This window comes from Nocardia sp. NRRL S-836 (assembly GCF_001279525.1).
Taxonomy (GTDB): Bacteria; Actinomycetota; Actinomycetes; order Mycobacteriales; family Pseudonocardiaceae; genus Lentzea.
Genome location: NZ_LGDY01000119.1, coordinates 1 through 57,152, shown reverse-complemented (window position 1 = coordinate 57,152; position 57,152 = coordinate 1). Strand labels below are relative to the sequence as shown.

The following is a 57,152-nucleotide window of genomic DNA, read 5'->3' as shown; positions in this document are numbered from 1 at the left end:
ACTTCGGCAACGGGACGGTGGTCGACCTGTTCGACGTCGCGGCCGACCGCAACCCCGACCGGGTCGCGTTGGTCTCACACGGCAGGACGATGACGTTCGCACAGCTGCGGGACCGCAGCCGGCACCTGGCCGGGGTGCTGCGCGACCGCGGCATCGGCGTCGAGACCTCGGTCGCGATCGCGGTGCCGAGGTCGCTGGACTGGGTGGTGGCGTTGTTCGGGATCCTGCGCTGCGGCGCGGCTTACGTGCCGTTGGAGCTCGACCACCCGGACGAGCGGATCGCCGCGATCATCGAGGACGCACGGCCGGTGTTGACCATCACGACCGGCGCGGTCGCACCGCGGCTCCGGGGCGAGCTCTTCCTGCTCGACCGGCCGTGGCCCGCCGCGGAGCCGGTGGTCACGTTCGCGCCGGACGACCCGGACCGGCTGCGGCACGCCGCGTACACCATCTACACCTCGGGATCGACCGGCAAGCCCAAGGGCGTGGTGACCGAGTACGCGGGCCTGACGAACATGCTCGTCAACCACCAGCGGCGGATCTTCGAGCCGGTGCTGGCCGAGCACGGGCACCGGACGTTCCGGATCGCGCACACGGTGTCGTTCGCGTTCGACATGTCGTGGGAGGAGCTGCTGTGGCTGGCCGACGGCCACGAGGTGCACATCTGCGACGAGGAGCTGCGACGTGACGCCACCGGGCTCGTGCGGTACTGCCTGGAGCACGAGGTCGACGTCATCAACGTGACGCCGACCTACGCGCAGCAGCTAGTGGCAGAAGGCCTGTTGAACGACCCCGAGCACAAGCCGGCGCTGGTGCTGCTGGGCGGTGAGGCGGTGACGCCGATGTTGTGGCAGCTGCTCGCCGACACCCCCGGCACGGTCGGCTACAACCTCTACGGGCCGACGGAGTACACGATCAACACGCTCGGTGTCGGCACGTTCGACTGCGTCGACCCGGTGGTCGGCGTGGCGATCGACAACACCGACGTCTACGTGCTCGACCCGTGGCTGCGGCCCGTGCCGGACGGTGTCGCGGGCGAGCTGTACGTGTCGGGTGTCGGCATCGCGCGCGGCTACCTCGGCCAGCCGGGGCAGTCGGCGGAACGGTTCGTGGCCTGCCCGTGGGTGCCCGGCGAGCGGATGTACCGCACCGGCGACCTGGTGATCCGCCGTCCCGACGGCAACCTGCTGTACCTGGGCCGCACGGACAAGCAGGTCAAGATCCGCGGTCACCGCGTCGAGCTCGGCGAGGTCGAGGCGCGCTTCGCCGCCCACCCGGACGTCCGGTTCGTCGCCGCCGTCGCGCAGTCCGACCCGCAGGTCGACGGCGCGTACCGGCTCGCGGCCTACCTCGTCCTGGAGGACGGCGCGGAGATCCCGGCGATCGCGGCGGAGGTCGGTGCCGGCCTGCCGGACTACCTGCGGCCGTCGCACTACGCGCAGGTGGGCGCGATCCCGTTGACGGTCAACGGGAAGGCCGACACGGCGGCCTTGCCCGAGGCCCGGCCGCTCGGCACCCTGATGGCCAGGCAGGACGAACGCGCGCTGACCGAGACCGAGACGCTGGTGAGGGAGATGTTCGCCGAGGCGCTCGACCTCGACCCCGACGAGGTGGGCATGGCGAGCGGCTTCACCGACCTGGGTGGGCACTCGATGCTCGCGGTGCGGCTGATCGGCCTGCTCCGCCGCGAGTTCGGCCCGATCGTCACCATCCGCGACCTGCTGGCCCTGTCCACCCCCGAGGCGATTGCGCAGCACCTTGACGAACACTGAAGTCCGCACCGGCAAAGAGGTCCTGCGCATCGCGGTGCGCCGCAACAGGGCCGCGATGGCGGGCGGCACCCTGCTGATGGGGTCCTACCAGGCCGCCGAGACCGCCGTGCCGATCGTGCTCGGCGCGATCGTCGAGTTCGCGTTGCGCGGCGGGAGTCTCAGCTCGCTGGGGCTCGCGCTGCTCGCGCTCGGGCTCGTGATGGCGACGGTGTCGTACTCGTGGCGCTTTGGCATGCGGATCCTGCAGAAGGCGAACACGACCGAGGCGCACCGGTGGCGGGTCGCGGTGGCCGACCGCGGTCTGCAGCCGGTCGCGCGGGACGTCGGGCTCAAGTCCGGCGAGGTGCTGACGGTGGCCACCGAGGACGCGGACCAGACGGCGGACATCATCGAGGTGGTGCCGCTGCTGATCGCCTCGCTGGTGTCGATCACGATCGCGGGCGCCGTGCTCGCGGTGATCAGCGTGCCGCTCGGCGTCACGGTGTTCGCGGGCACGGCGGCGATCCTGACCGTGCTGAGCTTCATGTCCCGCCGGATCGGCACGAGCACGCAGGTGCAGCAGGCGAAGGTGGCACGGGCGGGCGCCAAGGTGTCGGACCTGATCGCGGGCCTGCGGCCGTTGCACGGCTTCGGCGGCAGCTACCAGGCCTTCCAGTCCTACCGCCGGGTCAGCGCGGAGGCCAGGAAGCAGTCGGTCGTCGTGGCACGGGTCAACGGCGTGTACGCGGGCACGGCGCTGGCGCTGAACTCGTTGCTGGCGGCGGCGGTCACGCTGTGGGCGGGCTGGCTGACGTTCGACGGGCAGATCTCCCTGGGTCAGCTCGTGACCGCGGTCGGCCTCGCGCAGTTCCTGATCGAGCCGCTGAAGCTGTTCTCCGAGATGCCGAAGTACGTGATGATCGCGCGGGCGTCGGCGGAGCGGATGGCGCTCGTGCTGGCCGCACCGCCGCGCATGACGCCCGGCGCGGCGGAACCCGGCCCGGACGGCGGCCTGGAGGTGGAGGCCGTGCACCACGGAACGCTGCGCGGGGTGTCGTTCAGCGTGCGGCCCGGCGAGTTCGTCGCCGTGGCCGCCTACCAGCCGCAGGCCGCGGCCGAGCTGGCGGCGCTGCTGTCCGTCGACGTGCCGCCCGCGTCGTACTCGGGCGTGGTGCGGGTCGGCAAGCGCGAGCTGGCGGAGCTGACGATCGAGAGCATCCGCACGCACCTGCTGGTCAACCCCGCGCACCACGAGGTGTTCGCGGGAACGTTGCGCGACAACGTGGACCCGTCCGGCACCAGCCGGCTGGTCGGCGAGGCCGTCGAGGCGGCGATGCTGACCGACGTCGTGGCACTGCACGCCGAAGGCCTCGACTACGCCGTGCGCGACCGGGGCGCGAACCTCTCCGGTGGCCAGCGGCAGCGGTTGTCGCTGGCCCGCGCATTGGCCGCGGACCCGGAGATCCTGGTGCTGCACGACCCGACCACCGCCGTCGACGCGGTGACCGAGCTGCTGATCGCCCGCAACATCGCCGCGTTGCGGCGCGGCCGCACCACGGTCGTGATCACCGGCAGCCCGGCGCTGCTGGACGTGGCCGACCGGGTGGTCGTGCTCGACGACGGCGTGGTCACCGGCGAAGGCACGCACCGCGAGCTGCTCGACAAGGACGCCGGGTACCAGCTCGCGGTGGCGCGCTGACGCCGGTCCTCAGGGCGTGACGGGGATGTTGGTGAGCCCGGTGACCGCGTTGGTCACGGTGTTCGAGGAGTGCACGACGTTCGGGTTCCCACCGCACTGCGACACCGACGTGATCTTGATGGCGTACTGGCCGACGCCGCCGAGGTCGGAGGTGTTGCGGCGCCACACGTTCCCGCAGCCGTTCGAGAACGACGGCGTGCTGCTCGGGTTGTGCGTCTCGTAGCCGTTGACGAACGTGCCCGGTGACGCGAACGTGCCGGTGTTGTCCTCGATCAGGTACCCGATGCCCTTGACGTCGACCCACGAGTCGGCCGAGTTCTGCCCGGTGATGCCCTGGCCGTGGAAGGTGTTGCCGCGGATGACACCGGCGTGCGTGCCCTCCTTGACGTCGATCGGCTCCGCGGCGACGCGCGGGCCGATGGTGTTGCCGACGACCTGGACCCGGTCGGACCGGTCGGCACCACCGGAGTTGCCGTGGCAGGACCAGTTCGAGCCCGCCGACCCGATGTAGACGCCCTCGCCGTAGCCGGGCTGGACGAGCCCGGTGTCGGTGATCGTGGAGTTGCGGATCACGCCGTCGGCCGACGAGCGCCGGAAGTGCACCGCCTCCTCGTCCACGTGGTGCACGGACACGGCGTCGATGGTGACGTGGTGGGAGTTGTCGAGGACGATGCCCTTCTTGGACTCCGCCACGGTGAAGCCGGTCAGCGTCCAGTAGGGGGCGTCGACCAGCCACAGGCCGTAGCCGGAGTCCCAGCCGGCCGTGGGCACCGGACACGACGGCGCCTCGCCCGAAGGGCCGTCGTTGACCAGCACGGCGCTCGCGGGGCCGGTGAGGGTGATCGGCGCGGTGACGGTGCCGGCCCGTTGCGTGACGAACGAGCCGCGGTAGGTGCCGGCGGCGAGCCTGATGGTCTGGCCCGGTGCGGCGTTCGCGAGCGCGGCGGTCAGCTGCGCGGCGGTGGCGACGTCCACGACCGGTCCGCCGCTGCCCGGCAGGGTCCGCGCGCTGACCGGGCCACTGGCGGCGGAGGTGTTGCCGGCGGCGTCACGAGCGCGGACCTGGAACGTGTGGGCGGTGTCCGGGGCCAGGTCGCCGACCGTGGCGGACGTCGTGGTGGCGGTCGCGGCCACCACGCCGTCGCGCAGCACCTCGTAACCGGTGACGCCGACGTCGTCGGTCGACGCGCTCCAGCTCAGGCTGACCGAGCTGGACGTCACGGCGGTGGTCCGCAGTCCCTGGGGCACCGACGGCGCGGTGGTGTCAGCGGGCGGGTTGCCGCCGCCACCGCACGGTGCTCCGTTCACGGTGCAGGACAACGGGGTGCCGAGCCCGGCGACGTTGAAGCCGAAGCTCTTGCTCGCACCCGACGCGATGACGCCGTTGTACGAGACGTTGGTGAACCGGTAGTGCTGCCCGGTCTGGCTGCGCACCGAGCTCCACGAGCTGCTGACCGTGCTGCCGGCGGGCAGGTCGAACTCGACCGTCCACGCCGCCGACGCCGCGCCACCGGTGTTGCTCAGGGTGTAGCTCGCACCGTATCCGCTGTCCCACACCGATGTCTGGCTGAAGGCGGCGGCGAGGCGCGCACCCGCCGCGGCACCGGCGGGGCTGACCAGCCCGGCCACCACGAGCACCGCCGCGCACGCCGAAACGACCCGATATCTCATCGTGGATCTCCTACGAGGGCTCCGCAGGCGGCGTGCACGCAGGGTACGCGGCACCACCGCGGCCGTGTCAACGAGCGTTCGCGCAGTTCAGGTGACTGAACACGCAGAACGTTCTCAGTCAGCGCAGGCTACCCTTACCTCCCATGCAGGCACGCTTCTCCGGGTACGGACTTCCCGGCTCCCCCGGCACCGCCGAGTTCTGGGACTCCGTGCGGGGACCGGTGCCGGTTCCCGCGGACGGCGGCTACCGGACGTTGTTCCTCTGGCGCGGTTCACCCGCGGTGCTGCGGTTCGAGTCCTGGTCGGACCCGGTCGAGCTGACCCGCTGGCAGGACACCGACTGCTGGTACGCCGAGGTTCCGATGCCACACCGGCTCCGCGTGACCTACCACTTCTTCGACGGCACCGAGTACGACGGCGAGCACGCCGACCCGTTCAACCCGGCGGGCGCGGGCCCGAACCGGTCGATCGCCGCGACACCGGACCTCGAACCGCAGCCGCACTGGCCGGTCGTCGGACCGGACGAGGTGCTCGACGTGCCTTCGACGCGGTTGCGGTGGAACGGTGTGCTGGGCCGCAAGACCGTGCGCGTGCACCGGGGCGGCGAACCGGTCGTGCTGCTGCTGGACGGCGACGACTGGATGTACGTGCACCCGGCGGTGGCCGCGTTCGAGTCGGCGGTGCGCAACGGCGAGATGCCTGCCGCCACACTGGTTTTCCTGCCCACGCCTCGTGATCGGAACGCCGAGTACACGGGCGGGGCGCTGTGGCCCGCCGTCAGGGACGAGCTGCTGCCGTTGCTGGCCGAGAACGGCGTGACCGTGAACCCGGAGCGGTTCGTGGTGGCCGGGCAGAGCCTGGGCGGGTTGAGCGCTTTCCGTGCGGCGCTGGACCTCCCGGACCTGGTGTCGCGGGTGGCCTGCCAGTCCGGGTCGTTCTGGTGGACGCCGGCGCTGCCCGACCACGGGCTCTCGCTGGACGGCCCCGCCGGTGGCTACACCGCCGAACGGCTGCGCGACGCGGACCTGTCCGGACTGCGGGTGGCGTTCGACGTCGGTGAGCACGAACCCCGGATGCACCGCCACTGCGAGGCGGTGGAGGGCCTCGCGGAGAAAGCGGGTGCGGCCGTTCGGACCAACCGCTCCCCCGCCGGGCACGACCGCGTGGGCTGGCGGCACGCCCTGGTCCGCGACGTGGCCTGGCTGCTGACCGACCGGTAACGGGCGCCCGCTGAAACCCTTGGCGCACCGGCCATCGCCCTGTTCATCGACTGTTCACCTCACGATTGCGACCACTCCCGGCGCGACGACGTCGTAGTGACGAAAGATCTGTTTCCCCGACAGACGCAAGAGGTGGCCAGAATGATGAGGGGCCAGTGAAGAGAACGCTCGGCATCGGCCTGGCGGTCGTGCTGCTGGTGGGTGTGGCGGCCGCGGTCTACTTCGGCCAGGGCGACGGCAACAGCGCCCAGGTGCAGACGGTGCGCGGTGTGATCGGCTCGGAGAAGCTCGCCTTCTTCGCCGACCAGCGGGTGAAGGACGTGTTCGCCCGGCACGGGCTGAAGGTCGAGGTCGACCCCGCCGGGTCGCGGCAGATCGCGACGGCGACCGACCTGAGCTCCTACGACTTCGCGTTCCCGTCGAGCGCGCCGGCCGCGGAGAGGATCAAGCGCGACCGCAAGGCGGCGCGGACGTACGCGCCGTTCTCGTCGCCGATGGTGGTGGCGACGTTCGACCCGATCGTCGAGCTGCTGACCAGGGCCGGTGTGGTGAAGCCGGGGCCGGGCTACCAGACGTTCGACGTGCAGGCGTACCTGGACCTCGCGGCCAGGGGCACGCGGTGGGACCAGCTGCCGGGCAACACCGGCTACGCGGCGCGGAAGAACCTGCTGGTCACCACGACGGACCCGCGTGACTCGAACTCCGCGGCGATGTACCTGGCGATCACGTCGTTCGTGGCGAACGGCGGGGTGGTGAGCTCGCCGGAGGCCGAGGCGAAGGTGCTGCCGGCGGTGTCGAAGCTGTTCCTGGACCAGGGGTACACGCAGAGCAGCAGCGAGGGGCCGTTCGAGGACTACCTGTCGGCGGGCATGGGCAAGACGCCGCTGGTGCTGGCCTACGAGGCGCAGTTCGTGGACCGGGTGGTGCGCGGCGACTCCACGATCCGGCCGGACATGAAGCTGCTCTACCCGGCGCCGACGGTGCTGTCCAAGCACACGCTGGTGCCGTTGCGGGAGGCGGGCGACCGGGTCGGGCAGCTGCTGCAGACCGACGCCGAGCTGGGCAGGCTCGCGGCCACGTTCGGGTTCCGCACGGCCGACCCACGGCACTTCACCGAGGTCGTCAAGGAGAAGAAGCTGGCCGTTCCGCAGGACGTCGTGGACGTCGTGGAGCCACCGGCGCACGAGACGCTCGAGCGGATGCTCGAAGCGATCGCGAAGCAGTACTGACATGTCCGACTTCGTGCTCACTCCCCCTGACCCCGTCGAGCCGGTGCCGGTCGAGCGGGCGGCGGGTCTCATCCCGGTGCCCGACGACGCCAGGACCGAGCTTTCCACGCGGGCGCAGGCGTTCGTCGACGCGCTGGGTGCCGTCGACCCGCGGTCGCCGGACTTCGGCCGGATCGTGGACGAGGCGCTGGTGCTCGGCGAGGCGGAGATGCGGGTGGCCGCGCAGATCGCGGGCCGGCTGCTGGACCGCACGCTCGCGTCGGTGTCGTCGCCGAACACCACGCAGGTGACGGCGAGCCTGACCGAGCTGCGCCGGTCGGTGCGCGAGCTCGACCCGCAGGACCTGTCGAAGCTGACCGGCCGCAAGGTCCTCGGGTTCCTCCCCGGTGGCAACGCCGCCAAGGGCCTGCTGGCCCGGCTGCGGGCGGCCGACGAGCCGGTCAACCGGATCGTGCTGAGGCTGCGGTCCGGGCAGGACGCGCTGAAACGGGACAACGCGGCCATCAAGGGCGAACGGCAGCGGCTGTGGGACCTGATGACCAGGCTGTCACAGGACGCTGCTTTGGCCGGTGAGATGGACGCGGCGGTCGACCGGCAGGTGCAGATCTTCGACCTCTCCGATCCCGGCCGTGCCGACGCGTTGCGCGCCGACGTGCTGTTCGGGCTGCGGCAACGGCACCAGGACCTGCTGACCCAGCTCGCGGTCTGCGCGCAGGGGTACCTGGCGCTCGACGTCGTGCGCCGCAACAACGACGAGCTGGTCAAGGGCATCGAACGGGCCGTCACCACGACCGTCACGGCGCTGCGGATCGGTGTGGCCGTCGCCGCCGCACTGGCCGGGCAGCGCGAGGTGATCGACCAGGTCGACGCCGTGCGCGGGCTGACCGACGAGGTCCTGAAGTCCAACGCGACGCTGATGTCCCTGCAGTCCCACGACGTCCAGCGCATCGCGGCGACCCCGGCGGTCGGCATCGACGCGGTGCGGACCTCCTTCGACCAGATCTACGCGGCGATCGACGCGATCGACACGTTCAAGGCCCGCGCGGCCGACTCGATGTCCAGCACGGTGCACGCGCTGGACGCCGAGATCCGGCGCGCCCACGACCACCTGAGCCGCGTGCGCGGCGCGGAGGAGCCAGCATGATCCGCCGACTCGTTCCGGTGCTCGCGGCAGGTGTGCTGCTCGCGGGGTGTTCCGACGACGCGGACCCGGCCAGACCCGTCGGCGACGCCGAACCCGGTGTGCTGCGGGTGCTCGCGGGCAGCGAGCTCGCCGACCTCCAGCCGGTGCTGGACGAGGCGGCGCGCGCGACCGGTGTCACCGTGAAGCTCAGCTTCACCGGCACGATCGAGGGTGCGGACAAGGTCGCGTCCGGCACCGCCGAACAGGGCTTCGACGCGGTGTGGTTCTCCTCCAACCGCTACCTGGAGCTCGTGCCGGAGGCCCAGAAGCGCCTGGGCACCGCCACGAAGGTCATGAGCTCCCCGGTCGTGCTCGGGCTGCCCGCCGCGAAGGTGCGGGAGCTGGGCTGGGAGGGCAAGCGGGTCGGCTGGGCGGAGATCGCCGCGGCCGCCGGGCAGAAGAGGTTCTCCTACGGCATGACCGACCCGTCGGCGTCGAACTCCGGTTTCTCCGCGCTCGTGGGCGTCGCGGCGGCGCTGTCCGGCTCGGGTTCGGCGCTCGACGCGGCCAAGGTCTCGGCGGTCTCACCGCAGCTCAAGGAGTTCTTCTCGGCGCAGACGCTGTCGGCGGGCTCGTCCGGCTGGCTCTCGGATGCCTACGCACGGCGGGCCAGGGGCGAGGACCCCGGTGCCAAGGTGGACGGCCTGATCAACTACGAGTCGGTGCTGTTGTCGCTCAACGCCTCAATGCCGGAGCCGTTGACGTTGATCTACCCGAACGACGGCGTGGTCACCGCCGACTACCCGCTCACGCTGCTCACGTCGTCCTCCTCGGACGCGCGTGAGGCGCACCGGAAGCTCACCGAGCACCTGCGCGGTGCCGACGTCCAGCGCAGGATCATGGAGTCCACGCACCGGCGCCCGGTCGTGCCGCAGGTGCCGCCGGACGCGAAGTTCGCGGTGCGCGACCTGGTGGAGCTGCCGTTCCCCGGCAGCCAGTCCGCTGTGGACGGTCTGATCACCACCTACTTCGACCAGCTGCGCCGCCCGTCCCGCACGCTGTACGTGCTCGACACGTCCGGCTCGATGGAGGGTGACCGCATCGAGGGCCTGCGCGCCGCACTGATCGGCCTGACCGGCGCGGACTCCTCGCTGGCCGGCCGGTTCAACCGGTTCCACGGCCGCGAGCAGGTCACGCTGGTGCCGTTCAACAGCAGCGTCCGCTTCGCGCTGAGGTACGAGGTGCCGCAGGCCGACCCGCGCCCGGTCCTCGACCAGATCCGCGGCAGCGCGCAGTCGCTCGACGCCGGTGGCGGCACCGCGATCTACAGCAGCCTGCGGGAAGGCTACGACGTGCTGCGCCAACAGATCACCGCCGACCCGGACCGCTTCACCTCGATCGTGCTGATGACCGACGGCGAGAACACCGGCTCCGAGGACATCGAGGACTTCACGGTGTTCCACGCGACGCTGCCGCCTGAGCTCAGGGGCATCCCCGTCTTCCCGGTGCTGTTCGGCGAGAGCGCGACGGACGAGATGGAGCGCGTCGCGAAGATGAGCGGCGGCAAGGTGTTCGACGCCCGCAACCGCGCGCTTTCGGCCGCGTTCAAGGAGATCCGTGGCTACCAGTAACCCTCTGCTGCGCTACCTGGGCTCCTGGAAGAACCTGGCCGGGTGCGCCGGCGGGCTGCTCGGCCTCGGCCTGCACTTCGCCGGGCTGGCCGGCTCCTACTGGGTGCTCGTGGTCGCCGGTCTGTACGGCGTGGGCGCGCTGGCCGCACCGCCCGAGAAGGTCGTGCTGGTCACCGATCCCGAGGAGGAGGCGGGCCGGCTGCGCGCCGAGCTCGACGCGCTGGTCTCCCGCGTCCACGGCTTCGGCGGCCGCGTGCCCGGTGAGGTGGCCCCGAAGCTCACCGAGACCGCCGAGGTGCTGCGCGGCATGCTCGACCGCCCGCGCGAGCTGCGTGCCGACCCGGACGCGCTGCACTCGGTGACCCGGCTGGTCGGCACCGACCTGCCGTTGTCCGTGCAGACCTACCTGAACCTGCCGTGGTGGTACGCCGCCGCGCGCGGGTCGGGCGCGGAGCTGGTGCGGCAGCTGGACCTGTTGCAGGCCGACGCCGTGCGCGTGGCCGAGCGGTTCCACGCCGCGGACGCCCAGCGGCAGGCCGACCACGGCCGTTACCTGGAGGACCGGGGGTAGGCTCCCGATCATGCGTTACGTGCGGGTGTTCGCGGACGAGAACGGCAGGTCGGTCTTCGCGGACGTGGAGGTGGAGGGCACGGCCACCGTCACGGTCGAGGGCGTGCCACCGCTGCTGCTGTCCGGTCCGTTCCCCGCGACGTCGATGACGGTGGTCGAGCAGCCGCCGGGCACGCCGGACTGGGACCTGCACGTCGCCCCGCGCAAGCAGTGGGTCATCGTGCTCACCGGGACCGCGGCCGTGACGGTGTCCGGCGGGGAGCGGCGGGAGTTCGGGCCGGGATCGGTGCTGTCGTTCGAGGACACCGAGGGCGAGGGCCACCTGTCGACGCCGCTGACCGACGACCTGAAGTTCGCGATGATCCCGCACTGACCGGCGTTCGGCAGAAAGCGCTCACCCCGTTCACACCGGGCGGACTCCCCCGGCTCGATCACCGCCGGATAACCGAACGGTAACGGCAAGGTGCGCGGGCCGACCGCACGGCCGGCTGCTCTGGTGTGCTCGGGTCATGGACATCGAGACGGCCATCGCCGGTCTGGACCTGGAGCGGAAGGTCCGGCTGCTGACCGGGTCGGCGTTGTTCGCGCTCTGGCCGGAGCCGCTGATCGGGCTGACGGCGCTGACGGTGTCCGACGGACCGACCGGTGTGCGCGGCACCGAGCTGCGCGGCGGGACGATCGCCGCCCTGCTGCCCAACGCCACCCTGCTCGCCCAGCACTGGGACCCCGAGCTGGCCCGCGAGGTCGGCGCGCTGCTCGCCGACGAGGCCGCGGCCCAGCACGTCCACGTCGTGCTCGGCCCGACGATCAACCTGCACCGCACCCCGCTCGGCGGCCGGCTCTTCGAGGCCTACAGCGAGGACCCACTGCTGACCGGCGCGCTCGCGACCGCCTACGTGCAGGGGTTGCAGGCCAAGGGGATCGCGGCGACGCCGAAGCACTTCGTGGCCAACGAGTCGGAGACCGAACGGCGCACGGCCAGTTCGGTGGTGGACGACAAGACGTTGCGCGAGGTGTACCTGCTGCCGTTCGAGATGGTCGTGCAGGACGCACGGCCGTGGGCGCTCATGGCCGCGTACAACAAGGTCAACGGCATCGCCGCGACCGACCACGCCGAACTGGTCGAGGGCGTGCTGAAGGGCGAGTGGGGCTTCGACGGACTGCTGATGTCGGACTGGTTCGCCACCCAGTCGACCGCGGCGAGCGCGAACGGCGGTCTCGACCTGGTCATGCCCGGTCCCGGCGGGCCGTGGGAGGAGAAGCTGGTCGCGGCCGTGCGGGCGGGCGAGGTCGCCGAGGCGACCGTCGACGAGCACGTGCGGCGGCTGCTGCGGCTGGCCGAACGGGTCGGTGCGTTCGGTGAGCGCGCGTGGCCGGCGGACCTGCCCGCACCGGACAGCCCGCGGCGGCGCGAGCAGCTGCTCCGGTTCGCCGCCGGTGGCATGACAGTGCTGACCAACTCCGGCGTGCTGCCGCTGGACGCTCCCAGGGTCGCGCTGATCGGCCGGCACGCCGTCGACACCGTGGCGCAGGGCGGTGGTTCGGCCGGGCTGCGGCCACCGCACGTCGTCAGCATCGCCGACGGCCTCACGGCGCGGCTGGGCGATCGGGTGTCCGTTGTGGACGGTGTGGAGGTGCGCACGCGGCACACCGCACCGGCACCCGGCGTGCTGCGCGGCATCCGGGCCACGACGTTCGACGCGACCGGTGACGTGCTCGCGACACGTGACATGGAGATCGCCGAGCTGGCCGCCTATGGCGGGTGGGCGCAGGGCGCCGCCGCGATCGAGATCTCCGGCGAGGTCGTGCTGACCGAACCGGCCCGCCTGCTGGTCGGGGTGCGCGGCTTCGGCGCCTGGACGCTCGACGTCGCGGGCGAACGGCACGAGCAACGGCTCGCCTGGGCCGACGGCGTCGTGGAGGAGGCCCTGCTCAAACCGCCGTCGTGGACCACCGAGGCCGTCCTCTCCCCCGGCGACCGGATCACCGCGACCGTCCGCGAGGCCGCCGCGCTCGTCGGCCTGGTCGTCCAGCCGGTCCCCCTGCCGGCCGCCGACGCGATCGAGGCCGCGGTGCGGGCCGCACGGGAGGCCGATGTGGCCGTGGTCGTCGTCGGGCTCACCGACGAGCAGGAGACCGAGGGCTTCGACAAGACCACCCTCGCGTTGCCCGGTGAGCAGGACGCGCTGGTCACGGCCGTCGCGGCGGCGGCGAGGCAGACGGTCGTCGTGGTCAACGCCGCCACCCCGGTGCTGATGCCGTGGCTGGCCCAGGTCGACGCAGTGCTCTGGGCCGGGCTGCCCGGTCAGGAGGCCGGTGCCGCGGTCGCCGCGGCGTTGCTCGGTCACGTCGAGCCGGCCGGGCGCCTGGTCACGACGTTCCCGCGCACCGACGCCGACGCGCTGACCCCCGTTCCGGTGGACGGGGAGCTGCACTACGGCGAGGGAACGGCGATCGGGTACCGCGGCGCGACCGACCCGCTGTTCTGGTTCGGCCACGGCCTGGGCTACACGAGCTGGCACTACAGCGACATCTCGGTGTCCATTCGGGACGGTGTGGTCGGCGGGGTGTCCGTCCGGCTCGGCAACGTCGGCGACCGGGACGGGCGCGAGGTCGTGCAGGTCTACCTGCGACCGGAAAACGAACCGGTCCGGCTCATCGGCTGGGCGGTCGCGGACCTCGCGGCCGGCACGGCGGCACGGGTCGAGGTGCCGTGCTCGCCGCGCGTGCAACGGGTCTGGTCGGACGGCTGGCAGCCGTTGACGGGCGACGTGCTCGTGGCGCGCGGGCTCGGTGACGTCCGGATCGTGCACGCGCGACGGTCCAGCGCCGAGGCGAGCCGGGTCGTTCCCGTCCGGACACCGCGCCAGGCCGAGGACTGACGGACCCGCGCCGAACTGAACCGCGCCCTCACTCCCCCGGCGGTACGTTGGTCGCGGGGGGAGGAACCATGGTCGAGCCGATCACCCCGCTGACGCCGCGCCCGGTGCGGTTCGCGTCGGTCGGGCAGTGGTGGCGTGACGTCACGTCGGTGCACTGGGCGGTCGCGCCGTTCCTGGCCGCGCACACGCGACCGGACGTGCTGGACGGCCGCAGCTCCGTCGGGCTGGTGCCGTTGCGCGTGCACGCTGGGGTGGTGGCCGCGGCCGGGCTGGGGGCCCCAACCGGGCCACCGGCCAGCGTGCCCCACTCGCCGGGGGTTCCGGTGCGGTCCGGAGTGCCCGCGGCGGTGGGCAGGTTTTAGGTGGTCGGCGTGTGCGGTGACTTTCACACGCCGACCGGGTTCTTGGGGGAACCGGACCAGACCGCTGCGCCGACCCCCAAATCCCGGACGGACCGGCGGCGCAGTTGCCTGATCTGGGTACAAAGGTGCCAGGGGCGGTGCACAGATTTCGCCCAGACGGCGCACAGACCACGACCAGGCCGAAGGCGACGATGGCTCACACACGGTTCGTGATCATGAAGGAGGACGGTTCAGGGTGGAGTTCCTCGTGCTCGGCTCGCTGGCGGTGCGTCGTGACGGGACGCCGCTGGAGCTGGGCGGGCCGCGCCAGCGCGCGGTGCTCACGATGTTGCTGCTGCACGCGAACGAGGCCGTGAGCGTCGCACAGCTGACCGAGGCGGTCTGGGACTCGCCGCCGGTGTCGCCGGAGTCGAACCTGCGCACGTACGTGGCCGGGCTGCGGCGCGCGGTGGGCGACCGGCTGGTGACCCGGCCCGGCCACGGCTACCAGCTGACCGTGCGGCCGGGCGAGCTGGACCTCGACGGGTTCGACCAGCTGGTCCGCCACGGCGAGCAGGCACTGGCGGACAGCGACACCGAGGCGGCGGCGGAGTACTTCGGGCAGGCGCTCGGGAAGTGGCACGGCACGCCGTCCGACCTCACGGCCGGACCGTTGCTGCGCGCGGAGTTCACGCGGCTGCAGGAACGCAGGCTCACCGCCGTCGAGAGGTTCGCCAGGGCGGCGGTCGAGCTCGGCCGGTTCGACGACGTGATCGACCGGCTGCGGCGCGAGACGGCCCAGCACCCGTTGCGCGAGGAGCTGTGGGCGCAGCTGATGCTCGCCCTCGACCGGTCCGGCCGCCGCGGCGAGGCCCTCGAAACCTATGCCACGGCCAGGAAGCACCTGGTCGAGCAGCTCGGCGTGGAACCGGGTGCGCGGATGCGGCAGCTGCACCAGGTGATCCTCGAAAGCCGGGCTCCCTCGCCCGCGGCGCTCAGCGCGCACCGGCAGCTGCCCATGGACATCGCCGAGTTCACCGGCCGCGAGTCGGAACTGCGCCGGTTGTGCGAGCCCGGTCCGCAGACCACGGTGGTGATCTCGGCGATCGAGGGCATGGCCGGCGTCGGCAAGACCAAGCTCGCCGTGCGGGCCGCGCACCGGCTCGTCGAACGGTTCCCGGACGTGCAGCTGTGGGCCGACCTGCACGGCTTCGACCCCGACGAGCTGCCCGCCGACCCGGCCGCGGTGCTGGAGAGCTTCCTGCGCCTGCTCGGGGTGCCGGGCGCGCAGATCCCGGAGTCACCGGCCGACCGCGCCGCGCTCTACCGCGACCGGCTCGCGGGCAAGCGGGCGTTGGTGCTGCTGGACAACGCGGCGGGCGAGGACCAGGTCCGGCCGCTGCTGCCGGGCAGCTCGACGTGCCTGGTGCTGATCACCAGCCGCCGCAGCCTGCTGGGCCTGGACGGGGTCATGTCGGTCTCACTGGACGTCTTCACGCCGGAGGAGGCGGTCGCGCTGCTGGCGCGGATCGCCGGTGCCGACCGGGTGAACGCCGACCGCGAGGCCGCCGCCCGGGTCGCGGAGCTGTGCGGACACCTGCCGATCGCCGTGGCACTGGCCGCCAAACGACTCGCCCGCCGTCCACAATGGACGGTAATGGACCTCGCGGCACAGCTGGAGAGAGGCGGTCTCGGTGCTCGGGGCGTGTTCGACCTCTCGTACCAGGCGCTGCCCGACCACCAGAGGCGCCTGTTTCGCCTCCTGGGCCTGCACCCAGGAGAGGACGTCACCGCCGAGTCCGCCGCCGCGCTCGCGGGCCTGACCGCGTATGAGGCGGAGGACCTGCTGGAGACGTTGCTCGACGAACACCTGCTCCAGCAGCACACCCCCGGCCGTTACGTGCTGCACGACCTGCTGCGCGCCTACGCGGTCGAACAGCTCATGGCCGCCGAACCACCACCCGCGCGCGCCACGGCGTTGCGCCGCGTGCTCGACTGGTACCTGCACACGTCGTGGAACTCCGCGACGCGGCTCAACCCGCAGCGCAAACTGGAGCTCACCACCGCGGACCCGGCCGTGCACCCCCGCACGTTCGCCGACCGCGACGCCGCCCTGCTGTGGTGCGACACCGAACGCGCGAACCTCGTGGCCGCCGTCCGCGACGCCGCCGAACACGGCCTGGCCCAGCAGTGCTGGCTGCTCGCCCAGTGCCTGTGGGACTTCTTCAACCTGCGCAAGCACTGGACGGACTGGCTGGAGACGCACACCGTCGCGCTCGCCGCCGCCCGCTCGGTCAGCGACCGCAGCGCCGAGGGCCTCACGCTGATCACCCTCGGCATCGGCCTGCGCGAGGTCCGCAGGCACGACGAGGCCATCGAGTGCTGCCGGCAGGCCCTCACGATCTTCCGCGCCACCGGCGACCGCGCCCGGCAGGAACCGGCGCTCAACAACCTCGGCATCGCCTACATGACCACCGGCCGCCTCGACGAGGCGCTGGCGTGCTTCGAACAGGCCGCCGAGATCGCGTACGAGCTCGGCGACCAGCACACCGAGGCCGTGCTGCTCAACAACATCGCCCTGCTGCACGCCGACGCCGGCCGGTTCGACGAGGCCCTGCCCCGGTACCTGCGGGCGTTGGAGATCCGGCACGAGGTCAAGGACCCCTACAGCGAGGCGATCCTGCTCAACAACATCGGCGAGGTGTACCGGGGGCTGCTCGACTTCCCCGCGGCCGTGGCGCACGTGGACCGCGCCCTGGAGACGTTCCGGCGCATCGGCGACCGGTACGGGCAGGCCGAGTCGCTCGACAACCTCGGCCTCGCGCTGGACGGGCTGGGTGACCGGCGCGGTGCCGAGAAGTGCTGGCTGGAGTCGGTGACCCTGTTCGAGGAGCTGGGCGAGCCGAAGGCGGACGAGGTGCGTGCTCGGCTGGGGTGAGCGCGTACTGCCGAGGGGCGGTCGGCCGACCCGCTTGTTTTAGTCAACACTGAAGTTATCGAGTAGAGAAAGGCTAACAGCCGGGCTCGCGGTTCGACCGGCGTGGCGGTCACGCCGAGGTCAGGTGCATCGCGAAGATCGACACCGTGTTCGTGAGGTTCTTCCTCGCGAAGTCCTCGTTGAGGCCGCTGACCAGCACGAACGCGAAGACGGTGCCGTGCGCGAGAGCCGCGCGGCAGGTCCAGCCGGTCGTGCCGGGAGCATCGGCCTCGCAGTACGCGTACGACTCCTCGACGGCGACGGGATAGGTGAACGGGACGCCCGCGGTCACCTCGCCCGCGGGACGGCCGCACTCGTGGACCTGCCGCCGCACGTCCGCCAGCAGCTCCCGCGCCGGCCGCGCCGCCGTCACGTGCACCCGCTCGAACAGGGAGAACGCGCCGGACCAGGCGCGGGTACGCGCGGCCGACGTGACACCGTCGAGCCGCAGCAGGATGCCGCAGACCTCGCCGATCGCCTGGCCGTCCGCCGCCATCCCCAGCCCACGCCAGCCGGCTCCGCCCAGGTCCTCCTCGCCGGCGAGCGACTCGAAGTTCCACGGCAGGGCGAGCGCCGCCTCGGCCCGCCGGTCCAGCTCCGGCGGCGCGGGCGTGCCGGGCGTCGGCAGCGGTGCCACGTCCGGCTGCGCGGCGGTGCAGGCCGACGTCAGGACGGCCAACGCCACGAGCGCGGCCCAAAGCCGTGCGAACAACTTGCCCCCCAGCACGTACGGGTCGCTCAGCTCCTCACGAGAGGAGGAGCAGGCGCCTGTGCGGGCGAGCCTACCTCCGCCACGACCGGAGAACGGCTCAGCCCAGGAGGTCCCTCCTGAACTTCCAGCTGCGCGCGAGGATGCACGCGCCGGGAGAGGCCATCGGTTCGGAGGCCAGCATCCGCCGGATGGTCTCCTCGGTGAACGGCACGCCCTCGGAGACCGACGTCGACTCGATCGCGGTCACCAGCGCACCTTCGGCGTTGATCCGCACGGTCTGTCCGAACACGTCGTCGAACACGTCGTCGTCGATGACGACGACCGTGAGCAACGTGGCCGCCAAGGTCAGTGTGTCGAGCCCGATGCCGAGGCAGTGGACCGAAACGCGCTCCTCAGCCCGTGCCTTCTCCAGCGCCCTGTAGAACGACCATTGCGCGTAGTCGATCGGCTCGCCCTGGCTGCCGTCCCGTTCTGGTTCACCCAGGAGCTCCTCGGAGTACTCCCGGACCATGTTGCGCCAGAGGTCGAAGTCGTTTCTCGTGTCCCAGGCCGCAACGCTCGACGGCTGGAACTCGCCCGCCGGGATGAGGCCGTAGATGCCGGCGGCGGTCGCCACCTTCGCCGGGTCGCGCCAGTGCAGCAGGAAGGTGGCGCGGCCGGTGTCACGCTGCCGCCGGAGGGTGAGCGTCTCGATCGCGGGCATCACCGCCCTGCGGTTCAGGTCGAAGGGGTCGCCGATCAGTGCGCGCAGTGGCAGTTTCGACCACTCAGGCGTCTCGTCCGCCGGGCCGCGACGCACCACCTCGGCCAGTTCGTGCGCTGCCGCTTCCGAAGCGTCCAGTTTGTCGAAGTACGTGCCCAGACCGAAGTCCAGCCGGGCGGCACCCGCCTTGAGGTTCGCGCCCAGCAGCCGGTAGCTCGCTCGGTTCTCGAACAGTGACGGGCGGTCGAGATAGCGGATGGCCGAGGTGTAGCGCTCGAACCTCCGGCCCGGTGCGCGCAGGGGCAGGACGCCGGCCGCTTCCGGCTCACCTCCGGTGACCTCGATGGGCACCCGGTGCTCCACCCATCGAAGTTCGATGTCCGCCAGCGGAATGGGCCGCTCGGGCGTCCACTCCGGTCTGGCCAGGAACGTCATGTCGTCACCGGCGTGGAACTCCGGGCTGTAGAGCTTCTTGGCCAACCGCGCCAACTCGCCACGATGACGGTTCAGGTAGCGACGGCCGCGCTTCCAGTCGCTCTGACTCACCTCCACAGGATTTGCCGCGTCCACAAGTGCGGCAACGGAAGGAAGTGCGACGGGCTGCAGCAGTTCCTGCGAGACGCCGACGTGGCCTGGCGGGATGTTCAGCCGGTTGGCGATGCGCAGCAGGGCCTCGGGATCACGCATCCGGCGTTGCCCGGTCTCGATCTTCGAGACGTACGACTGGTCGAGGTTCAGCAGCTTGGCCAGGTCGCCCTGGTTGAGGCCGTTGGCCTGCCGGTACTCCCTCAGCACCTCCGCCAAGAGGCTCGTGTCGAGACCCGCCTCGAACGTCGGTCTGGACAGCCACTGCCCGTCGGTGTCCATCTGCTCCTGCCTCGTGCGATTCGTCTGAACGGCACTTATGCCAGGTAGTCATACCAAGGGCGCGGCAGGGCAACCAGTCCTTGGACACCACGTGCGGCTCTGCCCGATGCTCGTCACACGATTCTCCCGCTCGAACGAAAGCAGGTGGCAAAGCCGTGGTTCGTCGGCATCCAGGCCCGGGACGAGCGGCGGAGGCAGGCGGCGGAGGTCTGCCCCGTCCGGTGATCGCACCGTACATCACCCGTTGGAGTGGCGAGCCGGACCTGCCGCAGCCCGTGCGGGCCCGACCAGGGCTGGGGGTCTGCTACGCCGACGAACTGCCGATCGATCGCGATTCACGCGGAGTGCTGTGGCGACGTGCCGGGATGCGTCCCGGGACCGGCCGCCCGGAGTTCGGCAGGGTGCACCCGCTGCGGCAGCGCCGGGCCATGCGCCGGCTGCTGTGCCAGGTGTGCGCCGCACCGGCGGACCGCGACGACAGCGGTGTGCTGTGGTTGCTGCGCGACTTCCGCGGCGACTGGGCCCGCTGGCCCGACGGCATGGGGTGTGTCGAACCACCTGTCTGCGCGCCGTGTGTTCCGGTCTCCCTGCGGTTGTGCCCCGCGTTGCGGCGCGGCGCGGTGGCCGTTCGCGTCCAGGACTGCCCGATCGCGGGCGTGCGGGGTGTGGTGTACCGAGAGGACTTTTCGGGTCTGGTCGCCGTGGAAGAGGCGGTCCTGCCCTACGACGATCCTGACGTCCGGTGGCTCGTGGCGTCCGCGCTCGTACGCGAGCTACGGGGCTGCACGGTGCTGCCGCTCGATGCGTTCGCTGAGCGCGGCGGCGCGGACGGCGAGGAACTCGACCTCGCCGTCCGCGCCGATCGGTTCTGACCGGCTAGCGCTGCGGCGCAGCGGAGCAGATCGCCTTGTCCGCCACGTCGACGGCCGAGGGCTTGCCGGAGCCCTGCCAGTTCGTGTTGGTCACGACCGCCGCGAACCGGCCGTCGTCGGTGGTCAGGGTGAACGAGTAGTGGCCGGTGGTCAGGGCGCCGTTGTGGCCCCACGCCACGACGCCGCACGACAGCGGCATCCTGACCAGCGCCAAGCCGTAGCCGTATCCCTCCGACGGGCCGTACGTGCGGCGCATCTCGGCGAGCGACGACGGGGAGACGACCTGACCGGCGGCCAATGCGCGGTAGAAGCGCCCGATGTCGTCCAAAGTGGACTCCATGGCGCCCGCGGTGCTCCAGGCCGACAGTTCGACGCTGGTGGTCGCCTCGGTCCAGAAGAACACCGGTCCGAGGCGGCCGCCCAGGTAGCCGTTGAGGAACGGGGTCCGCAGCGCGCGGTTGCCGGGTGCCGGGAAGCTGGTCTCGGTCAGGCCCAGCGGGCGGATGATCCGGGCGGTGATCGCGTCGCCGGCCGGGGTGCCGGTGAGGCGTTCGATCAGCAGGCCCAGCACCAGGAAGCCGACGTTGGAGTAGTTCTGCGCGGCGCCGGGGGCGTTCTGGGCGGGTTCGTCCATCGCCGAGCGGACCAGTTCGGCGAGCGGGTACGTGCCGTCCGGGTTCGGCTGGGCGTCGCGCACGTCGCGGACCAGGCCGCTGGTGTGTTGCAGCAGCTGGCGGACGGTGATCACGGCACCGTCGTAGTTGCCGTTCACCACGCCCGGCAGGTAGCGGTTGATCGGCGCGTCCAGTTCGACGCGGCCCTCGTCGACGAGCTGCAGGACGACCGAGGCGGTGAACGTCTTGGTCTGGCTGCCGATCCGGAAGTGGTCGGCGGCGGTGATCCTGCGCTGTTCGTGGATCTTGCCCGTGCCGGTGCTGTACGTGCCGGAGTTCGTGTGCACGGCGGCGCCCGGTCCGGCCTGCGCGAGGTACTGGTCGAGCACCTGCTGGACACCGGTGTCGGCGTGCGCGGGCGTGACGCTGACGGCGAGCGCGAGGCCCGCCACGATGGCTGCGAACCGCTTCACGCGGCGACCTCCTGCTGCCGTGCCTTGTCCCCGATGACCGACAGTGCCTTCTTCACGACTTCGAGCACCGCGAGCGCGCCCTCGACCAGCTTGATCAGGTTCTCGCCGCTCGCCAGCAGCTCGGCGAGCTTGCCGGCGATCCGCACGCCCGCGTCGACCGCGATCTGCACGCACTGCGGGATGGCGATGGCGATGCTCTGCCCGAACGTCGCCGGTGCGGCCGCGACGGCCTGGGTCATGATCGGCACGATCTGGCCGAGCGCCTCGCCGATGATCGTGGTGACGGCCGCGACCGCCTGGGCCACCACCTCACCGGCCTTGATCATCGCTTCGGCCGAGGTCAGCGCCGTCTCCGCGACGGACTGCACGCCGTCAGCGAGCTCCTGCGCGGTCTTCGCGTAGTCCTGCGCGGCGGCACCGGTCCAGCCGCTGGTCCCGGTCTTCGCCTGCTCACGGTAGTCCTCGGCCAGGTTGGCCGTGCTCTCGCCCGCCTTGGTGAACTCGCCGGAGCCCTGCCGCACGCCGTCGGGGTTGCCGCGCAGCTGGTTCAGCGGCTCCTCCAGGAACGAGATCATCGGCGTGAGGAACCCGATGCCCGCGCTGTCCAGCGCCTGCAACGGTTTCTGGTCGGCGTCGTAGCGGGGCTGCTCGTCGGCGAGCCCGCCCGACACCCACTCCTTGCCGGCGATGGCGTTCGTCGTCGTGCGCAGCTCGGTCAGCAGTGCGTTGATCGTCGCCGTGTCGTTCACGCGTTCACCCCGTCGAAGCTGACCGCGTTGGCGTCGTCCGTGCGCTGGTAGTGCTCCGCGGTCCGGCGCATGCCCGCGCCGACCTTGTCCATTGTGGACGCGACGTGGGCGAACGCCTCGGCGGTCCTGGTCATCGCCCCGCCCAGCCCGGCCGTCAGGAACTGCGCGAACTGCCCCAGCGACTCCTGGCCGAGCTCCTGCGGCAGCCGGGTCTCCGCCAACTGGTCGGCGTGCTTGGCGAGGTCGCCCGCGTGGGCGCGCAACTGCTCGTGGTCGACGGTGAAGGTCATCGCCGCACCTCCGCCACGATCCGCTGCAGCGCGTCGCCCTCGCCGAGGTAGCTCGCCATGACCTCGGTCATCCGCTCCCCCGCCATCCGCTGCGCCTCGCGGGCCGTGCTGACGATGAGCACCGCCAGCGCGTCCACGTCGAGCTTGCGCGCCGCGGGCGTGAGCCGGACGTCGCCCAGCACCCCCGCCGCGTTCACCGACACCGTGACCTCACCCCGCGGTGACGTCGCACTCGCCCCCACCTCGTTCAGCGACGCGCTCGCCGCCCGTGCCCCGTACGCCACCCGCTCCAACCGTTCCTGGTAGTCCGCCAGCCACTGCGCTGCTTCCATGTCCCCCTCCTACGTCCTGGCGACCGCCGCGATCTCACCGATCGCGCGGACGACCTCGTTGTGCCTCATCGGGTTGACGCTGAGCCAGCCGTCGGCGCCCACGTCCACCCGCACCCTGCCCCTCGCACTGTCCAACCAGGACACTTCCGCGATCCGGGTCCCACCCCTGCTCACCGCCCCGGCCTGGCCCTGCCCCGGCGCGGGGAAGAGCCCGGCGAGCCCGTCGCGTTCCCGCCCCGGCGCCACGGTGAGCGGCATCGTCTGCGCCGCCCGCACGTGCGGAACCAGCGCCGCGAGCTCGTCGCTCAGCTCCGCCGCGTCCACGACCGCCGCCCTGACCGTGCTGCTGCTCAGCTCCTGGCGGCACACCGCGGCGCGGTGGCCGTGCACCAGCGCGACGGCACCCGTCGTCCCGGCGCCGACGACCACCAGGTCGACCGCGGCCCGGTACTCGCGCAGCGCGTCGACCAGGTCCTGCGCGAGGCCCGCCGGTCCGTGGGCGGTGGCCAGGCCACGCGCCTGCAACCCCCGTGCCGCTTCCGCGAGGAGCTCGACGCGTTCGCTCTCCAGCCGCCCGAACGACGGCACCCGCAACGGGAACGGCCACCGCACCCCGGCGTGCGTCGCGAGCAGGTCCATCTCCACGAGGTCGAACGCCACCTCGCACTCGACCGCCGTCACGCCCGCTCCTCCGCCACCGGTCGCTCGTCGGCGTCGACGTAGGTGGTCCTGATCGCGGCGAGCATGCGTTCGAACTCGCGCACCTCCCGCTCGGCCGCGCCCACCTCACCGGCGAGCCCCGTCTGCCCGGCCGCCGCCGTCAGCCGCCGCGCCAGCTCCCTCGCCGGCGGCGCCGTGCCCAGCGGCGGCTCCCTCTCCGCCAGGCGGCTCGCCGTCGCGACCAGCTGACCCGTCAGCTCCGCGAGCCGCGTCAGCGTCCTGACCCGGTCGGCCAGCGACTCCGGCGCCACCTCGTACCCGTTCACGCCTCCACCCCGATCACCGGCGGGCACGCCCGCTCGTCCAGCTCGAACAACCCGTGGTCCAGCGTGGGCATCTGGTTCTGGTGCTCCTGCTCGTCGTCCCCGCGCGCCCCGCTCGGCGGCGGCGCCATCGCGCCGTTCTGCGCCTGGCCCCGTGCGTTCGCCTCACCGATCGACCCGGTGAGTCCGGCGGGACCGCCCGTCGCGCCGAGCACGACACCGGCCCGCATCCCGGGAGCGAGCGGGGCGGGCCCGTTCGCGACCGCTGGCACCGGAGCACTCACGACCCCGGCCCGCACCGCGCTTCCACCACCACCGCCGCCGGTCAGGCGCTGCCACGGCACCCCGGTCGGCGCCTTCTGGCTGGCGCGCGGTGGCGGCGGCACCGACGTGGTGGTGGCGGGCTGCGGCACCGCGCCACGGGCGTCGTCGATCAGGCGGCTGCTGCCGTTGAGGCTCGACTCGTAGGTCTGCATCGCGCGGACGGCCTGCGCCTTCTGCTGGTCGGCCGACCCGACGGTGAAGAAGAAGCTGATGCCGGTGGAGCCCGGGCTGACCGGTTGCGGCAGCTGCGGCGCGAAGCTCGGCGCCGACGGCAGGCTGAACGGGGCCGGGCTGAACGCGGGCGCCGACGGCAGGCTGAACCCCGCGGGCCGGAACGCGTCCGGCGCGGGCGGCAGGCCCAGCGCTGCTGGTCCCCCACCGAACCCCGCGGGACCGACCGCATCCGGCACGCGCGACAGACCGGGAGCACCCGGACCGGCCGCAAATCCCGCCGGACCGACCGCATCGGGGACACGCGGCAGACCCAGCGCACCCGGACCGGCCGCAAATCCCGCCGAACCGACCGCGTCCGGCACGGGTGGCACGCCCGGAGCACCCGGACCGGCGTCCGGCACGCGCGGCAGACCCGGCACGGCCGGCCCCGCCCCGAAGCCCGCCGGACCGGCGGTGCCCGGCGCGGCCGTCATCCCGTCCCCCACCGGCGGCACGGCGGGAGGCGGTGGCATCGCGGCCCGTGCCGCGGCCAGCGCGTCCGCCGCGTCCTGCGCCGCCCGCTGCCCGGCCTCCGCCAGTGCGCCGATCTTCTCGATCCGGTCGGCCAGCGCCCCCAGCCGCGCGGCGGCCTCCTCCGCGGCCACCCCCTGCCAGTCCCCGAGCAGCGCCGCCCGCTGCTCCCTCAGCACCTCCGCGTGCGTGGCCAGAGCGGCGCGGTGCGCGGTCCACTCGTCGGCCACCTTGCTCACGGACCCGACATCGGCGTCCTGCCACAGCATCTGGTGCAGCTCCGAGTGGCTGTACGCCTCCCAGTTCACCGCGCTCGGCGAATCGTTGCCTGACACCCCTGAGTTCCCCTCCCTCGTCCGGCCCGGCACACGATCACAGCCGGACGGGACGAGGGACAGGCCAGCCGACCGGCCACTTGTGGCCGGTCGGTCTGATCAGCGCGAATGCCGGTAACCGGCCGCGAGGTGCTCCTGCAGCCGGGCGTGCCGGAACTGGTAGACCGCCCCCGCGCGGCGCAGCACGCCACGCCGGTAGGCGTCGCCGAGGAACGCCGGCAGCGCCCACGGCAGCCGTCCGGTCAGCGGCAGCCACACGCGGGCGAACACGAGCCACTGGCCCCACGCGGTCAGGCTCAGCACGTAGGCCAGGCCGCCGCCGACCCCGCCGACGAGCCCGACCGCGAGACCGGTCACCGGGCTCCACGCGACCGCGAACCCGGCCGGGCCGATCACCGACAGCGCCAGCACCCCGGTCCCGAAGGCGACGAACACCGCGAACACCGGCACGCCCACGACGACCATCGCGAGCACCGCGGACCGGTTCGCCCGCAGCAGCCCGAACGGCGACCCGGCCGCGCGCACGTCCAGCGGTGCCTCCACGGCGGCGACCAGCCCGAACACCAGACCCGCCCCCACGCCGAACACCACCGCGAACACCCCGCTGTCGACCAGCACCCCGCCCGACAGCCGGTAGTCCGGGTTCACCCACCACCACGCCAACGCGCGCACCAGCCCGTACCCGGCACCGATCAACCCGCCGAAGCACAGCCCGAGCAGGAACCGCGACCACACGTGCGGCCCGAACCGGCCACGCAACCGCAGCCGCGTGCGCACCGGCAGCAGCGGCGCGACCCGGCGGTGCACCAACCCGAACAGCACGCCCGTGACCAGCGCGATCATGGTCCCGAACAGCACCAGCCTGATGTTCACGGTCCGGATCAGCAGTGCCTCGATCAGCATGTCGGCGCCGCCGACGGCGACCCCCACGCCCAGCCCGATCACCGCGGCACCGCGCCGCGCCGACGTGCCGAGCTGCCACCAGGCGAGGTCGTGGGTGCCGAGCCGGGTCAGGTGGTCGGCCAGGTACCCGAGCCAGCGCTGGGCGTCGGCCCGTTCCTCGTAGACGGCGGGCACGAAGCTGCCGAGCAGGTGCCGCTCGACGGCGTCGGCCGAGTCGAACGCCAGCAGCTCGGCCGGCGGGTGGTCCGGTGTGTCGCTGTGGATCCGGCGGGCCAGCGCCACCATCAGCGGCGTGCTCAGCACCTCGGCCAGCGGCCCGCCCGCGGCGACCGCGGCGAGCACGGGGTCCCACGCACCGGCCCGCCTGGTCGTGCGCGGTAGGTACTGCGCGACGTCGTCGGGCGACAGCTCCGCCAGCACGACCGCCGCGGCCGAGGTCAGCACGTCGGTGCCGGACACGGCGTCGCGGTACTCGTCCACCCGGCTGGTCAGCACCAGCGGCAGCGTTGTGGTGTTCAACGCGACCAGCGCCGGCCGGTGCAGCCCGTGCGCGAGCTCGTCGAACCCGTCGAGCACCGGCAGCACCCGCTGGGCGTCGACCAGTGCCGAGGCCAGCGTCCCGCCGCCGGGCCCGGGACCGGACAGGAAGGGGTGGTCGCGTTCGAGCTGCTCGGCCAGCCAGTCCCGCAAGCCCGTCCGGCGCGGGTTCCACGCGCCGAGGCTGAAGATCACCGGCACCGGGTCGCTCTGCTCGGCCAGCAGGTCCAGCACGAACCGCGTGGTCAGGACCGTCTTGCCGGATCCGGCCCTGCCCAGCACGACCAGCCGCCGCGACCCGACCCGCCGGTAGACCTCGACGACCTGGTCCAGCCGCCCGTCGAGCGCCACCTCGCCGCCGATGTTCAGCCAGCTGTCGGTCAACGCGGGCGGTGCCGCCGTCCACCGCACCGGCAACGGCACCGGGTCGTGGACCTGGCGCTGTTCCTCTTCACGCCGCCAGCGGCCCTCGACGGCGGTCTTCAACGCCGCGACGGCCTCGGCCAGCGGGTCGAACGGCCGCACGACGTCCGCGACCACGGGTTCCGACCGCCCCGCGGCGCTGAACAGCTCCGCCCGCTCGGCGCCGGTCAGCTCCAGCGCGTCGGCCAGCGACCGCACCGTGCCCATCCGCGGGTCGGTGCGCTCCCCCGTCTCCAGCCCTCGCACCGTGCGGATGCCGACGGCCGCACGCTGTGCGAGCGCCTCCTGGCTCAATCCCGCCCGCTGCCGCCATTGCCGCAGCAGTAAGCCGAACTGGCTCGTCACAACGCCCCCTCGTTCCGATGATCGGCATCGTATCGAGACGATCACGTCTAGCAGACCGCCGCACCGGCACGCGTGGCCGATCCCGGCGTGCCGGGGGAAGATCGCGGGCGTGCTGTCCCACTGGCTTCAGACGGTCCCGCCGCTGCTGGTCTACCTCGTCGTGGGCCTGGTCGTCGGCCTGGAGAGCGTCGGCATCCCGCTGCCCGGCGAGATCGTGCTCGTCACGGCCGCGTTGCTGGCCTCGCACCACGACGGCGTCAACCCGGTGCTCGTCGGTGTGTGCGCGTCGGCGGGCGCGATCATCGGTGACAGCGTCGGCTACGCGCTGGGCAAGCGGTTCGGGCCGCGCATCTTCGCCTGGGCCGGGGCGAAGTTCCCCCGGCACTTCGACGCGGGGAAGGTCGGCCGCGCCCAGGCGCTGTTCGAGCGGTACGGCGCCTGGGCGGTGTTCTTCGGCCGGTTCGTGGCGTTGCTGCGGATCCTGTCCGGTCCGCTCGCGGCCACGATGGGCATGCACTACGGGAAGTTCCTGCTGGCCAACGCTCTGGGCGGCATCGCGTGGGCCGGCGGCACGACGGCGGCGGTCTACTTCGTCGGCGAGGCGGCCGAGCGCTACCTCGCCGGGTTCTCCTGGGTCGCGCTGCTCGTCGTGCTGGTGGCGGTGATCGGGTTCAGCGTCCGAGCCCGGCTCCGCCGTTCACACCGATGACCTGGGCGGTGACGTGCCCGGCCTCGGGGCTCGTCAGGAACGTCACCGCGGCGGCCACGTCGGCGGGGGTGCCCGCACGGCCGTTGGCGGGGTTGCCGACCAGCTTCTTGCGGCGCTCCTCCGACAGCGTGCCGCCGAAGAACTCGGTGTCCTCGATGACGCCGGGTGACACCACGTTGACCGTGATCCCGCGCCCTCCCAGCGCGAACGCCAGGTCCGCCGTCCACGCCTCGACCGCCGACTTCGCCGCGCCGTAGGCACCGGAGCCGCGCCGGCCCGCGATGGAACCGATCGTGACCACGCGGGCGTTGTCGGCCAGCCGCGGTTCGAGTGCGGTCGTGACGAGCACGGCGCTGATGACGTTGGACTCGTAGTTGGCGATCCACAGGTCGCGCACGTCGGCCAGGTTCTGCGGTGCGGGCAGGCGGCGGGTCATGTTGCCGCCCGCGTTGTTGACCAGTACGTCCACCTGGGACGGAAGGTCGTCGAGCGCGTTCTGGACGGCGTCGGGGTCGGCGGCGTCGAACACCACCGCGCGCGCACCGATCTCGTCGGCCGCGGCCTTGAGCACGTCCTCGCGGCGGCCGGTGACCACGACGTCGAGGCCCTGCTCCACGAGCCGCGCCGCAACCGCCCTGCCGATGCCGGTGCCGCCGCCGGTCACCACTGCTGTTCGGGTCATGCGATCTTTGATATCAGCGGAATCCGCCCAGGTCGATCGGCTTGTCAGCCCAGCGGAGTTCACGTCTGTGACTACGCTGCTCACGCCATCAATCCACTGGGGAGATGATCATGACAACTCACATCCTGGACACCGGCGGCGCCGCCATCGCCTACGACGTGGAGGGCGAGGGCGGCCGGCCGTTGATGATGATCGGGCAGCCGATGGACGCCAGCGGCTTCACGGCGTTGCGCGCGCAGTTCCCCGACCGCAAGGTGATCACCTACGACCCGCGCGGTCTCGGCCGCAGCACGCGCTCGGACGGCCGCACCGACAACACGCCCGAAACGCAGGCGGCGGACGTGCACGCGGTCATGCAGGCCGTCGGCGGGCCGGTCGACCTGTTCGCCTCCAGCGGTGGCGCGGTCACGGCGCTGGAGCTCGTCGCGTCCTATCCGGACGACGTGGTCACGCTCGTCGCCCACGAGCCGCCGATCATCGACGTGCTGCCCGACGCGGCCGCGACCCGGCGCGCGCGTGACGGGTTCATGGCGATCTACCAGGCCAAGGGCGGCGGCGCGGGCATGGCGGCGTTCATCCAGATGAGCTCGTGGCAGGGCGAGTACACCGACGAGTACTTCGCGCTGCCCGCACCGGACCCGGCCCAGTTCGGCATGCCGGCCGAGGACGACGGCAAGCGCGACGACCCGTTGCTCGGCACGTCGTCACTGGCGATCACCGACTACTACCCGCGCGTCGACGACCTCAAGGCCGCGCCGACCCGTGTCGTGATCGCGGTCGGCGAGGAGACCGGCAACGCCTTCACCGCGCGCACGGCCATCCACACCGCACGGTTGCTCGGCCAGGAGGCGGTCGTGTTCCCGAGCCACCACGGAGGCTTCATGGGCGGTGAGTTCGGCTACGCGGGCAAGCCGGAGGAGTTCGCGGTCAAGCTCCGCGAGGTGCTCGGCTGAGCACGAGGTCGGCGGCGCGCTCCACGCCGCCGCCACCGCGGACAGCGGCCCGCATCCGGTCGACGTTGCCCCGGATGCGGTCGCTGGCCGCGACCCGGTCGACCACCGCGCGCAGCTCCGCGAGGTCGCGCACGCGCTCGCCCAGTCCCAGCGCGGTGAGGTGGTCGGCGTTGCTCACCTGCTCGGGCGTCTGCGGGACGACCACCAGCGGCACACCGGCGTGCAGGGCCTCCATCGTGGAGTTCATGCCGCCGTGCGTGACGAACACGGCCGCGTGCCGGAGGACCGCGGGCTGCGGGAACCACGGGCGCACGTCGATCGTGTCCGGCAGCGGTCCGAGGTCGGCGCGGGCGCTCAACGCGACCTGCCACGCGCCGTCGCCGAACTGCTCGACACACGCGCGGTAGAAGTCCTCGTCGCTGAGCAGCGAGCCGAGCGAGACGTAGAGCAGCGGCAGGTCGTGACGCGGCGACCACCGCTCGTCCAGGCGGCGGCCCAGCAGCGGGCCGACGAAGTGGCAGGTTTCGTCGAAGGTGTCCCCGGCCGGCTGGAACTCCCGTGGCACCAGCACGATGCTGCACTCCTCCGGCGCGTCCAGCGTGCTCGTCACGTCGAGCTCGACGCCCTGCTCCGCCGCGAACCGCGCGCACGGTTCCTCGACCGCCCAGGCGATCGCGGGGTCCATCAGCCGGAAGTGCTCGTTGGACACGAAGTGCGGCACGGTCCGCACCGCCGGGATGTCCAGCTGCCGTGCCACCACCCGTGCGGGCCAGTTCGTGGCGTCGTAGCAGACCACGTCGGGCCGGTCGCGGCGGCAGTGGTCGAGCAGCACCGGGTGGATCGCGGCCATCGCGGCGAAGTAGTGCGGGAACCACTCGTCGACCGGGTTCGCGGTCTTCGGCTGGAACGGCGGCAGCGCGGGCAGTTCCAGCCAGCGCGCGCCCGCCGCCGTGACCGCGTCGGCGTGCTCGGCGGCGGTCGCGTACCAGACCTCGTGGCCGCGCCGGGTCACCTCCTCGACCAGCGGCAACGTCGGGGTGAGGTGGCCGTGGCCGAAGAGGGTGACGAACAGCAGCTTCACCCCGCCGATCCTGGTGGGCCGCCGGGCACGCGGCAACGCAATTACCGCAGGAAGGCCTCGACCACCTCGGCGACGCGCAGGCCGCTCGCGAAGTCCGCCAGGTCACGCGGGTGCTCACCGCGCACGGCCTGTGCGAAGAGCCCGAGCCGCGCGGAGTCGGAGCCGCCGGCGCCGAGCTCGACCGGCTGCCACGGCCCACCGTCCGAAGTGGACAGCCGCGCCCACTGGCTGAGCCGCAACGACCTCCGCGTGCCCCAGACCGTCCACTCGTAGACCTCGGGCCCGGCGAGCCCGGAGAACGCCGACACGTGCACCGGCACGCCACCACCGCGCAGCACCCCGCGCGCCGCGACCTCGGCGGCACCGGGCGCCGGGAAGTCCGCCGACACCGACTCGACCGTCAGCGGTCCGAGCATGCGGTCGGTGAGGTAGACGAAGTGCGACAACACCTCCCGCACGAAGCCGCCCTGCTCCGCCTGCGCCAGCCAGAGGGCGTCCTTCTGGAACTCGCGCGGCCACTTCGGGAACTGCAGCCGCACCTCGACCCCGCGCAGCTCGCCGAGCTCGGGCAGCTGCCGCTCGATCTCCAGCGTGGCGGCCATGTCCGACAACGCGAAGTTGACCGCGTTGGGCCGTCCGGCCGCCGCCTCGGCCATCGCGCGTGCCTCGCCGAGGTCGACGGCGAGCGGCTTCTCGCAGAACACCGCCTTGCCCGCGGTGAGCGCCCTGATCGCCTGCCCGGCGTGCACGGCGGGCGGCGTGGCGAGGTAGACGGCGTCCACATCGGACAGCACGTCGTCCAGCGAGGTGACGACCGGGACGTCCACCTCGCGCGGCACGACGTCCACGCCGGCGACCACGGTGAAGGCGGGATGTGCCAGCGCCGCCGTCAGCATCCGGGTGCCCATCGCACCCAGGCCGACGACGGCGAGGCGAATCGGATCAGCGACCATGCCGCCCAGTGTGGCCTACTCGGCGGGCGCCCACGCACGGGCCAGCTTGACCCGTCCCCCGGTCTGCAGCAGCGAGCCGGTGTAGAGCCGGGACGCGACCAGCAGGATCACCACGACCGTGGCCGCGAGGATCCCGAGCGACAGCAACGCCTCCCACGGGGCCGCCTGCTGGGCGAACATCCGCACCGGCATCGCGACCGCCGCCGTGAACGGCACGAACGACATCACGCCGAGCACCGCCGGGTTGTCGAAGAAGAACTGCACGCCGAAGTACGGGCCCATCACCGCGAGCATCACCAGGCCCATGGTCGAGCCGAGGTCCTCCTGGCGGCTGACCAGCGCGCCCGCGACCGCCCACAGCGACGACACCAGCACGAACCCGAGGCACAGGAACGGCACGAACCACCCCAGCGCCGGTGCCACGACCGCCAGCAACTCCTGCTGGCCCGCCACCCGCAGCGCGATCGGCGCGGTGAGGGCGAGCACCACCACCTGACCCATGGTCAGGATCACGTGCCCGACGATCTTGCCCGCGAGCAGCGCCCTGACCGGCACCGTCGACACCAGGATCTCCACGATCCTGGTCTGCTTCTCCGTGACCGTGCTCTGCGCGATCGCCGCACCGCCCATGCCGAACATGAGGAACACCAGCCCGAACACGAGCACCACGACGAACCGCTGGTCGGAGCTCACCGCCGACGGGTCCAACAGCTCCACCGGCGGTGCCGCCACGAGCTGCGAGATCACGTCGGTCGGCGGGTCGTTGAGCGCCAGCACCTTGATGCCGGAGCCGTCCGGCACGATCGCCGCCTCGACCTCGTCCGCGCGGACGAGGTCCTGCGCGGCCCGCACGTCGGCGACCTCGCGCACGTCGAGCGCCTTGCCCTGCACCACCTGCGCCGCGGACCCGACGACCGCGACCTTCGGGTCGTCGCCGCCGAACACGGCCGGCAGCACGGTGAGCGCGAACAGCCCGGCGACCGTCGCGAGGAACCCGATCCAGAACCCCTTGGTGCTGACGAACGTCTTCATCTCCCGCTCGGCGACCAGCCACGTCGCCTTCGTGAACGACTGCGCCACGTCAGCTCACCTCCTTGAAGATCTCGTCCAGCGTGGGCACGACCGGTGCGAACGACCGCACCTCACCGCGTTGCAGGGCCTGTTCGAGCACCGCGCGCGACGCCCCCTCGAACACCACGCGCGGCCCGTCCAGCTCCACGACCGTCGCGCCCGGCACGTCCCGCACCCACCCCGCGTCGGTGCCGACGACGACCTCGTACCGGTCGTTCGCGTGCCGTTGCCGCAGTTCCTCACGCGACCCCTTGGCCGCGATCCGTCCTTTGGAGATGATCACGACGTCGTCGCACAACCGTTCCACGATCGCGAGCTGGTGGCTGGAGAACAGCACCGGCACCCCGTCCGCCGCCCGCTTGCGCAGCACGTCGAGGACGGTGTCCACCGCGATCGGGTCGAGCCCGGAGAACGGCTCGTCCAGGATGAGCACGTCCGGCTCGTGCACCAGCGCCGCCGCGATCTGCACCCGCTGCTGGTTGCCCAGCGACAGCTGCTCCAGCCGGTCGTTCGCGCGGTCGGCGAGCTCCAGGTCCGCGAGCAGCTCGTCGGTGTTGCGCTGCGCGGTCTCCCGGTCGATCCCGTGCAACCGCCCCAGCCACGTGATCTGCTCGCGCACCTTCATCTTCGGGTACAGCCCGCGTTCCTCCGGCATGTACCCGAACCGCGGCCGGTCCTGCGGCGTGATCGGCTTCCCCCGCCAGCTCACCGCGCCCCCGTGCGCGGCCAGCACCCCCAGCACGATCCGCATCGTCGTCGTCTTGCCGGACCCGTTGGCGCCCAGGAACCCCGTCATGCGCCCAGGCCGCACGTCGAAGCTCACGTCGTCGAGCACCCGGTGGTCGCCGAAGCTCCGGCTGATCCCCGTCACCGTCAACATGGCGCAGACGCTATGCGGTCCGGATCAAGATCGCGTCCGCCGCGCGGCATCATCCTCGCGGAGGAGCCGCCGTGCCCACCCGGTCCTCAGAGATCACGCCCCGCACCGGCCGACGGCACCGCGACGAACGTGCGGGGCGCCGTGAACCCGTTCTCCGCGAACGCTTCCGCGACCCGCCGCTCGACCTCGCCGCGCACCTCCCGCGGCACCAGCGCGATCGCCGACCCGCCGAACCCGCCACCGATCATCCGCGCTCCCAGCGCACCCGCCTCCTCGGCGGTCGCGGCGGCCACGTCCAGCTCCGCACAGGACACCCGGTAGTCGTCGCGCAGGCTCGCGTGCGACGCGCTCAGCAACGGCCCGATCTCCTCGTACCGGTCCTGCCTGAGCAGCTCCACGGTGTCCTGGACGCGGCGGTTCTCGGTGATCACGTGCCGCACCAGCGGTTGCAGGTGCGCGGGCAGCCCGTCCCAGGTCTCCGCGTCGCGCAACGACGGCAGGCCGAGCAGCCGCGCCGCCTCCTCGCAGCCCCTGCGCCGCTCGCCGTAGCCGGACTCGACCAGCGAGTGGCTCACCCGCGTGTCGATCACGAGGACCTCCAGGCCGTGCCGCGCGGCGTCGAACGGCACCTGCTCCTGCTGTCCCGACCGCACGTCCAGGAACAGCACGTGGGCGTCCGTGCAGCACAACGACGCCGTCTGGTCGAGCAGCCCCGTCGGGGCGCCCACGAAGTCGTTCTCCGCCACCTGCACCCACTTGGCGACGTCGCTCCGGGACGCGTTCCGCCCGCTCAACCCCAGCAACGCCAGCGCACTCGCCACCTCCAGCGAGTGCGACGACGACAACCCGGCCCCGCGCGGCACGTCGCCGGTGATCACGAGAGCGGCCCCGCCGGTGATCCCCTGCTGCCGCAACACCCACGCGACACCGGCGGGGTAAGCCGCCCACCCCGTCACGCCGCCCGGCTCGACCTCGCTGACGTCCAACGGCTCGGCCGTCACCGTCCGGTCGCCCTCGACGGTCGCCAGCGTCAGCACGCCGTCCTCGCGCGACGCCGCGGCCACCCACGTCCGCTGCGGGATGGCGAACGGCAGCACGAACCCGTCGTTGTAGTCGGTGTGCTCGCCGATGAGGTTCACCCGGCCGGGCGCCGACCACACGCCGACGGGCGCGGTGTCGTGCAGCCGCCGGAAAGCCTCAGCCGCGCTGTTCGTTCCTGTTGAGTTCATGCCACCCGATCCACGCCGTCGTTCGTGTTGCCGCAGAAGTTCTGGCGATGAGGATGACGGGCCGCGGCCGTCTTGACAATGTTGAGTCTTGGTTGACAACGTTCGATGGCGTTCATCACCACGGCGTGTCAAGCGCCGGACCGGCGTCAGCCGAGCTCCGCGTGGCGGCGCCGCAGCTCCTCGATCGTCGCGTCGACGACGTCGCGGTGCCGCTGCAACCGCCGCAACGCGCGCTCGGTCTCCACCCGCATGCCACCCGCCTCCGCGCGGTCGATCTCGGCGTGGTCGTCGTGCAGCCGTGTGCGATCACCCGGCACCAGCGGGACGTCCCAGCGCGGGACGTGGCCCATGCGGTTGTTGATGTGGTCGTGCAGCTCGTCCATGCTGTCGTTGAGCCGCTCGACCCACGACCGGCGCCGCTGGATCTCGTCGTGCGGGTCGCGGTCGTTCCACGACGCGTCACGCATCGTGCGGGTCAGCGCCTCGTCGGTGGCGCGGAAGCTGAGCAGCAGGCCCGTGACCGCCTTGCGCACGTCCTCGACGTCCGCCTTCTGCCTGCCCTTGCGGGCACCCCAGCTCCGTTCACCGCCGCGGCGTTTGTAGTGCTGCTGCATGGCCTGCTTGGAGCGCTGCCCGTAGACCGCGCCCAGCTGCTCCCAGGTGTACCCGCTGTCCATGATGGACTCGATGAGCACCCGTTCGGCCTGGTCCACGGCCTCGCGGGCCCAGGGCATCATCCTCAGCGCGTGAAACGACTCGGTTCCCTCGATCACTCCGTCAACGTATCCGTTGACGGGGCAAGTCGTCAACCGATGCGTTGACGAACTCGTTTGCATCGAGGCTGTTCGTGACCACGGACCCGCGTAGCAGGCGGCGACCGGACCACGACGCTGGTCACCCGCCGGGCGTGACGATCCCCTGCTCGTAGGCGAACACGACCGCGTGCGTCCGGTCGCGCAGCCCCAGCTTCGACAGCACGCGGGACACGTGCGTCTTCACCGTCGTCTCCCCCAGGTGCAGCGCGGCGGCGATCTCCGCGTTTGACGTGCCCTTCGCGAGCTCGACGAGCACCTCGTACTCGCGGTCGGTCAGCTCCGGCGGCCGGGTGCGCGACGGCTGCCGCGGCGCGCTGAACCGGGCGATCACCCGGCGGGTCACCTCCGGCGAGAGCAGCGCGTCGCCGCGTGCCACCACGCGCACCGACTCGACCAGGTCCTCCGGTGAGGCGTTCTTCAGCAGGAACCCGCTCGCGCCCGCCCGCAGGGCCTCGAACAGGTAGTCCTCGCGGTCGAACGTCGTCAGGATGACCACGCGGGTGCCGCCACCGGCCGACAGGATCTGCCGGGTGGCCTCCAGGCCGTCCATCCGCGGCATCTGCACGTCCATCAGCACCACGTCCGGCCGCAGCGCCGCGACCAGTTCCACGGCCGTCGCGCCGTCGCCGGCCTCGCCGACCACCTCGATGCCCGGCTCGGTCCCGAGGATGACCCGGAACCCGGCACGCACCAGGTCCTGGTCGTCGGCCAGCACGACCCGCAGGCTCACGCGTTCTCCTCCGTCGGCAGCGATGCGCGCACAAGGTAACCCGACGAGCGCCGTGGCCCCGCTTCGAGTGTTCCGCCGTGCACCGCAACGCGTTCACGCATGCCGACGAGCCCGAAGCCGCCCTCGCCAGACGACCGGCCGCGGCCGTCGTCGGCCACCTCCAGCTCCAGAGCGGTGTCGAGGTACCGCATGCGCACGTCGACGTGGCCGGCCCCGGCGTGCTTCACCACGTTCGTCAACGCCTCCTGCACCACCCGGTACGCCGAGACGGCGACGGCGGGAGGAACGTCGCGCGGGGTGCCGTAGACACCGTGCGAGACCTCCAGGCCCGCCGAACGGGCGGTCTCCAGCAGTTCCGGCAGGTCGTCGAGCCCCGGCGCGGCCTGGAAGTCCTGCTCCGCGTCGGCCCGCAGCACACCCAGCAGCCCGCGCAGCTCGCTGATCGCGGTCCGCGCGGTCTTCTCCACCGTCTGCAACGCGTCCCGCGCCAGCGCCGGGTCCGAGTCCAGCACGCGCCGCGCGGCACCGGCCTGGATGCCCATGACCGACACGTGGTGGGCGACGACGTCGTGCAGGTCGCGGGCGATGCGCATGCGTTCCGCCGCGATCGCGCCGCGCACGTTGCGCTCCTGCGAGCGCCGCAGCTCGTCGGCCTGGAACTCCAGCTGCGCCTGCCGCCGTGCCGCCGTCCACGCCATCTCCCCGACCGCGTAGGCGAGGACGAAGAAGAAGATGTTGAACTCGAGTCCGTAGAGGACGCGGGCGAGCACCGGGTCCATCGCCCCGCGCAGCAGGTCGGGTGGCACGTCCGGCCCGAGCAGGAACTTCACGAGGTTGAAGCCGAGCCACAGGAACATCGCGACGATGACGCCGATCCGCGACCACCGCGCCAGCAACCGGTTCCGCTCCCACGCGCCGACCGTGAAGATCGCGAGGAAGAGGACCGCCGACGGCACCAGCGAGTCGCCCGACCTGTTCGCCTGCGCGGCGATGAACAACGCCGACACGACGAGCATGACCGCCAGCGGGTAGCGACGGCGCACGACCAGCGGGATCGAGAGCGCGACCGTCCAGGCGAGGTGCTCGCGCATCTCGGGCGGATCGGGGAACGCGTACCCGCCGATGCTGTCCACCAGCACGGTGAACTCCACCCCGGCCAGCAGCACGAGCACGGCGACACCGACGTCCCACCGCCGCTGGGCCGGCGTGGGACCGGGCCGCCGCCATTGCATCCACTCGGGCTCTTGCACCAGCCGACCCTATCTTTCCGCCGCACGCGCAAGGCGTTCCCACCAGGGCCGCGCCCGCACCGGACAGCTCGGGTCAGGGCCCGGCGACCTCGGCCGCACGAGGCCGGCACCGGGCCGACAGCGGTCCGTTCTTATGGCCAATTGGTATGTACCTATTGGTCTGGACCTCGTCCTAGGGTTTGACGGCAATCACCCTGCACGCTAGGAGCGGACATGAACCGCAAGCTCATCGCCGCCGCCACAGCGGCGGTCACGGCGGCCGGACTGGCCGCCGCGGTGGCGCTGACGACCAGCGCCACCGCGGCCGGCACGACCGACCCGGCCATGCTGGCCGCGATGGCCCGTGACCTGAACATCTCCCCTGAGCAGGCGCGCGAGCGCCTCGACGCCGAGAAGGTCGCCGGCCAGACCGACGCCACGCTGAAGTCGCAGCTCGGCTCCGCGTACGCCGGGTCGTGGCTGGACGGCACCGGCCGCACCCTCACCGTCGCGGTCACCGACCCGGCGCTGACGAACGCGGTCCGCTCGCGCGGCGCCGTCGCCACCACGGCGAGGCACAGCGCGTCCGCTCTGGACAGCGCGAAGACCAGGCTGGACGCCAAGGCCACCACCGCGCCCGGCGCCGTCCCCGGCTGGTACGTCGACGTGCGCACCAACAAGGTCACCGTGCTCGCCCGCTCCGGCGGTGAGGCGCAGGCCAGGGCGTGGGCGGCGGAGGCCGGTCTGCCCGGTGACATCGTCGCCGTCGAGGCCAGCACCGAGAACCCGCGGCCGCTGATCGACATCATCGGCGGCAACGCCTACACCATCCCGGGCGGCGGCCGCTGCTCCATCGGCTTCGCCGTCGAGGGCGGCTTCGTCACCGCGGGCCACTGCGGCTCCGCGGGCGGGCGCACCTCCAACCCCGGCGGCACCATCCAGGGCAGCAGCTTCCCCGGCAACGACTACGCCTGGGTCCGCGCCGACGCGGGCAACACCCCGCGCGGCCTGGTCAACCGCTACCCCGGCACCGTCCCGGTCGCAGGCTCCCAGGAAGCCCCCGTCGGCGCCTCGGTCTGCCGCTCCGGCTCCACCACCGGCTGGCACTGCGGCACCATCCAGCAGAAGAACGCCTCCGTCACCTACGCCGAGGGCACCATCACCGGCCTGACCCGCACCAACGCCTGCGCTGAGCCCGGCGACTCCGGCGGCTCGTGGCTGACCGGCGACCAGGCCCAGGGCGTGACCTCCGGCGGGTCCGGCGACTGCCGGTCCGGCGGCACCATCTACTTCCAGCCGGTGACCGAGATCCTGCAGGCCTACGGTCTGCGCCTGGTGACCTCGGGCAGCCCGACCACCCAGCCGACCACCACCACGACCACCCCGCCCGGCGGTGGCGGCACCTGGGCCGCGTACACCAACTACGCCAGCGGTGCCGAGGTCACCTACGACGGCACGTCCTACCGCGCGTTGCAGTCCCACACGTCCCTTCCCGGCTGGGAGCCGCCGAACACCCCTGCCCTCTGGCAGCAGCTCTGACGGCGCTCCCTCCCCCGCCCCCGACGGCCACCGCCGTCGGGGGCGCCCTGCGTCGAGCGGCCAGTAGCGTGACGACCACGGGGCTGGACCTGACCGTGCTCGGCAGCGCGACGCCGTACCCGAGCGCGGACAACCCGTGCTCCGGCTACCTGGTGTCCCACGGCGACACTCGCGTGTGGATGGACGCGGGCACCGGCACCCTCGGCCCGCTGCAACGCCACACGAGCCTGGCCGGGCTGGACGCGATCTGGATCTCCCACCTGCACGCCGACCACTGCGCCGACCTGCTCACCGCCTGCTACGCCCTGCTGTACGCCGACGTCGACCGCGACCCGGTCCCGCTGTACGGCCCGCCCGGCATCGCCGACCGGCTCGCCGGTTTCCTCACCAACGGCGCTCGGCGCCACCTTCACAGCTGGTTGACGCGCACCAGGTTGCCGGCCGGGTCGCGGAACGCGCAGTCCCGCACGCCCCACGGCTGGTCCTCCGGCTCCTGCAGCACCTCGCCCGCCCCGGTCGACTCGACCCAGGCCCTGGCCCGGTCGAACGTGCCCTGCAGGTCCTTGGTGGCCAGCGACAGCGCCGTGTAGACGCCCTTGGCCATGAGGACGGCGATCGTGCGGCGTTCCTCGTCGCTCACGCCGGGGTCGACGGCGGGTGGGTGCAGCACGATGCCGGTCTGCGGCTGGTCCGGCGGTCCCACGGTGATCCAGCGCATGGTGCCCTGACCGACGTCCTGGCGGACCTCGAACCCGAGCGCGTCGCGGAAGAAGCCGAGGGACTTCTCCGGGTCGTCGGTCGGCAGGAACGCGGCGGCGATGATGACTGACATGGCGGTCAACCTAATCGGACGGACCGGTGGCCGCTTCTCGATTCCTGATCGGCCGCATCACGGCCTTGGCCAGGCAGTGCGGGATGCCCTGGCCGTCGGTGGCGGCGACCTTGCGGTACTGGCTCGGCGACATGCCCACCAGCTCGGAGAACCGGGTGCTGAACGTGCCGAGCGACGTGCAGCCGACCTCGAAGCACACCTCGGTGACGGACATGTCGCCACGCCGCAGCAACGCCATCGCCCGTTCGATGCGGCGGGTCATCAGGTAGCTGTAGGGCGACTCGCCGAACGCCGCGCGGAACGCCCGCGAGAGGTGGCCCGCGGACAGGTGCACGCCGCGGGCCAGCGCCGCCACGTCGAGCGGCTGGCGGTACTCGCGGTCGATGCGGTCGCGGACCTTGCGGAGCAGCACGAGCTCCGCAAGGCGCGGGTCGGAGGCGGTCACGGTGACCAGCCTAAGACCCGCGCCTGACAGTTCGCTGACTGATCAGCGCGAACCGGTTAGCAGGCGCCCTGGTCGCGCCAGACGCCCCACTGACCGGTGGTGCCGGGCTCGTCGCCCTGCGTCCACCACTGGGCCCGCCACTTGCGGCCGTTGTGCGAGACGTCGTTGCCACCGTTGTAGACCTTCGACCGCTCCCACGCCGGCACCGCGCACACCGGCGGGTTCGACGTGGTCGTGGTCGTCGTGGTGGTGGAGGTCGGCGGGGTGCCACCGCCGATGCGCGGGTGGTCGGCCGAGATCGCGTAGGACTGGCCGCCGAACGTGAACACGAAGTTCGACGGCGTCGAGATCGGCAGCTGGTAGCTGACCGTCAGCTCGATCGACCCGCCCGGCGCGAGCGACTGCCACGACGGCAGCGTGAGCTCCGCCTTCTGGAAGTCGCCCTTCAGGCCGCCGACGTTGGACCCGCTGTGCCCCTTCGACACGACCTTGAGCCCGAACCCGGACTGGTCGGCCATGCTGCCGGGCGCGCTGGTGCCGTAGTCGAACGCGATCTTCGTGCCACCGGGGACGGTGACGTTCGAGCGGTTCGTGAACTTGATCTTCGGGTTGATCGGGTAGTTGTTGTCGCCCAGCGCGAAGCCGTAGACGTCCACGTCGACCGCGAGCACCTGCGACTGCTGGGTCGTGGCCTTCGCCGCACCGTAGGGCGCGGCGCCGTTGAGGCCGGAGCTGATGGTCGACAGCAGCGTGTCGCCGATGAAGTACTCCTTCTTCACCGCGTCATAGCCGTAGTCGCCGGCGAGCTCCCAGATCATGATGCCGCCGAGGCCCTTGTCGCGCACGTACTTGGCCTTGGCCGCGATCGACTGCTCGTTCTCGGTGGAGAGGAACACCTTCTTGTCGTTGTTCCACAGCCACGGTGACTGCATCGTGGTGTCGTAGAACGGCGAGTAGGTGCCGGTGATCCGGTCGGCCGGGTCGTTGACCGGGTCGAGGCCGTACTGCGCCGAGTACGACCCGGTGATCTTGTTCTCCAGGTTCTTCGTGTGCCACAACGGGTTCACGCCCGACGGCACCTCCGCGCCACCGGCGGTGACGTCGTGCCAGAGGTTGTCGACACCGGTCGCGCCGTTGCCGCACGGCGTGGTCGAGCCGACCGAGGTGCCGGTGCCGGGCGGGCACTGCGACTGGTTGGGCAGGGCCGCGCGGCCCCACAACCCGTTCGTGCCACCGGTGACGCCCTGCCAGCCGCGGGAGTAGAACGGCACGCCGACGTTGATCCGGCCGGCCTGCATGGCACCGCGGTAGTAGTGGTAGGCCCAGTCGGTGTTGAGGTAGCCCATGCCCTCGTACTGCGGCGCCGTGTACACGCCGCCGGCCGCGAGCTCGGCGTCCTTGCCGTCGTCGTAGAGCGCCGCGTTCGGGCCGACGAAGTGGTTCCAGGAGCCGTGCAGGTCGTAGCTCATCATGTTGAGGTAGTCGAGGTACTTGACCACCTGGTAGGCCTCCTGGCCGCGCAGCAGCCAGCCCGACGCGGGCACGGCGGCGGTCAGCAGGTAGTGCTTGCCGTCGGCGGCACCGGCGCGGTCCAGCTTCTCGCGCAGGGTCTTCATGATCGCCTGGTAGCCGGCCCACAGCGTGCCGCGGTTGGCGTTGGAGATCCAGAAGTCGTCCGGGTTGCCGGCGTGGTTGTTCGACGTCGCGTACTCGTAGTCGATGTCCGCGCCGTTGAACCCGTACTGGCGCAGGAACCCGACCACGCTGTCGGCGAACGTGTCGATGGCCGCCTGCGACTGGCCGAGCTTGTAGAACCCGCCCGAGGCGTTGCGGGTGCCGTCGGCGTTGAAGAAGCCACCGGTCTCCGCCCAGCCGCCGATCGAGATCAGCGTCTTGACGTTCGGGTACTGCTTCTTGAACTTCGTGAGCTGGTTGAAGTGACCCTTGTAGGGCAGCGACGGGTCCATCTCGGCACCCGCGACGCCCGGCCACTCCATGCCGATCGACGAGTTGTTCGCGTCGGGAGCACCCACGGAGATCTTGTTCTGCGCGTCGATGTGCGCGAACGCGTAGTTGAGGTGGGTGACCTTCGACCAGGGCACGTCCTTGGCGAGGTACCCCGGCTGGCCGTTCTTGCCGGTGCGCCAGCTGGTGAAGTACCCGATCACCCGGCGGGACTTGTCGGGTCCCATGTTCTCGCGGCCGGCGGTGTCGTAGACGGTGCAGTAGGGCACGTCGACACCCGGCGTCTTGTACAGCCCGTCCGGCCGGCAGTCCTCGTGGGCCGCGGCGGCGCTGGGCACGTTCGTCACTGCGATCAGGGTCCCGGCTAACAGGGCTAGCACCGGGACCACTCTGGCGAGCAGGCGCAAGGGAACGACCTCCTGGCTAGGGCGGCGGCCCCTGGGTAAACCGTAAAATGGTCCAGACCTTTTCGTCAACAGCCCGGTCACTGACAACGTTTGTCAGGGTTGTCCGGTTAGCGTCCCGCCCATGAGCGAGCACGACTTCGACTTCCTGCACGGGCGCTGGCACGTGACCAACCGCAAGATCGCCGACATCGCGGGCCGCGGCCGCGACTGGGTGGAGTTCTCGTCGAAAGCCGAGGTCAGGCCGGTCCTCGGCGGCGCGGCGAACGTCGACAGCCTCCACGCCGACGACTGGGAGGGCTTCACGCTGCGCCAGTACGACCCCGCGCGGCGGGTGTGGCGGATCTGGTGGGCCTCCACCCGCGCTCCCGGCCACCTCGACCCGCCGCTGGAGGGCGGCTTCACCGACGGGCACGGCGTGTTCCTCGGTGACGACGTGGTCGGCGGGCAGGCCGTGAAGCTGCGGTTCGACTGGACGGCGGGTGAGCGGCCGGTGTGGCGGCAGTCGTTCTCGCACGACGGCGGCGACACCTGGGAGGAGAACTGGGTCATGCGCTTCGAACGCGTCTGAGCTGCGCATTCCAAGATCTCGCAAACCGGGCCCGGCATGCTGGCCGCATCAACCGAAAGGGGGAGGCAATGCCGGGGAGGACAGCAATGGGGGCTCTCGTGCTCGCGGCGGCCGCGCTCGTACTGGGGGTGGGCGCGGCCGCCGCGGCGGACGACGGGGCGGGCTCGACGTCGGCGGACGGCGTCGAGTACCGGCTGGCACCGACGATGCCGCCGGAGCAGGCGCACGCCACGATGCCGCCGGAGCGGGTCCAGGCCACGATGCCGCCGGAGGTCGCTCCGGTGACCATGCGGCCGGACGCCGGAGGGGACCGTTAGAAACGGATGCCGGGCGCCGGGGCGACGACCCCGGTGACCGGCGTTCCGTGCGGCTGAGCGGTGCTACCGCGGCACCACCAACCGGGCGCAGGGCCGCCATGCGGGGTTGCGGTGGCTAGCCGATCTGCGTCAGCGCGAGCCCGCCCGCCATCAGCACCGCGCCCGCCAACGCGTGCACGCGCGGGTTCTGCGCCAGCAGCGCCACGAACTCCCGGATGAACGCGCTCGGCACGAAGTACCAGGCCGTCGGCGCGCCGATCACCTGCATCCGCAACCCGTGCGAGCGCGACAGCACGGCGGTGCGGAACACGTGGTAGTTGTTCGTCACGGCGACGACCTGCCCCGTGAGCCCGCGCTCGACCAGCAGCTCCTTGCTGTAGCGCAGGTTCTCGTCGGTCGTGGCCGCCTGGTCCTCCAGCACGATGTCGGTCTCCGGCACCTCGCGCTCCACCAGGTACCGCTTCATCGCGAGGGCCTCGGAGACCTCCTCGTCGGCGCCCCTGCCGCCGGTCACGACGATCACCGGTTCCCGTCCGGCCGAGCGTTCCCGCAGGTAGAGGTGCAGCGCGCGGTTGAGCCGGCTGGCCAGCAGCGGCGGCACGCGCGAGCCGTTCAGCCCGGCGCCGAGCACGACGATGCCGTCGAACCCGCTGCGCCGCCCGGTGCGGCCGTAGAGCACCGAGTACAGCAGCAGGCTCACGAACAGGAACGCGACGTAGGCCGACACGAGGAACAGCCCGATGGCGATGCCGCGGACCCAGTCGTTGGGCTGGGTGATGCCCCACGCGAAGTAGACCATCTCGCCGAACAGCGCGAGGCCGGCGAGGAACGACAGCAGGTTGCCCAGCGACCGGCCCTCGCGCTGGATCATCACCACGCCGTTCGCGAGCAACGCGAGCGGCAGGAGCAACAAGCCGAGTACGGCCAGCGCGAACGCCACCAGCAGCGGCAGGCTGACCGCCGGGTTGTCCCGCCCTGCCTCCGCGAGCAGCAGCAACGACAGGACCAGCGTGATGCCGAGCCAGATGGCGTTGCTCAGCCTGCGCCGGTCGCGCACCATGCCGACGACGAAGAACAGGGCGGGGACCAGTACGAGCAGAGCGACGAGCACCGGCCAAGGGTAGTACCGGTGATCAGTCGTCGCTCTCGGGCGTCGGCTGCTGTGGCTTGGGCCGCGGCCTCAGCTGCACGACGCCCTTGGTGAGGTCGAGGGGACCGGTCTCCTCGAAGTCCTCGCCGGTGCCCGAGTCGGTCGCCTCGCTGCGCAGCTTGCGACCGGGGAACAACTCACCCAACTGACCCATGCCTCGACTGTACCGTCAGAAGATTGCGATGAGCAGCACGATGAACGCGATCACGACCACGAGCGGCAGCCACGCGTTGAGCGGGCGCCTGCGGTAGTGGCTGCGCACCGTGGTGCTGCGGAACCAGCTGTACGGCGTGCGACGTCGGTGCCGCTGAACCCAAGGCATGTTTCCTCCCGGTGTCTTGTGCACCGGGGGTACCCGATTTCAGAACCAGCTACTCCGCTTTCGCACTCCCGCGAGCCCTTCCGCCGCGATCTCCGGCTTGCCGTTGTCGTTGCCGTGCAGGACCTCGTACCACGGCCCGATCCGGTGCCACAGCAACGATCGCTCGCGCAGCCCGTCCGTCACGCCGTAGGTCGCGGCGACCGCGTCGGCGAACTCCGGCGGCGTGGAGTGCAGTGCCCACGCGAGGTCGATCGCCGCGTCACCGACGTGCACGTCACCGAAGTCGATCACGCCGGTCAGCACGCCGTCGCGGCCCAGCACGTGTTCCGGCCCGAGGTCGCCGTGCACCAGCGTGTCCGCCGGCGCCGCCTCGATGGCGTCGAGCAGGTCGGCCTGGTCGGGCACGAGGGGCAGCACCTCCGCGCGGAACCGGTCCAGCGGCACCGGCGCGGGCCCCACGCCGTGGGCGACCGCGTCGGCCGCCGGGACCGCGTGCAGCGCCAGCAGGAACTCCCCCAGTTGCTTGCCCTGCACCGCGTTCAGCGTCGTCAGCTCGCCGCCGGGCACCAGCTCGTGCCGCGCCACGAACGGGTCCGCCGACACCAGCCGCGGCACCGGGACGGGCAACGGCAGCAACGGCGCGAGCCACGGCAGCACCGCCGCCTCGCGCCGCAGCAGCGCCTCGACCTCCGCCCGCTTCGGCCGCCGCTCCACCCACCGTCCACCCACGAGCGTCGCCGTGCTGTCCCAGCCCTCTCCCAAGTACGTCACGGCGTGAGTGTGGCAAGCCGTTCCCGCGAACACGAAACGACTTTCGCCCGCACATGCGGAAGCCGCCGCCCGCACCTCGTGCGGGCGGCGGCGGCTTCACCCGTCCGATGTCGAGCGTCAGAGCACGTACTTGCCCGCCCTGCTCGCGTGCGCACCGTCGACCAGCACGTCGTAGCGCTGCGCCTCCAGCGTCATCACGCTGGAGAAGTCCCGCTTGCCGCGGGTGGTCCAGTGCGCGGCGAACCCGAACACCGCACCCCAGAACGCGCCGATCACGAGGCTCAGCAGCAACATCCACGCCCACGCCACACCGGACGTGAACAGCCCGAACAACAACCCGATCAGCACACCGAACCAGGCGCCACCGGCCGCGCCGGACACCGCCGCGCGGGCACGGGTCATCCGGCCGGTCACCTGCTCGACGGTGCGCACGCCGTCACCGATGATCCGCACGTGCTCGACCGGGAACCCGTCGTCGGACATCCGGTCGACCAGCCGCTGGGCCTCCGCGTAGTCGGAGAAGCTCGCGAGCAGGCTCGACCGCGAGGTCGTCTGGGTCGTCACGGGGGCGGTCGGCGGGTCGATCCGCGCAGGCTCAGGAGTCACGGCCTACGGCTAACCGGTTCGACCGCCGCGCAAACACGAGCCCGATTGCCAGCAGCGCCGCGCCGGAGGCGAGGAACGCCAGGTCGTAGCCGAGCTGGCCGGGACCGGGCCGGACGTGGTGGATGCCGAGCACCTGGTGGTCGATCACGCCCTCGACCAGGTTGAACGCGCCCCAGCCCGCGAGGATCCCGCCCAGCAGCACCCGGTCCGGCAGCGGCGCCCGCCGGTTGAGCAGCGCCACCCCGACGAGCACGAGCACCAGGCACAGCAGGTGGAACAGCCCGTCGCCGACCATCATGAGCCGCATGTCCGAGGCCGGGTACCAGCCCGACAGCATGTGGTGCCAGCCGAGCAGCTGGTGGATCACTATGCCGTCGAGGAAACCGCCGATACCGAGTCCGAGCACCACTGCCGCGAGCATCAGCCGACCACCGTCCGCACGAGTAGGAACAGGTTCAACGCCGAGATGACCCCGGCCGCCGCCGCACCGGTGAAGGTGGTCCGGCGCCGGTTGGCCGCCGCGCCCATCACGTCGCGGCGGCGGGCCAGCAGGACCATCGGGACGAGGGCGAACGGGATGCCGAACGACAGCACGACCTGGCTCAGCACCAACGCCTTCGTCGGGTCGACGCCCAGCGCCAGCACGGCCAGCGCGGGCGTCATCGTGATCGCACGCCGCAGCCACAGCGGAATGCGCCTGCGCAGGAACCCCTCCATCACGACCTGGCCGGAGTAGGTGCCCACGCTGGACGCCGCCAGCCCGGAGGCCAGCAACGCCAGGGCGAACGCCAGCGCCGCACCGGGACCGAGCAGCTGCCCGAGCCCGGAGTGCATGTCCTGCAACGACTCCCGCGGCGCGCCGGTCCGGTGGAACGCACCGGCGGCCACGACGAGCATGCTCACGTTGACCACGGCCGCGATGCCGAGCGCGACCACGATGTCGGCGCGGCTGGCCCGCAGCACGCCGCTGAGGTCACCGGACCCGTGGTGGCGCTGGGTCAGCGCCGAGTGCAGGTAGATCACGTGCGGCATGACGGTCGCGCCGAGCATCCCGGTCGCGAGCAGCACGCTGTCGACCCCTGCGAACCCCGGCACCAGACCGGCCGCCGCGCCGGTCAGGGGCCCCAGCTGCAGGGTCTGGTAGAGGAAGCCGCCGAGCACGACCGCCAGCAGCCCGATGATCACCGACTCGAACCGGCGCCGCCGCAGCGGTGCCAGCGCGAGGATGCCGAACGACACCACGGCGGTGATCAGGGCGGCCGGCAGCAGCGGGACGCCGAACAGCAGGTTCAGCGCCACCGCCGCGCCGACGAACTCGGCCAGGTCGGTGGCCATGGCCACCAGCTCCGCCTGCACCCACAGCAGCCGGGTCACCGGCCGCGGGTAGTGCTCGCGGCACAGCTCCGGCAGGTTGCGGCCGGTCACGATGCCCAGCTTCGCGGACTGGTACTGGACGAACATCGCGAGCAGGCTCGCGCTGACGATCACCCACAACAACAGGAACCCGTGCGTCGCGCCGCCCGCCATGTTCGTCGCGAAGTTGCCGGGGTCGACGTAGGCGACCGCGACGACGAACGCGGGCCCCATGACGACGGCCGCCGAGCGGACGCGAGCTGGCACCGTGATGCCGACCATCAGAAGACCCTCCTCACGTGAGCTTGCGGATGGCCTTCTCGATCAGCCCGAGGTTCGCCGGGCTGGTGGCGTACAGCAACGGGTCCGGCATCGGCGCGGAAGCCTTGCCGCCCAGCGGTTCCGGGTTCATCACGTAGGAGAACTCGTGCGCGCCGTCCGGCGTGGTGCCCGACGCCCAGCCGCCCTCGGCGCCCGCGGGCCCGTCGGAGTTGTGCCAGATCGTGGCCGCGTGCTCGGCGTGCTCCTCGTCGAACAGCGCGCTCGGCGAGATCGGGCCCTCCAGGCCGTCCTCCTGCAGCTCCTCGATCGCGGCGAGCCACATGTTCTGGTGGGCGGTGTCGCGGGCGAGGTTGAACTTCAGCATGTCGCGCACGCCGGTGTCGTCGGTCATGTTGTAGAGCCGCGCGGTCTGCAGCCGGCCCTGTGCCTCGGCGGCGACGTTGGCGCGGAAGTCGGCCATGAGGTTGCCGCTCGCGACGATGTAGCGGCCGTTCCACGGCACCCCGTTGCTGTCGGACAACGTGGGCCCGCCACCGCTCACGATGGCCTGCTGCGGGTCCATGCCGCCGATCACCGCGGCCACGACCGGGTCGTCGGCGACCGCCTGCGCGGTCACCTCGGACGGCGCGTTCTCCAGCAACCGCGCGACCATCGTGGCGAGCATCTCGACGTGACCGATCTCCTCGGTGGCCACGTCCATGATCAGGTCCTTGTACTTGCCCTCCATCCGGCAGTTCCAGCCTTGGAACAGGTACTGCATCGTGACGGTCATCTCGCCGAACGCGCCGCCGATCAGCTCCTGGAGCTTGCGGGCGTAGTGGGCGTCCGGGCGGTCCGGCTTCGCCTCGAACTGCAACCTGCTGGTGTGCAGGAACATCGTGCCTCCCGTGTGGTTGAGGACTGCACGGCGAAGTTAGGAAGCCGGTGTGACCCGCACGGTGCGACACCACCACGCGCACGACACGGCCGCGTCACGGCGGCTGGTCAGGACGGAGCAATTTCGCACAGGGATGTGTGAGGCGGCGGCCTCCGGGCACTCGGCGACTCCTGATGTCGGCGGCACGGCAGGTGACTCACATGGCGCAGTTGCACATCCAACTGCTCGGCGGTTTTCGGTTGGACTGCGACCACACGTCCGTCCACGTCGTACCCGGCGCGCGCAGACTGCTCGCCCTGCTCGCGCTGAGGGACACACCGGTGCCGCGCCCGGTCGCCGCGGCACTGCTGTGGCCCGGCGCGACCGAGCGGCGGGCCGGTGCCTGCCTGCGGTCGTCGCTGTGGCGGCTGGTCAAGCCGTCGACTCCACTGGTCGTGGTCACCGAGGACGCGCTGGCGCTGGGCCGCGAGGTCTCGGTCGACTTCCGCCAGGCCTACGCGTTCGCCGCCACGCCCGGTGCCCGTCCCGAGGCGCTGGCGCTGCTCACGGCCGACCTGCTGCCGGGCTGGTGGCAGCCGTGGGTGCAGACCGAACGGGACTGGTGGCGGCAGGCGCGGCTGCGGGCGCTGGAGGCGCTCAGCGACCGGTTCCGCGCCTCGGGCGACCACCACCACGCCCACCAGGCCGCGCTCGCGGCGGTACAGGCCGACCCGTTGCGGGAGAGCGCGCACCGCACGCTGGTCGAGCTGCACCTGGCCGACGGCAACCCGGCGCAGGCCGTGCGCCAGTACGAGAGCTACCGCGCCCGGCTGCGCGCCGAGCTGGGGCTCGAACCGTCGCACCACATCCGCGAGCTCGTCGGGCCGCTGCTGCGGGCGTGAGGTTCGAGGTGCGCCCGAACGGGCTACTCCCCGTGCATGGACCACAGCAAGGCGCCAGTGCTCGAAGCACTGCAGGACTTCCGCTCCCGCGGCTACGTGCCGTTCACCCCGCCCGGCCACCGCCAGGGCCGCGGCGTCGACCCGCGCGTGCTCGACGTGCTGGGCGAGGAGGTGTTCAGGGCCGACGTGCTCGCCTTGAACGGACTGGACGACCGGTTGATGACCAACGGCGTCATCGAGCACGCGCAGGAGCTGATGGCGGACGCGGTCAACGCCGAGCAGGCTTTCTTCTCCACGTGCGGCAGCTCGCTGTCGGTCAAGAGCGCCATGCTGTCGGTGGCGGGGCCGCACGAGAAGCTGATCGTGCCGCGGCACGCGCACAAGTCCGTGGTGTCCGGCCTGATCCTCAGCGGCGTCCGCCCGGTGTGGCTCAGCCCGCGCTGGGACGCCGACCTGCACATGTCGCACCCGCCGGGTCCCGAGGAGGTGCGCGCGTTGTTCGAGGCCGAGCCCGAGGCCAAGGGCATGCTGCTGGTGACACCCACCGACTACGGCACGTGCGGTGACATCGCGGCGATCGCCGAGGTGTGCCACTCGTTCGGCAAGCCGCTGATCGTGGACGAGGCCTGGGGCGCGCACCTGCCGTTCCACGGCGGCCTGCCGCAGTGGGGCATGGACGCGGGCGCCGACGTCGTCGTGACGAGCGTGCACAAGTCCGGTGCCGCCGTGGAGCAGAGCTCCGTGTTCCACCAGCAGGGCGACCTCGTCGACCCGGCGGTGCTCAAGGCCCGCGAGGACCTGCTCGGCACGACCAGCCCCACCTCGCTCGTCTACGCCACGCTGGACGGCTGGCGCCGGCACATGGTCGAGCAGGGCGAGCACCTGATCACCGCCGCGCTGGCGCTGGCCGAGCGGACGCGGGCCGAGATCTCCACGCTGCCCGGCCTGGAGGTCATGGACTTCACCCACCGCACGCACTCGTTCGACCCGTTGAAGATGGTCATCGACCTGTCCGGGCTGCACATCAGCGGCTACCAGGCCGCCGACTGGCTGCGCGCGGAGCAGCGCGTCACGGTCGGGCTGTCGGACCACCGGCGGATCGTCGCCCAGTTCACCCACGCCGACGACCAGCGGACCGCCGACGTGCTCGTCGAGGCGTTGCGGGCGTTGACGGCGGCCGGGCTGCCCTCGCCCAAGCCGGTGGACCTGCCCTCGCCGGACGAGCTGCAGCTGGAGATGGCGATGCTGCCGCGCGACGCGTTCTTCGCCGAGGTCGAGCAGGTGCCGGCGGAACGGGCGGCGGGCAGGGTCGCCGCCGAGATGATCACGCCGTACCCGCCGGGGGCACCCGCGGTGCTGCCCGGTGAGGTGATCACCGATGCGGTGCTGGACTACGTGCGCAGCGGCCTCGCGACGGGCATGGAGCTGCCGGACCCGGCCGACTCGAAGCTGGAGACCGTGCGCGTGGTCGCACGCGGCTGACCCCGCTCCCCCACCGGCGCAAGACCTCGGGCAGGACAGATTTCTGTCCTGCCCGAGATCATGTGCACCGTTGACCACCGCTCCCGGGACACGCCAGGGTGAGAACGTTCTCACCGCCGGACTCCGGGGAGCTGACAACGATGTCAAGGCTGTTGGCCGCGCTCACGACCCTGCTGCTGCTCCTGCCCGCCCCCGCCACCGCCGCACCCGGCCGATGGCGGATAACGGGCCCGTCGCCGCTGGTCGCCACGGTCGAGCTGGCCGGCGGCGTGCCCACGTTGAGCGTGTCCCGAGCCGGGCAGACCGTGCTGGCGGCGGCACCGATCGGCCTGCGCACCACGACCGCCGACCTCACCACCGGCCTGCGGGTCGTGAGCCGCAGGGACCGGGTCGTCACCGAGCGGTACTCGATGACGACGGGCAAGCAGCGGCAGCGGTCCGCGACCATGACCGAGACGACGCTGACCTTCGACGGCGCCGCGCGGTTCGACGTGGTCGTGCGGGTCGCACCGGACGGCGTGGCCTACCGGTACGTGCTGCCCGCCGCGATGACCGTGACCGGGGAGGCCTCCGCGTTCCGGCTGCCCGCCGACGCGCCGGCCTGGCTGCTGCCCTACAACGCCTGGTACGAGGCGAACCGCGTGCGGACGACGGCGGGCGCTGCGAACGGCGAGTTCGGCCACCCGTCGCTGTTCCGCGTGGGCGACCAGCACGTGCTGCTCACCGAGTCCGACGTGGACGGCCGGCACTCCGGCAGCCGGCTGCGGCACACCACCGGTGACTACGAGGTCGCGCTGGCCGATCCGCAGGTGACACTGACGAAGACCCCGTGGCGCACGGCGATCATCGGTGACCTCGGGACCGTCTCCACCTCCACGCTCGTCGACGACCTCGCCTCGCCGTCGAAGCTCGCCGACACCTCGTGGATCCGGCCGGGCAAGGTCGCGTGGTCGTGGCTGAGCGAGCACGACAGCCCGCGCTCGTTCGAGCGCCAGAAGCAGTACGTCGACTTCGCCGCCCGCACCGGCTGGCCCTACGCGCTCATCGACGAGGGCTGGAGCTCGGCGTGGGTGCCGGAGCTGGTCAGGTACGCCCGCGCCCGCGGTGTGGAGATCCTGCTGTGGCTGCACTGGAGCGACCTCGACACCGCGGAGGAACGCGACACCCTGCTCCCCCGGTTCCAGCGGTGGGGCGTGAAGGGCGTGAAGATCGACTTCATGGAGTCCGACTCCCAGGCCCGGTACCAGTGGTACGACGCGGTGCTCGCGAAGACCGCGTCCCTGAAGCTGATGGTGAACTTCCACGGCTCGACGATCCCGCACGGCCTCGCACGGACGTGGCCGCACATCATGACCATGGAAGGAGTGCGCGGCGCCGAGAACTACCCGCCGGCAGCCAACAACCCGGTGCAGTTCTTCACCCGCAACGTCGTCGGCTCGATGGACTACACGCCGGTCTCGCTGGAGGTCGGCACGCGCGAGGCCTCGGTCGCGCACGAGGTGGCGCTGCCGGTGGTCTACGAGTCCGGCTGGACGCACTTCGCCGACAAGCCGGAGGCCTACGAACGGCACCCGCAGGCGTTGCGGTTCCTGAACCAGGTGCCGACGACATGGGACGAGACCCGGCTGGTGAGCGGCGACCCGGACACGCACGCCGTGGTGGCCCGGCGCAACGGCACCCGCTGGTTCCTCGGCGCGATCTCGGCCGACGCCCGCACGGTCGACGTGCCGCTGGGGTTCCTCGGCGGCGGGCAGTGGCTGGTCGAGACGGTCCGCGACCCGGCGGAACGCGGTGACGTGACGCGGGACCGGCAGGTGCTGCCAACGGCGCGGACGTTGTCGGTGGCGGTGGGGCGCAACGGCGGGTTCGCCGCGGTCGCCTGCCCCTACCGGCCCGGCCTGCAGACCTGTGACCAGGCCGTTCCTCAGGTCCCGGCGACGACGCTGAGCATCACGCCCACCGAGGTGGACGTCGCCCAGGGCACGTCGTTCAGCGTCTCCGGCACGTTCACCAGCACCGCCGACGTGTCCGACGTGGTGCTGACGGTCGCGCCACCCGCGGGCTGGACGGTGACCGGCGCGCCGGTGACCCGCGCGACGCTGCGGGCGGGCGAGTCGATCACCGGCCGGTGGGACGTCCGGGCGGGCGGCCCGGTCGGGTTCACGGACGTGCCGGTGTACGCCGAGTTCCGCGCGCATCAGACCGTGCACGTCGAACAGGCCGTGCGCGCGTTCGTGCCGCCACCGGCGCCGAGCGGGACTCCATTCGTGAGCGACCTGCCGTTCGTGAGCGAGTCCAACGGCTGGGGCCCGGTCGAACGCGACCGCTCCAACGGTGAGACCTCGGCGGGCGACGGCCGGCCGTTGCAGATCGCGGGCGTCACCTACGCCAAGGGCCTGGGCACGCACGCGCCGGCCGACGTGACGTTGTACCTGGGCCGCGGCTGCCGGGCGTTCGACGCCTCGGTCGGCCTCGACGACGAGACCACGTCACCCGGTTCGGTCAACTTCCAGGTCTACGGCGACGGCCGCCTGCTGCACGACAGCGGCGTGGTGCGCGGCGGCGACCCGGCCCGGCCGGTGTCCGTGGACACGACCGGGGTCCGGATGCTCGACCTGCGGGTCACCGACGGCGGCGACGGCCGCAACTTCGACCACGCCGACTGGGCGGACGCACGCCTGACCTGCTGAACTGGTAGCGGGCCGGGACGGCGTTCAGCTGCCCCGGCCGGTCTTCTCCTGCAACCGGTCGATCAGCTGCGACGCCTCGACCTTGGTGAGCTCGCCCGGCACCTCCTCGCCCGCTTCCTGGGCGAGGGTGTGCAGGTAGGACTCCTGCGGCCCGGTCATCGGCTCGTCACCGGTGGTCCAGTCCTGCGGGTCCTTCTCCGGACTGCGGTTCACGGTCGTCCCCTTTCACTCGAACGCCCGTTCGAGATACCCGGGACGACCGTCCTTCACACCCGGATCGGCGTGGTCGGTGGACTGGCCTGGCTCGGCAGCAGCACCTGGGCCTGCTGTGCGGCCGTGGGCTGGTGCCGGAACTGCGCCAGCAGCCGTTGGGCCACCGTCAGCAGCGTCCGCGCCTCCATCAGCTCGCCGTAAGCGACGTGCTCACCGGCGGCTTCCACACAAGCGACCACCTCCGGTGGCACAGCGCCGGCCAGGGCCACCGCATCGCGGAGGTCCTCGCTGACCTGCCCGGCGGACCCGGTTCGGAGATGACTCAGTGCCGCGCTAACAGCATCGTCGAGCTGCACGGTGATCGCCGCCTTCACAGCCTGTGTTCCGCGCCGACTGCTTGACGCGCCCGGCGGGAGTACCCGGCTTCCACGCCCTCAAACCAGCACTTCACCCGGTCCGGTGACGGTGCCGCACGAACGACAAAGGCGCGTCCCGCGCAGGGGACGCGCCTCGTTCACCACCGATCAGCAAGATCGCCGCGAGTTCGGGACCGGACGTGGCGACGACACGTCTTCACGACGCGGGACGCAGGTCCCGGTCGCTCGCCACCAGGTCGTGCCACGTCCGGCCGCGCTGGCTCGGCGGTGCGGAGCCGTCCGCCGTGCAGATCGGGTAGACCAAGCCGAAAGGAACGGGCTGATCGAATTCGTCACCAGTGTGAACGTCGACCAACCGACGCACGTGTGCCATCACAACCACTCCTCACGACCGAACGGGGCCGCACGCGTCCGGGCAATCGCCGGTGGCGGGGGGACCGGGGTTTGGGATCACTGATTACCCCGCGAGCTGCGTTAACATGCGCGTAACCGTTGCTGCATAAGAGTGAAACCGTATGTCCTAAGTGGACACTGTCACCGTCAGGTCACCGTCGTGCGGGACGGTCAGGATCCGCATCCGCCGGCCGGGGTAGCTGATCGAGGAGGCGGTCCGCAGCGCCGGCACGAGCGGTTGGCCCCAATCGAAGCGCAGCCGCACCCGGCCGCGGGTCAGCGTCAGCCCGCGGGCGTCGAGTGCCACGTCGTCCGAGTCCTTTACCACCAAAGGAATTTGCTCGGTCGCCGGACCGGACGCGTGCACGGTCCTGACGATCCGGTCACCGACGGTCACCTCCGTGACCACCTCGGCGGACCGGTACCGGAACCGGTACGGCTCTCCGCCCAGGAGCTCGACCTGTTGCGCGCCATCGGAATCCGGCCGCTGCCCCGGCAGCACGGTGGCCCAGCACGCGTGGTCGTTGTTGTTCATCGACTGGACGACGGTCCCCGCCACCGGGTGCCAGAGGAACGTGAGACCGGTGCGCGCCAACCGGGTCGCCCGCCGCGTCCCGAAGTAGCCGCCTAGGTAGAACTTCGGCCGGCGGACGAACAGGAAGTCCTGTCCCTGGTCGCTGCGGACCTCGGTGAAGTGCGCGCGCTGGTACGGCAGCCGCGCGACCGCCGCCGTGCGCGAGGCCCGCGTGGGGTAGCGCTCTCCATATATGGCGTGAGCCAGGATGCGTGGAGAGGTGTCGGGCTTGGTCAACGTGGGCGCCGGCGCCGGGTCCGCTGCCCACGCCGCCCGTGCCGCGGCCAGGTCCTCGCGGCTGGACACGAACGCGGCCAGGTCCGGGACCGAGGCCACGAACTGGTTGTTGAGCGCGGTGCGTTCCGGGTCGGGGCGCACGTCGGCCTAGAACCGGGAGGTGGTGCGGGAGTTCGGCGCGACGTTGGCGAACCAGCCGGAGCCGTCGGGCTCGCGCAGCAGGTTGTAACCGAGCCAGTCGGTGTACCGGCGGGCCATCGTCACGAGGTTCGCGTCACCGGACTGCCGCCACGCGTCGGCCAGCTCCGGCAGCATTACCTCGAAGTTGTAGTTGGTGTCGGCGCCGGACTCCTCGTAGAAGAAGCCGGCGGGGCTCTGGCCGGTGGCGGCCAGCCGGGCGAAGGCCGCGGTCAGCTGGTGCGCGAGCGCCGGGTCGGGGTCGTGCCTCAACGCGAGCGCGGCCCCCGCGAGGCCCGAGGTGGTCTGGTTGGCCCACGTCAGCCTCGGCTGCCACACCGTGTCGTTGGCCGGGTTCAGGAACCACGTCATCGCCCGCTTCAGCGCGGCCGAGAGCTGGGCCTGCCGGGCGGGTAGCACGCCCGCGCGGCGCAGCAGGGCGTTCGTCTTGCTCAGGTACCCCATGGCGAACCCGGTGGCCGCCAGCGAGTGCTGGTCGCGCGAGTACTCCGGCCACGACCCGTCGGCGTGCTGCAGGCCGAGGTAGTGGCCGAGCCCTGCGTCGAGCGCGGCGAGCAGGGCGGCGTTGCCCCGGTACGGGTTCCAGGGGCGGGACTGCGTGGCGAACCAGGCCAGCGTGTAGACGTGCTCCTGGACGCGGGCGTTGTAGGTCGCGGCCGGGCTGCGCCACCAGCCACCGGCGAAGAAACCACCGCTCGTCATGTCCGCCACCATCGGCGAGACCGCCAGCAGGTACGGCGCGAACCGCTGCTCCTCGGGTGCGAACAGGCGGCGGTCGAGCGGGCCGGCGGGTGGGGGCGCGGGCAGGGCGAGCGCACGGCCGGGCAGGGCGGCGAGCAGACCGGCCGCGGTGGCACCGGCGATCAGGCTGCGACGACTGAAAGAGTTCACGGGCCTACCTCCTTGGCCGAGCACCCTCGCTCCCCCGCACCGCGCCCGTCAAGATGCTAATTCGAATTATTACTGGGTTGACGACACGCACACCGACGTCGCAGAATTCTTGCCAATTCGAATTGGCAGGTGCTCATGGCCAAGCGGCTCACCCAGCAGGACATCGCCAGAATGGCCGGCGTCAGCCAGGCCACGGTGTCGCTGGTGCT

General features: G+C 71.8%; 55 protein-coding genes and 1 pseudogene (1 of these 56 running past the window's edge). 21 read left to right on the top strand and 35 right to left on the bottom strand.

All coding sequences use genetic code 11. From position 1 onward, the window contains the following. Both ADL03_RS48890 and ADL03_RS31105 read left to right on the top strand, forming a co-directional pair. A protein-coding gene (locus ADL03_RS48890; protein ID WP_197288796.1) for a non-ribosomal peptide synthetase crosses the window boundary here: on the top strand, positions 1-1,772 show its final stretch. 9,379 nt of this gene lie to the left of the window's left edge; the window shows 1,772 of its 11,151 coding nt (coding positions 9,380-11,151); the start codon falls outside the window, past its left edge; its stop codon occupies positions 1,770-1,772. After that, positions 1,759-3,450 carry an ABC transporter ATP-binding protein gene (locus ADL03_RS31105; RefSeq protein ID WP_053737149.1) on the top strand — a complete coding sequence of 564 codons (1,692 nt, stop codon included), beginning with the start codon at positions 1,759-1,761 and terminating at the stop codon, positions 3,448-3,450. Before ADL03_RS48890 ends, ADL03_RS31105 begins: the two co-directional genes overlap by 14 nt. 9 nt (positions 3,451-3,459) lie before the next feature. On the opposite strand, the gene ADL03_RS31100 is transcribed toward ADL03_RS31105, so the two are convergent. Beyond that, the gene (locus tag ADL03_RS31100; protein WP_053737148.1) at positions 3,460-5,121 is read right to left on the bottom strand and encodes a cellulose binding domain-containing protein; all 1,662 of its coding nucleotides are present in this window, start codon (positions 5,119-5,121) and stop codon (positions 3,460-3,462) included. 143 nt (positions 5,122-5,264) lie between these two features. Between ADL03_RS31100 and ADL03_RS31095 the strand changes: the two genes are divergently transcribed. The 9 genes from ADL03_RS31095 to ADL03_RS31055 all read left to right on the top strand — a co-directional run bounded on the left by ADL03_RS31095 (position 5,265) and on the right by ADL03_RS31055 (position 17,056). Continuing rightward, the gene (locus ADL03_RS31095; protein ID WP_053737147.1) at positions 5,265-6,341 is read left to right on the top strand and encodes an alpha/beta hydrolase-fold protein; all 1,077 of its coding nucleotides are present in this window, start codon (positions 5,265-5,267) and stop codon (positions 6,339-6,341) included. A 155-nt stretch (positions 6,342-6,496) separates the two neighbouring features. Beyond that, positions 6,497-7,570: a hypothetical protein gene (locus ADL03_RS31090; protein ID WP_053737146.1), complete on the top strand. Its 1,074-nt coding sequence runs from the start codon at positions 6,497-6,499 to the stop codon at positions 7,568-7,570. Between the two features lies 1 nt (position 7,571). Continuing rightward, positions 7,572-8,714 carry a toxic anion resistance protein gene (locus tag ADL03_RS31085; RefSeq protein ID WP_053737145.1) on the top strand — a complete coding sequence of 381 codons (1,143 nt, stop codon included), beginning with the start codon at positions 7,572-7,574 and terminating at the stop codon, positions 8,712-8,714. Next, entirely contained in the window at positions 8,711-10,324 is a 1,614-nt protein-coding gene (locus ADL03_RS31080; protein ID WP_197288795.1) for a substrate-binding domain-containing protein, read from the top strand. Before ADL03_RS31085 ends, ADL03_RS31080 begins: the two co-directional genes overlap by 4 nt. After that, positions 10,311-10,895 carry a hypothetical protein gene (locus ADL03_RS31075; protein ID WP_197288794.1) on the top strand — a complete coding sequence of 195 codons (585 nt, stop codon included), beginning with the start codon at positions 10,311-10,313 and terminating at the stop codon, positions 10,893-10,895. The genes ADL03_RS31080 and ADL03_RS31075 overlap by 14 nt, the downstream gene beginning before the upstream one ends. 10 nt (positions 10,896-10,905) lie before the next feature. Beyond that, positions 10,906-11,268, top strand: coding sequence for a hypothetical protein (locus ADL03_RS31070; RefSeq protein WP_053737144.1), 363 nt, complete (start codon positions 10,906-10,908; stop codon positions 11,266-11,268). Positions 11,269-11,404: 136 nt separating this feature from the next. Next, positions 11,405-13,777, top strand: a complete 2,373-nt coding sequence (locus ADL03_RS31065; protein WP_063798759.1) for a glycoside hydrolase family 3 C-terminal domain-containing protein — start codon at positions 11,405-11,407, stop codon at positions 13,775-13,777. A gap of 68 nt (positions 13,778-13,845) precedes the next feature. Then, positions 13,846-14,139, top strand: coding sequence for a hypothetical protein (locus ADL03_RS31060; RefSeq protein ID WP_053737143.1), 294 nt, complete (start codon positions 13,846-13,848; stop codon positions 14,137-14,139). Between the two features lie 235 nt (positions 14,140-14,374). Then, the gene (locus ADL03_RS31055) at positions 14,375-17,056 is read left to right on the top strand and encodes a BTAD domain-containing putative transcriptional regulator (protein ID WP_053737142.1); all 2,682 of its coding nucleotides are present in this window, start codon (positions 14,375-14,377) and stop codon (positions 17,054-17,056) included. 109 nt (positions 17,057-17,165) lie between these two features. Here the strand turns inward: ADL03_RS31055 and ADL03_RS31050 are convergent, their stop codons facing one another. Together ADL03_RS31050 and ADL03_RS31045 are read right to left on the bottom strand one after the other, a co-directional pair. Further along, positions 17,166-17,822 (bottom strand): hypothetical protein, encoded by a 657-nt coding sequence (locus ADL03_RS31050; protein ID WP_053737141.1) that lies wholly within the window; start codon positions 17,820-17,822, stop codon positions 17,166-17,168. Positions 17,823-17,904: 82 nt separating this feature from the next. Beyond that, positions 17,905-19,377, bottom strand: a complete 1,473-nt coding sequence (locus tag ADL03_RS31045; RefSeq protein WP_053737140.1) for a helix-turn-helix domain-containing protein — start codon at positions 19,375-19,377, stop codon at positions 17,905-17,907. 365 nt (positions 19,378-19,742) lie between these two features. Here ADL03_RS31045 and ADL03_RS31040 point away from each other — a divergent pair, with 365 nt between their 5' ends. Beyond that, positions 19,743-20,249 (top strand): hypothetical protein, encoded by a 507-nt coding sequence (locus ADL03_RS31040; protein WP_197288793.1) that lies wholly within the window; start codon positions 19,743-19,745, stop codon positions 20,247-20,249. Between the two features lie 4 nt (positions 20,250-20,253). Here the strand turns inward: ADL03_RS31040 and ADL03_RS31035 are convergent, their stop codons facing one another. From ADL03_RS31035 to ADL03_RS31000, 8 genes are all read right to left on the bottom strand, one after another. After that, positions 20,254-21,336 (bottom strand): serine hydrolase, encoded by a 1,083-nt coding sequence (locus ADL03_RS31035; RefSeq protein WP_053737138.1) that lies wholly within the window; start codon positions 21,334-21,336, stop codon positions 20,254-20,256. Then, a complete protein-coding gene (locus tag ADL03_RS31030; RefSeq protein ID WP_053737137.1) occupies positions 21,333-22,085 on the bottom strand; it encodes a WXG100 family type VII secretion target in 753 nt (250 codons plus the stop codon). The genes ADL03_RS31035 and ADL03_RS31030 overlap by 4 nt, the downstream gene beginning before the upstream one ends. After that, on the bottom strand, positions 22,082-22,375 hold the full coding sequence (locus ADL03_RS31025) for a type VII secretion target (protein ID WP_053737136.1): 294 nt from the start codon (positions 22,373-22,375) through the stop codon (positions 22,082-22,084). Before ADL03_RS31025 ends, ADL03_RS31030 begins: the two co-directional genes overlap by 4 nt. Next, the gene (locus ADL03_RS31020; RefSeq protein WP_053737135.1) at positions 22,372-22,707 is read right to left on the bottom strand and encodes a YbaB/EbfC family nucleoid-associated protein; all 336 of its coding nucleotides are present in this window, start codon (positions 22,705-22,707) and stop codon (positions 22,372-22,374) included. The genes ADL03_RS31025 and ADL03_RS31020 overlap by 4 nt, the downstream gene beginning before the upstream one ends. Before the next feature lie 9 nt (positions 22,708-22,716). After that, positions 22,717-23,388, bottom strand: coding sequence for an ESX secretion-associated protein EspG (locus tag ADL03_RS31015; RefSeq protein WP_053737134.1), 672 nt, complete (start codon positions 23,386-23,388; stop codon positions 22,717-22,719). Beyond that, complete coding sequence (locus ADL03_RS31010; RefSeq protein ID WP_053737133.1) at positions 23,385-23,693, bottom strand: hypothetical protein; 309 nt, start codon at positions 23,691-23,693, stop codon at positions 23,385-23,387. The genes ADL03_RS31015 and ADL03_RS31010 overlap by 4 nt, the downstream gene beginning before the upstream one ends. Continuing rightward, positions 23,690-25,033, bottom strand: coding sequence for a hypothetical protein (locus tag ADL03_RS48885; protein WP_197288792.1), 1,344 nt, complete (start codon positions 25,031-25,033; stop codon positions 23,690-23,692). Before ADL03_RS48885 ends, ADL03_RS31010 begins: the two co-directional genes overlap by 4 nt. Before the next feature lie 99 nt (positions 25,034-25,132). Beyond that, positions 25,133-27,241 carry an NACHT domain-containing NTPase gene (locus ADL03_RS31000; RefSeq protein WP_053737132.1) on the bottom strand — a complete coding sequence of 703 codons (2,109 nt, stop codon included), beginning with the start codon at positions 27,239-27,241 and terminating at the stop codon, positions 25,133-25,135. 112 nt (positions 27,242-27,353) lie between these two features. Between ADL03_RS31000 and ADL03_RS30995 the strand changes: the two genes are divergently transcribed. Beyond that, on the top strand, positions 27,354-27,950 hold the full coding sequence (locus ADL03_RS30995) for a DedA family protein (protein WP_369809041.1): 597 nt from the start codon (positions 27,354-27,356) through the stop codon (positions 27,948-27,950). Here ADL03_RS30995 and ADL03_RS30990 read toward each other — a convergent pair. Continuing rightward, positions 27,913-28,632, bottom strand: coding sequence for an SDR family NAD(P)-dependent oxidoreductase (locus ADL03_RS30990; RefSeq protein WP_053737130.1), 720 nt, complete (start codon positions 28,630-28,632; stop codon positions 27,913-27,915). The genes ADL03_RS30995 and ADL03_RS30990 overlap by 38 nt on opposite strands. A 110-nt stretch (positions 28,633-28,742) precedes the next feature. Between ADL03_RS30990 and ADL03_RS30985 the strand changes: the two genes are divergently transcribed. Then, the gene (locus ADL03_RS30985; RefSeq protein WP_053737129.1) at positions 28,743-29,585 is read left to right on the top strand and encodes an alpha/beta fold hydrolase; all 843 of its coding nucleotides are present in this window, start codon (positions 28,743-28,745) and stop codon (positions 29,583-29,585) included. On the opposite strand, the gene ADL03_RS30980 is transcribed toward ADL03_RS30985, so the two are convergent. From ADL03_RS30980 to ADL03_RS30945, 8 genes are all read right to left on the bottom strand, one after another. Continuing rightward, on the bottom strand, positions 29,560-30,666 hold the full coding sequence (locus ADL03_RS30980) for a macrolide family glycosyltransferase (RefSeq protein ID WP_053737128.1): 1,107 nt from the start codon (positions 30,664-30,666) through the stop codon (positions 29,560-29,562). The genes ADL03_RS30985 and ADL03_RS30980 overlap by 26 nt on opposite strands. Before the next feature lie 41 nt (positions 30,667-30,707). Further along, positions 30,708-31,619 carry a Gfo/Idh/MocA family protein gene (locus ADL03_RS30975; RefSeq protein WP_053737127.1) on the bottom strand — a complete coding sequence of 304 codons (912 nt, stop codon included), beginning with the start codon at positions 31,617-31,619 and terminating at the stop codon, positions 30,708-30,710. A gap of 15 nt (positions 31,620-31,634) precedes the next feature. Further along, positions 31,635-32,699 carry an ABC transporter permease gene (locus ADL03_RS30970; protein WP_053737126.1) on the bottom strand — a complete coding sequence of 355 codons (1,065 nt, stop codon included), beginning with the start codon at positions 32,697-32,699 and terminating at the stop codon, positions 31,635-31,637. 1 nt (position 32,700) lies between these two features. Then, positions 32,701-33,570, bottom strand: a complete 870-nt coding sequence (locus ADL03_RS30965) for an ABC transporter ATP-binding protein (protein ID WP_053737125.1) — start codon at positions 33,568-33,570, stop codon at positions 32,701-32,703. Positions 33,571-33,656: 86 nt separating this feature from the next. After that, positions 33,657-34,799 (bottom strand): galactokinase, encoded by a 1,143-nt coding sequence (galK, locus tag ADL03_RS30960; RefSeq protein WP_053737124.1) that lies wholly within the window; start codon positions 34,797-34,799, stop codon positions 33,657-33,659. Between the two features lie 146 nt (positions 34,800-34,945). After that, positions 34,946-35,572 (bottom strand): hypothetical protein, encoded by a 627-nt coding sequence (locus ADL03_RS30955; protein ID WP_053737123.1) that lies wholly within the window; start codon positions 35,570-35,572, stop codon positions 34,946-34,948. Between the two features lie 121 nt (positions 35,573-35,693). After that, entirely contained in the window at positions 35,694-36,344 is a 651-nt protein-coding gene (locus tag ADL03_RS30950; protein WP_197288791.1) for a response regulator transcription factor, read from the bottom strand. After that, positions 36,341-37,594: a sensor histidine kinase gene (locus ADL03_RS30945; protein WP_197288790.1), complete on the bottom strand. Its 1,254-nt coding sequence runs from the start codon at positions 37,592-37,594 to the stop codon at positions 36,341-36,343. Before ADL03_RS30945 ends, ADL03_RS30950 begins: the two co-directional genes overlap by 4 nt. 213 nt (positions 37,595-37,807) lie before the next feature. Here ADL03_RS30945 and ADL03_RS30940 point away from each other — a divergent pair, with 213 nt between their 5' ends. After that, positions 37,808-39,112: an alpha-lytic protease prodomain-containing protein gene (locus ADL03_RS30940; RefSeq protein WP_053737120.1), complete on the top strand. Its 1,305-nt coding sequence runs from the start codon at positions 37,808-37,810 to the stop codon at positions 39,110-39,112. Positions 39,113-39,180: 68 nt separating this feature from the next. Further along, positions 39,181-39,489, top strand: a pseudogene (locus tag ADL03_RS50555) (MBL fold metallo-hydrolase); the annotation flags it as partial. Positions 39,490-39,521: 32 nt separating this feature from the next. Here the strand turns inward: ADL03_RS50555 and ADL03_RS30935 are convergent. The 3 genes from ADL03_RS30935 to ADL03_RS30925 are packed head-to-tail and all read right to left on the bottom strand — an operon-like array spanning position 39,522 to position 42,701. After that, positions 39,522-39,944: a VOC family protein gene (locus ADL03_RS30935; protein ID WP_053737156.1), complete on the bottom strand. Its 423-nt coding sequence runs from the start codon at positions 39,942-39,944 to the stop codon at positions 39,522-39,524. 10 nt (positions 39,945-39,954) lie between these two features. After that, complete coding sequence (locus tag ADL03_RS30930; RefSeq protein ID WP_369809040.1) at positions 39,955-40,389, bottom strand: helix-turn-helix transcriptional regulator; 435 nt, start codon at positions 40,387-40,389, stop codon at positions 39,955-39,957. Positions 40,390-40,445: 56 nt separating this feature from the next. Beyond that, positions 40,446-42,701, bottom strand: a complete 2,256-nt coding sequence (locus ADL03_RS30925; RefSeq protein ID WP_197288789.1) for a glycosyl hydrolase family 18 protein — start codon at positions 42,699-42,701, stop codon at positions 40,446-40,448. Positions 42,702-42,882: 181 nt separating this feature from the next. Between ADL03_RS30925 and ADL03_RS30920 the strand changes: the two genes are divergently transcribed. Then, the gene (locus ADL03_RS30920; protein WP_053737117.1) at positions 42,883-43,329 is read left to right on the top strand and encodes a hypothetical protein; all 447 of its coding nucleotides are present in this window, start codon (positions 42,883-42,885) and stop codon (positions 43,327-43,329) included. An 86-nt stretch (positions 43,330-43,415) separates the two neighbouring features. Beyond that, positions 43,416-43,646, top strand: a complete 231-nt coding sequence (locus tag ADL03_RS47560) for a hypothetical protein (protein ID WP_053737116.1) — start codon at positions 43,416-43,418, stop codon at positions 43,644-43,646. A 115-nt stretch (positions 43,647-43,761) separates the two neighbouring features. Here the strand turns inward: ADL03_RS47560 and ADL03_RS30910 are convergent, their stop codons facing one another. From ADL03_RS30910 to ADL03_RS30885, 8 genes are all read right to left on the bottom strand, one after another. Continuing rightward, entirely contained in the window at positions 43,762-44,757 is a 996-nt protein-coding gene (locus ADL03_RS30910; protein ID WP_053737115.1) for a YdcF family protein, read from the bottom strand. Between the two features lie 22 nt (positions 44,758-44,779). Then, positions 44,780-44,950, bottom strand: a complete 171-nt coding sequence (locus ADL03_RS48880) for a hypothetical protein (protein WP_197288788.1) — start codon at positions 44,948-44,950, stop codon at positions 44,780-44,782. A gap of 15 nt (positions 44,951-44,965) precedes the next feature. Next, the gene (locus ADL03_RS48875; protein ID WP_197288787.1) at positions 44,966-45,118 is read right to left on the bottom strand and encodes a hypothetical protein; all 153 of its coding nucleotides are present in this window, start codon (positions 45,116-45,118) and stop codon (positions 44,966-44,968) included. Between the two features lie 39 nt (positions 45,119-45,157). Next, positions 45,158-45,889, bottom strand: coding sequence for a phosphotransferase (locus ADL03_RS30905; RefSeq protein WP_053737114.1), 732 nt, complete (start codon positions 45,887-45,889; stop codon positions 45,158-45,160). A 117-nt stretch (positions 45,890-46,006) separates the two neighbouring features. Beyond that, positions 46,007-46,495 carry a general stress protein gene (locus tag ADL03_RS30900; RefSeq protein WP_231642503.1) on the bottom strand — a complete coding sequence of 163 codons (489 nt, stop codon included), beginning with the start codon at positions 46,493-46,495 and terminating at the stop codon, positions 46,007-46,009. Next, positions 46,485-46,916, bottom strand: a complete 432-nt coding sequence (locus ADL03_RS30895; RefSeq protein ID WP_053737113.1) for a DUF2243 domain-containing protein — start codon at positions 46,914-46,916, stop codon at positions 46,485-46,487. Before ADL03_RS30895 ends, ADL03_RS30900 begins: the two co-directional genes overlap by 11 nt. Beyond that, positions 46,916-48,130 (bottom strand): Nramp family divalent metal transporter, encoded by a 1,215-nt coding sequence (locus ADL03_RS30890; protein WP_053737112.1) that lies wholly within the window; start codon positions 48,128-48,130, stop codon positions 46,916-46,918. Before ADL03_RS30890 ends, ADL03_RS30895 begins: the two co-directional genes overlap by 1 nt. A 13-nt stretch (positions 48,131-48,143) precedes the next feature. Beyond that, on the bottom strand, positions 48,144-49,007 hold the full coding sequence (locus ADL03_RS30885; protein WP_053737111.1) for a manganese catalase family protein: 864 nt from the start codon (positions 49,005-49,007) through the stop codon (positions 48,144-48,146). A gap of 200 nt (positions 49,008-49,207) precedes the next feature. Here ADL03_RS30885 and ADL03_RS30880 point away from each other — a divergent pair, with 200 nt between their 5' ends. From ADL03_RS30880 to ADL03_RS30870, 3 genes are all read left to right on the top strand, one after another. After that, the gene (locus ADL03_RS30880; RefSeq protein WP_053737110.1) at positions 49,208-49,888 is read left to right on the top strand and encodes a BTAD domain-containing putative transcriptional regulator; all 681 of its coding nucleotides are present in this window, start codon (positions 49,208-49,210) and stop codon (positions 49,886-49,888) included. A gap of 36 nt (positions 49,889-49,924) precedes the next feature. Further along, a complete protein-coding gene (locus ADL03_RS30875) occupies positions 49,925-51,370 on the top strand; it encodes an aminotransferase class I/II-fold pyridoxal phosphate-dependent enzyme (protein WP_053737109.1) in 1,446 nt (481 codons plus the stop codon). Between the two features lie 140 nt (positions 51,371-51,510). Next, positions 51,511-54,060 (top strand): glycoside hydrolase family 97 catalytic domain-containing protein, encoded by a 2,550-nt coding sequence (locus tag ADL03_RS30870; protein WP_053737108.1) that lies wholly within the window; start codon positions 51,511-51,513, stop codon positions 54,058-54,060. A gap of 24 nt (positions 54,061-54,084) precedes the next feature. Here the strand turns inward: ADL03_RS30870 and ADL03_RS30865 are convergent, their stop codons facing one another. The 4 genes from ADL03_RS30865 to ADL03_RS48865 all read right to left on the bottom strand — a co-directional run bounded on the left by ADL03_RS30865 (position 54,085) and on the right by ADL03_RS48865 (position 56,943). Continuing rightward, entirely contained in the window at positions 54,085-54,273 is a 189-nt protein-coding gene (locus tag ADL03_RS30865; RefSeq protein WP_053737107.1) for a DUF3072 domain-containing protein, read from the bottom strand. Between the two features lie 53 nt (positions 54,274-54,326). Continuing rightward, the gene (locus tag ADL03_RS30860; RefSeq protein WP_053737106.1) at positions 54,327-54,647 is read right to left on the bottom strand and encodes a hypothetical protein; all 321 of its coding nucleotides are present in this window, start codon (positions 54,645-54,647) and stop codon (positions 54,327-54,329) included. Between the two features lie 523 nt (positions 54,648-55,170). Continuing rightward, complete coding sequence (locus ADL03_RS48870; protein WP_197288786.1) at positions 55,171-55,995, bottom strand: hypothetical protein; 825 nt, start codon at positions 55,993-55,995, stop codon at positions 55,171-55,173. Between the two features lie 6 nt (positions 55,996-56,001). Continuing rightward, complete coding sequence (locus ADL03_RS48865; protein ID WP_197288785.1) at positions 56,002-56,943, bottom strand: hypothetical protein; 942 nt, start codon at positions 56,941-56,943, stop codon at positions 56,002-56,004. Between the last annotated feature and the right edge of the window lie 209 nt (positions 56,944-57,152).

Coding starts and splice junctions, on each gene's coding strand:
- ADL03_RS47560 (WP_053737116.1), top strand. CDS start 43,416: ATGGGGGCTCTCGTGCTCGCGGCGGCCGCGCTCGTACTGGGGGTGGGC.
- ADL03_RS31100 (WP_053737148.1), bottom strand. CDS start 5,121: ATGAGATATCGGGTCGTTTCGGCGTGCGCGGCGGTGCTCGTGGTGGCC.
- ADL03_RS30895 (WP_053737113.1), bottom strand. CDS start 46,916: ATGCTCGCGGCAGTGGTGCTCGGACTCGGTATCGGCGGTTTCCTCGAC.
- galK (WP_053737124.1), bottom strand. CDS start 34,799: ATGAACTCAACAGGAACGAACAGCGCGGCTGAGGCTTTCCGGCGGCTG.
- ADL03_RS30890 (WP_053737112.1), bottom strand. CDS start 48,130: ATGGTCGGCATCACGGTGCCAGCTCGCGTCCGCTCGGCGGCCGTCGTC.
- ADL03_RS30875 (WP_053737109.1), top strand. CDS start 49,925: ATGGACCACAGCAAGGCGCCAGTGCTCGAAGCACTGCAGGACTTCCGC.
- ADL03_RS48880 (WP_197288788.1), bottom strand. CDS start 44,950: ATGGGTCAGTTGGGTGAGTTGTTCCCCGGTCGCAAGCTGCGCAGCGAG.
- ADL03_RS30985 (WP_053737129.1), top strand. CDS start 28,743: ATGACAACTCACATCCTGGACACCGGCGGCGCCGCCATCGCCTACGAC.
- ADL03_RS30940 (WP_053737120.1), top strand. CDS start 37,808: ATGAACCGCAAGCTCATCGCCGCCGCCACAGCGGCGGTCACGGCGGCC.
- ADL03_RS30920 (WP_053737117.1), top strand. CDS start 42,883: ATGAGCGAGCACGACTTCGACTTCCTGCACGGGCGCTGGCACGTGACC.
- ADL03_RS31080 (WP_197288795.1), top strand. CDS start 8,711: ATGATCCGCCGACTCGTTCCGGTGCTCGCGGCAGGTGTGCTGCTCGCG.
- ADL03_RS31025 (WP_053737136.1), bottom strand. CDS start 22,375: ATGACCTTCACCGTCGACCACGAGCAGTTGCGCGCCCACGCGGGCGAC.
- ADL03_RS48875 (WP_197288787.1), bottom strand. CDS start 45,118: ATGCCTTGGGTTCAGCGGCACCGACGTCGCACGCCGTACAGCTGGTTC.
- ADL03_RS31065 (WP_063798759.1), top strand. CDS start 11,405: ATGGACATCGAGACGGCCATCGCCGGTCTGGACCTGGAGCGGAAGGTC.
- ADL03_RS31045 (WP_053737140.1), bottom strand. CDS start 19,377: ATGGACACCGACGGGCAGTGGCTGTCCAGACCGACGTTCGAGGCGGGT.
- ADL03_RS30870 (WP_053737108.1), top strand. CDS start 51,511: ATGTCAAGGCTGTTGGCCGCGCTCACGACCCTGCTGCTGCTCCTGCCC.
- ADL03_RS31040 (WP_197288793.1), top strand. CDS start 19,743: ATGCGTCCCGGGACCGGCCGCCCGGAGTTCGGCAGGGTGCACCCGCTG.
- ADL03_RS30965 (WP_053737125.1), bottom strand. CDS start 33,570: ATGTTGACGGTGACGGGGATCAGCCGGAGCTTCGGCGACCACCGGGTG.
- ADL03_RS31060 (WP_053737143.1), top strand. CDS start 13,846: ATGGTCGAGCCGATCACCCCGCTGACGCCGCGCCCGGTGCGGTTCGCG.
- ADL03_RS30990 (WP_053737130.1), bottom strand. CDS start 28,632: ATGACCCGAACAGCAGTGGTGACCGGCGGCGGCACCGGCATCGGCAGG.
- ADL03_RS30935 (WP_053737156.1), bottom strand. CDS start 39,944: ATGTCAGTCATCATCGCCGCCGCGTTCCTGCCGACCGACGACCCGGAG.
- ADL03_RS31070 (WP_053737144.1), top strand. CDS start 10,906: ATGCGTTACGTGCGGGTGTTCGCGGACGAGAACGGCAGGTCGGTCTTC.
- ADL03_RS31085 (WP_053737145.1), top strand. CDS start 7,572: ATGTCCGACTTCGTGCTCACTCCCCCTGACCCCGTCGAGCCGGTGCCG.
- ADL03_RS31020 (WP_053737135.1), bottom strand. CDS start 22,707: ATGGAAGCAGCGCAGTGGCTGGCGGACTACCAGGAACGGTTGGAGCGG.
- ADL03_RS31095 (WP_053737147.1), top strand. CDS start 5,265: ATGCAGGCACGCTTCTCCGGGTACGGACTTCCCGGCTCCCCCGGCACC.
- ADL03_RS30975 (WP_053737127.1), bottom strand. CDS start 31,619: ATGGTCGCTGATCCGATTCGCCTCGCCGTCGTCGGCCTGGGTGCGATG.
- ADL03_RS30885 (WP_053737111.1), bottom strand. CDS start 49,007: ATGTTCCTGCACACCAGCAGGTTGCAGTTCGAGGCGAAGCCGGACCGC.
- ADL03_RS30880 (WP_053737110.1), top strand. CDS start 49,208: ATGGCGCAGTTGCACATCCAACTGCTCGGCGGTTTTCGGTTGGACTGC.